The organism is Sporolituus thermophilus DSM 23256, from assembly GCF_900102435.1.
In the GTDB taxonomy this organism is placed as follows: Bacteria; Bacillota; Negativicutes; order Sporomusales; family Thermosinaceae; genus Thermosinus; species Thermosinus thermophilus.
Window position 1 is genome coordinate 1 of sequence record NZ_FNBU01000016.1, and the last position, 57,671, is coordinate 57,671.

Sequence of the window (57,671 nt, forward strand, 5' to 3'; positions counted from 1 at the left end):
GCTTTAATTGCTTTGTCCTGGGATTCGAAAGCCAGTTGGTCCTGTTCTTCCCGAGTAACACCATATTTTTCCACTACGTTTTCGGCCGTTATTCCCATATGATAGTCATTGAAAGCACACCACAAACCATCATGAATCATGGAGTCGATTAGTTTCCCATGTCCCATCCGGTAGCCCCAGCGGGACTTGTCAAGAAGATAGGGGGCGTTAGTCATGCTCTCCATGCCGCCGGCCACAACAATATCGGCATCGCCGGTCATAATCGCTTGTGCCGCTAAATTTACAGCCTTTAAACCGGAGCCACAAACTTTATTGATAGTCATAGTCGGAACTTCAACTGGTAAACCTGCCTTCAACGCCGCCTGGCGGGCGGGATTTTGCCCTAGGCCGGCCTGGAGCACGTTGCCCATTATTACTTCATCAACCGCGCTAGCTGGTACATTAGCTCGTTCAAGTGCAGCCTTGATTACAAAACTTCCCAGTTCCGGAGCTGAAAATGGAGCCAGTGTGCCATTGAAACTTCCAATCGCTGTCCTTACAGCACTAGCAATTACAACTTCCCGCATGCCAACACTCCTCTTTTTGTAATTTATTTAATTTATTTTAATTTTAGCATTTTTTACCATAAATGTTCAATCAAAACTTAAGACCCATTAACCCCGGTTTAAAAATTCGTTCATCCATCAGTTTCAGATTGGGCGAAATGATGGGCTTAAACTCCATAAGGGCCAATACTTCTTTTTCAAGGTCGATGCCCGGAGCAATTTCGGTGAGCATCATCCCTTCCGGCGTAAGCTCAAAGACCGCCCGCTCCGTAATATACATAACAGGCTGTTTAATCTTTTGGGCATAGAGACCGCTGAAGGTGATTTGCTCTACCTGGCGGAGAAACTTTTTCGCCTTGCCTTCATTCAAAATGCGAAGTTTGCCGTCTTCCACCTGTACTTTAAGGCCCCCGGCGGTAAAGGTGCCACAGAAGACGACGCGCTTGGCATTTTGCGTAATATTGATAAAGCCGCCACACCCGGCTACCCGGCCTTTGAATTTACTGACGTTAATGTTTCCCTGCTGGTCTGTCTCGGCCAGTCCCAAATAAGCAAGGTCCAAACCGCCGCCATCATAGAAGTCAAACTGATAAGGTTGATCTAGAATGGCTTCCGCGTTTATCGCCGCGCCAAAGCTCAGCCCCCCTGCCGGCACGCCGCCGACGGGACCAGCCTCGACGGTAAGCGTCATTGTATCGCCAATGCCTTCCTCATTGGCCACCATTGCTACGCCTTCCGGCACGCCAATACCCAGATTGACTTTCGCATTCGGAATAAGTTCCATGGCGGCGCGGCGGGCAATAACCTTGCGCTCATCCAGCGGCATGGGCGGAATAGCGGAAAGCGGAACGCGGATTTCCCCGGAATAAGCGGGATTGTACTGTTCGGCATATGTTTGCATATGCTGAGCAGGTTTTGGCGCGACCACAATATAGTCGACAATAATGCCCGGCACCTTAACCTGCATCGGGTGGAGACTGCCATTGGCCACAATGCGCTCGACCTGAGCGATTACAATACCGCCTGACGCTTTTGCCGCCTGAGCGATTGGCAAAATTTCCAAAGAGACCGCTTCGTGTTCGATGGTAATGTTGCCCTTTTCGTCGGCGCTAGTACCCCGGATTATGGCCACATCGACCGGGAACGGTTTATACCACAACCATTCTTCGCCACCCAGTTCGATTACCTCGACAAGATCCTCTTTGGTGATACTGTTGATCTTGCCGCCCTCAACCCGTGGATCGACAAAGGTGTTAAGGCCGACTTTGGTTATAACACCAGGCTTGCGTCCGGCAATGTTTCTGAACCAATGGGTCAGTGTCCCCTGGGGAAAGTTGTAGGCCTCAATCTTGTTCTCAACGGCCAGCTTCCCTAGTTTCGGAGCCAAATTCCAATGGCCGCCGATAACACGCTTTACCATTCCTTCGTATCCGAGATGATTAAGTCCACGGTCTTTGCCGTCGCCCTGGCCTGCGCAATAAACAAGCGTTAGGCCGCAGGGTTTGCTTTCGGCAAGAAAACGTTCTTCCATTGCGGCAGTAATCGCTTCCGGATGGCCGTTGCCCACGAACCCGCTGGTAGCGACAGTTGCACCATCCCTAATGAGCTGTGCTGCTTCCAGAGCTGAAATCACTTTGGCCATGTTCGTCACTCTCCTTCGCACAACATTTGCTAATATAAACATGCAAGTATCGTGCCAAACAATAACAAGCCCACTTATTTTCTTAAGCAGCCTGCCAGCCCGTCCGCCGCCTGTCGCACGCAGCGCTACAATCGGGTTTTCCGTGTCGCCAAATGCGCAAATGTGCACTTCCCTGTACGCAATGGTGTCTAATTATTTGTACATTGTCTAGACAGATAAACAAAAAACCTGGTCATTGTAGCCAGGCTCGGCAAAAATTAGCAGATTGCCGCCGATGAGAAGCTAAGAAAACGTAGACTTTTCATTGGAAAGAAAAGACCGTGTATAATGTTACGTCTATCCCGCTCGTTTCTAATGATATGCTGCGACCACTTTAATTCCCTCTAATTCCAGCCATCGAAAAAACAAACTCTTTTTTAAACGAACGGTAATCTGGGGATATCCTTCTTTTACCTTTACTGCTGCCGGGTAATAAACCGTAATCCCTTCGCACTCTACACTATAATAGGCAGACTGCTCAACCGGAGGGGGCCGGCCAATTTCAATACGGGGAACGTAACTTCCAGTTACGTTTTTTGTTGTGCAGGCTCACCCGCCAATGGCCGGCTCCAACTGCACCGATATAGTCACACTATCCGACCGGGCTTTAATGTATTCTGCCGCTTGTTTTTCGATTAGGAACATCTTAGAACCATCGCCTTTATGACATTCATCACGCGGTAACTAAAGCAACCCCATCTGATGGGCCTGCTGAGTCAACTGCTCCCGGAACGCAGGAGCGGCAATGGCTATAAGCGCCTGGGCCCGTGCACGTAAACTCTTCCCGCGCAAGTCAGCAATACCATACTCGGTAATAACAAAGTGAACATCATTACGGGATGTAGTAACCGCAGCCCCACAGTCGAGCTGGGCCACAATCCGGGAAACAGTTCCTTTTGCCGCTGTCGCTGGCAAAGCAATAATCGATTTGCCGTTCTTCGACCGGCTAGCGCCACGGATAAAGTCAACCTGGCCCCCGACGCCGCTGAACTGGCGCCGTCCAATCATTTCTGCGTTCACTTGGCCCATCAAATCCACCTGCAGGGCCGAGTTGATCGAAACCACATTATCATTTTGACCGATGATATAGGGGTCATTTACATAATCTACCGAATAAAGTTCGACATCAGGATTGTTATCTACAAAATCATAGAGTCTACGTGTTCCCATTAAAAAGGTGGCGATAAATTTACCGGGATGGATGGTCTTTTTCCGGTTGGTGACCACTCCCGCCTCGGCTAAAGCTACAACGCCATCGGAAAACATCTCTGAATGGATGCCAAGGTCTTTTTTGCCTTGCAAAAATAACAGAACGGCATCAGGAATAGCGCCAATTCCCATTTGCAACGTCGCGCCATCGTCAATGAGACGTGCTACGTTTTCCCCGATTGCCCGTTCCACGTCGCCAATTTGGGGCGGCCGTAGCTCGATCAGCGGTTCGTCCTTTTCTACCAAATAGTCAATTTGCTCCACATGAATTTTGGCCCCTCCCGTGCGCGGCAAGTACCGATTTACTTGAGCGATTACTAGCCGGGCGCATTCTGCCGCCGGCTGGGTATAATCGGCAGAAACGCCAAAACTGCAGTACCCATCGTCATCGGGAGGCGTGACTTGCATGAGAACGACATCTACCGGCAAGATTTTCTGCCTGAACAACCGGGGGATTTCGGAGAAGAAACAAGGAGTATAGTCCGCCCGCCCTTCCTCTACCGCTTTACGAGTCGACGCCCCAACGAACAAGGCATTATGACGAAAGCTTTTTTCCATTCCCGGTTGGGCATATTTAGCCGGTCCCATCGCCACCATGTGGACAATTTCTACATCACGCAGTTCGGGGGCCCGCGCGACTAACGCTTCAACTAACGTTGGCGGCTCACCACAAGCATGGCCGATAACCACTCTGTCCCCCGACTTTACGTTTTTCAATGCTTCTGCTGCCGAACTAAGCTTGCCTTTATAGCTGGTTCTCCAGTTGCCCAAAATAATTCCTCACCTTCGTAACAATTTCGGCACTAAGCTGATTGGCGGCTACATTTAGTCCATCTACCACATCGGCGGCAACAGTTACTGCCGGTCGCTCGCCGCTGCGGTGCTTATGCGCACAACTGGCAGTACACCCGCTTAAAAATATCACAAAATCTGCATCGAGTTTGTTAAATAATACTTGAAATCCCTGCCCGGCCAATAGCTGGCTTACTTCCTTGGCAATTTGCCCTCTGTCGATCCGCGGGTTACAACCGCCGCAAAAGAAGATGCTTACCCGTCTGTTCATATGGCTTTAGCTTACCGGCCTCCGGCGCAAGAATTTTAAGGCTTCTTGCAGCAATTCTTCACCAACTTCGTAAATGGGAATAACGCCTTGCAGGCTGGGACAAGCGTCGCGCAAGGCGGCTTCCACTACCTCTGCCAGCGTCTGCTGGGCGCCGGGGCATGTAGCACATGCCCCGGTAAGCCGTACTTTGATATACCCATCATCAGTAATTTCCTGTAAACTAATGTCGCCGCCATGACTAAGCAAACTTGGACGCACCTTTTCGTCCAGGACTTGTTGAATAATTTCCTTGTCTATTGCCATAATCCACCCTATTTGGTTGCCGCCACTTCTTTCTGGGCTGCGCAGCCGGTGGGGATGCCGGCGATGGCTTTGGCCAGCTCTTTCTTGTGTTCAAGATTGCCTTGGCGGGAAATCATGATACGCTGGGCCTGCGGCGAACCGGCGCCGTGCATTGACTCGGTTCGGTAACCAACAGCGGCGGTGCCCAAAGTAAGGTTTTCAATGAGCCGCAGGATGCGCATACGGTACTCAGTGGGCACCGAAGCTACGCCACGCAGATATTTTTCCACTACTTTGCCGATTTCGGGATGGCGCAGGTCTTGCTCCGACGGCATTGTGACCATTAAGCCGCCGGCAATGTCTTCGGCCAGGCGAGCAATCTCATAAGGAAAACGGGTGACGTTTTGTTTGCAGACGTTAGCTAGTAGCAGGTCGATCAGATAAGTACCCGACGCCGTCTTATAACCTTCGGCTGAGCAGGCAATGCCACAGGCGTAGAGCGTTTCGTTGAGGTGGATCATCTCAATAAGTTTGTCCTTAATATGGGAGGCTTTGGCTGCGCCGTTGTATTCAGCCGCCAGGGCGGCCGCGCCGATCAGCACGTCCCCGACACCGACCTTGCAGCCACCATAGCTTTGCCGGTGGTAGCCCGCAAACCGTTCTACCAGGGCGCCACTGAATTCGTACTCCCCGCACATGAAGACGTTTTCCCAGGGAATAAACACATTGTCAAAGACCATCAGAGCCTCATGACCGCCAAATTGCTTGTTGCCGACGTCGATGTCGCCACCTTCCAGTTTGCGGGTATCGCAGGACTGGCGGCCGTATATATAGAAAATACCTTCGGCATCGGCCGGCGCCGCGAAGCAGACGGCATAGTCAGCATCGTCTTTACCCATAGTCATGGTCGGCATGACCAAAATCCAGTGCGAGTTAACCGCGCCGGTCTGGTGGGCCTTGGCACCGCGGATAATTATACCATCAGGACGTTTTTCCGCGACATGGACATAGAGATCAGGATCAGCCTGCTTATGCGGCGGCAGGCCGCGGTCCCCTTTCGGGTCAGTCATAGCCCCGTCGACTGTCCAGTCTTCATCCTGCATGCGACGGAGAAACTTAAGGAAGCGTTCGTGGTATTTGGTGCCAAGTTTTTGGTCCATTTCAAAGGTCACGCTGTCAACGGCATTGATGGCATCCATCCCGACGCAACGCTGGAAGCAGGCGGCAGTCTTTTGCCCCAGCAGACGCTGCATTTTTACTTTTTTGATCAAATCGTCGGTGCTCTGGTGCAAATGGCAGAAACGGTTGATTTTTTGGCCGGTAAGATGGGACGTGGCAGTCATCAGGTCTTCATACTGCGGATCCTGGGCCAGGGCATAGGTCATCTTAACCGAGTTCATCGATGGACGGATGATGGGGTGATCTACCGGACTTTTGACCAGTTCACCCTGCAGGTAGACCTTGAGTTTGAGCTGACGCAAGCTCTCTTCGTATTGTTCAGGAGTCATGAGGGCCATAATATATACCTCCTAAAGTTAAATTTTTGTATTGTTAAGCTCAACTGAGCCTAGCAACACATGCCTTTTTACCCCTCCATACTGATGCGACTGTTGAATACCGGGTCTTTAGTTTTGTCATATGTCGCCCAATTGCGGAAAAAGTCTTTGCCGTAGATTAGTAGACAGAGGATGATACCGACGGCAAAGGCATACCCGGCGCCGCGGGAGATTAAAACTGCTCCGACGATGCCTGCTACGCCCAGGTCGTTAAAAGTTCGGGCTTTGAGAATACCGACCCGAACGGCGACATAGCCTTGGATAAGCATGGTCAGCGATAGTGCAATCGGTAAGATAGGCTTTACAAGAGTAACAATAGGCGACAAGAAGTAACCGGTGAAAGTCCCCCACCGGAAGGAAGCTACACCGCCGAAGAGACTATCCATGGCCTCCCGTCCGTGTTTATAACGCTCGCATTCTACTACCTGCATCGCCGCCCATAGCGGACCGCACATGGAAGCGTCCGGGCCAAGCATAGACATGCCGATATTCCTTAGACCACAGATAATGTTATTACGGTTGGCATCATAGTGGACGTCTTCATCGCCGTGCCGAAATTCCCGCGCTTCGTCGATAAGAGCTTCGGCCTGGATCAGCTCGCCGAACAGCACGACATAGACTGCGGCCACGAGTGGTGCCGCCTCAAGATACAGGTGGAACGGCGGAAACCCGATCCGCTCGGCAAAGGGAGTCCATTCGTGCCATAGTGTAGAAAACTGAGGGATGGTAAAGCCCCACTCAATTTTCGGCCATGGCAGTTCGCCGAGAATGGGAGCAATAATAATCGCTAAAACCAGCGAAGGCATCAGCCCTAAATCAGAGATATATTTAAGTATGACATTTTTGGTGCGCAACGTCTTAAAATGGTTCGAAAAGAGGATATAAAAAGCCAGCCCGATGGCAAAGGTAATTGTCCATGGATATAGGTCAAACCTGCCGCCCTTTTCGAAGACCAGCCGCACAGCGGCAACACCGGCACCTAGCAGGATACCGGCCTTAAGCGCGTCAGGAACCATGTCTACGAATTTTTTCGCCAGACCAGTGGCGCCGAGAAACAAAGCAAAAAGACCTAATTCAAATTCGAAGGCAATTAGCGCGTGCATCCTAGCCACGCCTTCCGGGAAAGTCTTAAGCCAAAGCAAAAGCAACGGGATGGCCGGCGTAATCCAGCCCGGCACGACGGGGTCGCCAAGGTGGGCATGCCATAAATAGAAAAAGCCGTTTAGAATAACAATGGTGATTGCCACTTCGAAAGGCATGCCGAGGTATTCCTGGAGCACCGGGATAATGCCAAGGCAGACAGCGCACATCAGCAAACCTTGGACATAGTCGGCAATCTCAAACCGATAGTGGATAAACGGAAACCGCAGATGAAAAGGGCCAAATGGGATATACGGCTGAGGCTTGCCATGCTCGCGCTTGTAAACAGGTCCTAACCAACTCAAACGTCTCATCCTTTCTTAATAATGATTAGGAGCGTTAATATCCCGAACCTAACAGAAAAAGCTACCTCCCTCCTCCAAAACTTAGTTTGGCAATATTAAACTATTTTCTCTTGCAACAAAAAACATTGCAAATATTATGCCAACTCTGTGTTGCTGGCTTGGAACGCCTATTCTTGCTTTTTCTCACCTTCATTCCGGGGTGTCCTTGTGGCAAAATTGCACAAGCAAACTGGCAAAGCACCAATTGTCGTGCATATTGCCGGGATCTGTGCAAAAATGCACCATGTGCATTTTTGCACGTCAAAAATTAATTGCACCTGCCACATTCGGCAGGTGCAACAGGGTGCTTTCTTACAATGATCATCTTTTCTTAATAAGCCCGTATTTACTGGCTTTCCGGCAGGCCGTCGTGCGGTCAATCCCCAAAACTTGGGCTACCTTGTGCCAACAGCCATATTGACGGAAAGTTTCGGCGAGTAAATATTTTTCTGTTTCGGCGACAGCGTCTTTTAGTTTTATTCCTGTTTTGGGCAAAGCAATATGGGAATTGATTTGCTGGGGCAGCATGGATGCCGCTATTTCATTACCGGGTGTCGTTACAACCAGTCGTTCAATAACATTTTCCAGCTGGCGCACGTTACCCGGCCAGGAATATTCAGTCAGTCGGTCGATGGCATCAGGCAGAATAACCTTGTTAAACCCAAATTTCTTGTTAAATTTATCGAGAAAGTGTTTTACAAGCAGCGGAATATCTTCTTTGCGCTCGCGCAGCGGCGGAATGTGAAGCGGTACCACCATCAGGCGGTAATAAAGATCTTCCCGGAATGTTCCTTCTTGAACCATACGCGCAAGGTCGCGGTTGGTAGCGGCAATAATCCTGACATTGACGCTTTTCTGCTTCACCCCGCCTACCCTGGTGACAGCTTTTTCCTGAATAACGCGGAGCAGCTTGACCTGCAGGACCGGCGGCATTTCACCAATTTCGTCCAAAAAAAGCGTCCCGCCGTCAGCCAGCTCAAATAAACCGGGCTTGCCTTCCCGCTTGGCGCCGGTAAACGCGCCGCCGTCATAACCAAACAGTTCCGATTCCAGCAATGTCTCGGGGATTGCGCCGCAGTTAATCTTTATAAACGGGCGATTATCGCCCCGGCCGTGGCGGTGAATAAGTTTAGCAAATAATTCTTTGCCTGTCCCCGATTCACCGGTTATAAGAACGGTGGAATCAACATCCGCCACCTTGGTCGCCAGTTCCACCACCGCCGCAATCGCGCGGCTGCGGAATATAATGTCAGGATCTTTGATATGAAGCGACCGTAAATGATTAAGTTCCGTCTGGTATTTTAAAGTTTCTTCCTGGGTTTTGGTCAGCTGATTCTGTAGCCGGTTAAGGTCAGTAACATCACGGACATTGGTAACCACCCGAAAAATGCCGCCATGCTCGTCAAAAACAGGATTGCCTGTAACCAGAATATGCTTGTTATTCCGTTTCACAATCTGGTCAATCGTCACCCGGGCGCGCTGCTCTAAGACAAGCAATGTTACCGACTGATCGTATAATCCTTCCTTGACCAAATCCATCATATTCCGGCCGACCACTTCGACCGCCTTGATGCCGGTAATACGCTCGTAGGCGGCGTTAAGTCTAAGGACGTTAGCCTTCCCGTCGGTAATAAAAATACCGTCGTATGATGAATTTATAATCGCCTCTAGTTCAGTTATCAGTTCTTTAACATTTGCGTATATATTTTTGTCATCGCCACAATTACCGTACGCGTTCAGAACTTTCACCGGCGCCTCCCTCCGACTTCACCCGGCACATCTTATTTTGCCACAGGTGACATTGATAATTAGTTATCCGGGTACCTGTATGAAGATCTCGATAAAAGAGTAAACAGGCCATTATTATTTTCTGAATTCTCCGACCGACCATCAATGTCCTGCCGGCCGCAAAAAATTACTAACCGCTACAATTCCTGAAATACGGAGACTTGCAGGTTGTGCCAGGCTTGTCCGCATTACCGCCGACAGGAAAAAGTAGTATAATATATTGTGCTATATAGAAAATGGCAATATAAAAAATAGCGGTGGAGGCTGCCATGCTTCAAAGCAAACGATTGCGCAGGTATTTGCTCTTTCTTGTTCTGATATTGTTCCTGGCAGTAGAGGTACCCATTATTGCCGTAGGTCAGCTCGCCAAGCCAGAGCCAGGCGATGTCATAATTGTTCTTGGCGCCAAACTCATCGGCCACGAGCCCAGCACCATGCTCCGCTTGCGCCTGGATGAGGCCGCGAAGCTCTATCAGGCCGGTTACGCTCCCTTCATTATTGTCAGCGGCGCCCAAGGCCGAGATGAAGCGGTAAGCGAAGCCACCGCCATGCATGACTATCTAATCGCTCATGGTATCCCCGCCGACCGTATTTTAGTGGAAGATAAATCTTTTAGCACCCAGCAAAACCTCGCCAATTCCCTGGCGATCATGCGCGAGCGAAATCTAAAGCGGGCGATTATCGTGTCCAATGCCTCACATATCCGCCGTGCCCTGGTCATTGCCCATAATCTGGGCATGGAAGCCAGCGGTGCGCCGGCTCCCATGGCCAACAATGCTTATCTGACGGCAAAGCAATATGTGCGGGAAGCTGCGGCGATGCTGGCATTGGTTTTTAGACAACCATAACGGAACCTTTGCCTAATAAACTTTCGATGGCTTCTATCGCCGCCCGCGACGGTTCAATCCAGAATTGTCGCTCGGTGCGAATAACCCGCCGGCTGTCTACGAGATGCAGGTAAACGGTTGTGGACCCTGGGTGTTTGCGAAATACTTCCTTTAAAAGCTCTAAAGTACGGCCTGTTTCCTGCCGCTTCAGAATCTTAATCCTCACTTCGCGCGGAGCGGTATCCAGCGCAGCGATAACCTCGGCCAGCACCTTTACGCCCTCTTCGTTATGGGCAATACGGCCAGTTACAATTACCGGCGCATCCGGGTACAATAGTTTGCCGTACTTTTCGAAAACACGCGGGAATATAACCACTTCCACCTGATTGGTGAAATCCTCCACGGTAGCGAAACACATCATCTCGCCCCCTTTGGTGGTGATGCGCTTGGCGCCGGCGATGAGACCGGCGATGCTGGCAGACTGCCCATCCGCATACCGCATAAGCTCATCGATTTTCGTATAGTTGTTTAATTGGTCGCGATATTTATCTAACGGATGACCGGTTACATAAAAACCGGTCATCTCTTTTTCCATGGCCAGCAATTGTTCCTGAGGCAACTCTTCCAGCGGCGGCGGAACAATGTCATCGGCCGAATTAACGGTTTCGTCGCTAAATAACCCCATTTGACCGGAAGCAAGGTCTCGCTGCCGACTGGCGGCTGCTTCGACGGCCTGGTCCAAAATAGCCAACAATTGGGACCGCCGCCAGCCAAGCGAGTCAAAGGCACCGCATTTTATTAGACTTTCAATGACTCGCTTGTTCACGGTCCGCATGTCCACGCGAGTACAAAAGTCAACAAGAGAAGTAAACTTGCCACCGCTGTCACGGGCGGCAATAATGTTGGCAATGGCCGCATCGCCAACGTTTTTTACGCCGGCAAGCCCGAACCGGATGGCCTGGCCATCCACGGTAAAGTTCTCCCGGCTGGCGTTAATGTCAGGCGGCAAGACAGGAATACCCAGCCGCCGGCATTCTTCAATGTATAATCCTACCTTCTCGTTGGCCCCCATGACGCTGGTCAATAGTGCGGCCATGAATTCTTGGGGGTAATGGGCTTTCAGGTATGCCGTTTGATAAGCAACCAGCGCATAAGCAGCGCTGTGCGATTTATTAAAACCGTAATCAGCAAAATGAGCCATGAGCTCAAAGATATTAGCGGCCGTAGCGCTGTCAATGCCCCGTTCGGCTGCGCCGCGCATAAAATTGTCCCGCTGCGCTTCCAGTACCTCATGCTTCTTTTTCCCCATAGCCCGACGCAAGAGGTCTGCCTGTCCAAGCGTAAAGCCGGCCATAACCGAAGCGATCTGCATAACCTGTTCCTGATAAAGGATGACGCCAAATGTTTCCTTAAGGATAGGCTCCAGCAGCGGATGAGGGTATTGAACTTCTTTTTTCCCGTGCCGGCCGGCGATAAAATCGGCCACCATGCCGCTGCCAAGCGGACCGGGACGATACAAGGCCACCAACGGAATTAAATCGTCAAACCGCTCCGGCTTTAACTCTTTTACCAGGTTGGTCATTCCGGCCGATTCCATTTGAAAGACACCAAGCGTTTCGCCATTAGCGAGAAGCTGGCAGGTTTTGGCATCATCAAGGGGAATGGCGTCAATATCCAGGCGAATGCCGCGGCTTTTCCGCACCAGTTCCAGCGTATCGCCAATGACCGTCAAAGTGCGAAGGCCTAGCAAGTCCATTTTTAAGAGGCCGATTTCCTCTACCCGGTCTTTGTCATACTGGGTTGTGACAAAACCTTCGGTGGAATTTTGCAGCGGCACGTACTGCGTGAGCTTTTCCTTGGCAATAACTAATCCGGCGGCATGCGTGGAGGCGTGGCGTGGCAGGCCTTCCACGGCCATGGCGAGATCCAGGAGCTTGCGCACTTTGTCGTCGGTCTCATAAAGTTCCCTTAGTTCAGTACTGACTTCCAACGCCCGCTGTAAGGTTGTCCCCAACTCAGTCGGTATCAATTTGGCAATACGATCCACTTCTCCGTAGGGAAGATTAAGCGCCCGCCCGACGTCGCGCACAGCAGCCCTCGCCGCCATGGTACCAAAAGTTATGATTTGGGCTACATGATCGGCGCCATAGCGTTTCGCCACATAATCAATAATCTGGCCCCGCCGCTCGTAGCAAAAATCAATATCAATGTCAGGCATCGTTACCCGTTCGGGGTTTAAAAACCGTTCAAACAGGAGTCCGTACTTTAAAGGGTCGATATTGGTTATGCCCAGCAGATAAGATACGATGCTGCCGGCCGCCGAGCCCCGCCCCGGCCCTACCGGGATATCCCGGCTGCGGGCGAAGTTGACAAAGTCCCAGACAATTAGAAAGTAGCTGGAGTAACCCATTTTTTGAATAACCGATAACTCATATTCCAGCCGCTCCGTTGCTTGTGCCACCCCTGTCGGATAGCGCTGGGGCAAACGTTCGAAACACAACTGGCGCAGATATTCGTCGGCCGTCAGGCCGGCAGGTACAGGGAACTCGGGCAAATGGAGCTTGCCAAATTCAATACCAACATGACAGCGCTCGGCAATGGCAAGCGTATTGGTAATGGCGTCAGGTCGCCAGGCAAACAGCGCGGCCATTTCGGTCGGACTTTTGAGATAGAATTCACTGTTAGGGAACCGCAACCGGCCGGAATCGTCTACTGTTTTCCCGGTCTGGATGCAGAGCAAAACGTCATGACATTCGGCATCGCCTTTATCTACATAATGGATGTCATTAGTGGCTACCAGGCCTAGCCCCAGCTTATCCGCCAAAAGTGCCAACTGGGCGTTGACCTGTTTTTGCTCTGGCAGATTATGGTCTTGAAGCTCCAGGAAAAAATTATCCGGACCAAAAATATCACGGTATTCGCGGGCCAGTGTCTCAGCCCCCTCAAGATCGCCCTTAAGAAGAAGAGCGGGTATTTCCCCGGCAATACAGCCGCTTAAACAAATCAGCCCTGTGCTGTAAGTACGCAGCAGCTCTTTGTCGACGCGGGGTTTGTAGTAAAATCCCTCGCTATTGGCCCGTGAAACCAGTTCGATTAGATTACGGTACCCCTGGTCCGTTTCTGCAAGTAGAACAAGGTGATAATAGGCTTCACCCTCTACGGCCGTTTTTTCCCAACGCGACCGGGGCGCAACGTAGACTTCACAGCCGATAATCGGCTTTATCCCTGCTGCCCGCGCTTGTTTATAAAAATCAATGACGCCGTACATATTGCCGTGATCAGTGATAGCTATCGCGGGCATGCCCAGTTCTTTGGCCCGGCGAACAAGCTGGGTAATCCGGCTGGCGCCGTCTAACAGACTATATTCCGTATGAACGTGAAGGTGAACAAAACTCATTTTTCCTACTCCCGCTATTCAAGTCTAAAAATCTTATTCGTGAAAAAAGGCGTCGAATCCTGTTGAAGAGCGGGTCGGAAGCAGGCAGTGACTCTTGGTTTTTCTATGCGCCAGTCTAAGTAGGAAGCTACTCTATTTTAACCACGCATCGCCCTGGCGAAACGTTCTTGCCGCCGCGTCCGCACATCCTTCCGGCCCGTAGCCAGGTAGGCCACGTATGGTTGCCGCTGGGGCGCGATGCGCCGGGCATGAGCGACAAAGATAATAATAGCGGTCAGCGCCCAGGCGGCGGCGAATAACCGGCCGGCTGCTGATGCCAGGAATTCAGGCAGCGCCGCCGAAAATAAAATCAGCAGAGCGGACAGGGCAATTAAACTGATTAACGAGCCGAACCTGCTGGTTTTTTCTTTAAAAACACGCATTCCGCCACACCTCGCTAAAGGAATGTTACGGCATAACACCATAGTAAATGATATTCGCTCCGGCGCTAAATATTACCAAAAAGTTGCCAGATTATGCATACGCGCCGCGTTACGCCGTTATTCATGCCCTGGGGCTTATGCACCCTCTCCTTCTCAACTTTAATATCGACGGATTTACCATGGCGTCGTAATATAGAAAAAGCATGCAAGACACCGTCCTGCATGCTTGTCTTTTACCTAAGGTCATACTTGCTATAAGCCGCTTCGTTCCTCCGCTACTGTTTTCCTTCAAAAGGCCGTTTAACATAGGTGGGAATGGTATAAGCGTATAGTTCTTTACCTACTTCGACGAAAGGCGGTACATAGAGGATTATCTCGTCTGACACCCGCTCGGCGGTGCTGCCGGTGACATAGGATACCCCGTTCAAAAAATCGGTAATACGCTGACGGATCTTGGCGTCTACCTTCTCCATATTAATAATTACGGCATAGTTGGCTTGCAAATAATCAGCATAAAACCGGATATCGTCAAACGTCTGGGGTGTAGCGGCGATAATCTTCAGGTTAGCCGGCTTATGCAGGCGCAGATGAGCCCGCCGCTCAACCGCCGAAGTCGGCTCATTCTGCGGAACTTCCTCTATCGGCATTAGAAAATTGGTCAATCTTTCGATTAATCCCTGAGCCATATTATCGCCCCCCATCATCCCTAAATTATCGCCATTTTTTGGTAAATCTTCGACACCTTTGTCATTTTTCCTGCTAATAAGCGACATTTTTTGTTTTTTTATGCAAATGGCCTCTCACTCCTGACAAAGGGGGCAATTGGCCGCAACTCCTTGCACTAGCACCTGCTGGTTACGGCTGCCATCCCGGTATACGGTGACGCCTTTGCAGCCGCTGCGGTATGCCAGGGAAAAAATGCGCGCCACATCCTGCGGTGTGACCTTATGCGGCAGGTTGACCGTTTTGGACACGGCATTATCAGTATACCGCTGGGCGGCGGCCAAATGGGCCACATGCCATACGGGACGGATTTCATGGGCGGTGGCAAGTACTTGTTTGACATGATAAGCAAGTCCGGTATTCCTTACGCTTCCCTGACGCTTGATTGCTTCTTCAACGTCTGCTGTCAATAGGCCGCGCTTATCCAGGTAGGCGAGCACGGTAGGGTTAATGCTCGCCAGCACTTGCCCGCCGAGCACATGCCGGGAAAAGGCAAGGGCAAACAAGGGCTCAATGCCGCTCGAACAGTTGGCGATAATGCTGATTGTCCCTGTCGGGGCGATAGTAGTAACAGTGGCATTGCGGACAGGCCCGATGCTGTGCTCATAAATACTGCCAGGGTAAGCGGGAAAAGGCCCTCGTTTTGCCGCCAGTCTTGCTGACTCGCGGCGGGCTTCGGCGGTAATAAAACGCATAATGTCCGCCGTCAGCAGTACCGCTTGTTTACTGCCGTAAGGAATGTCAAGCATAATGAAGAGGTCGGCCAATCCCATGATGCCCAAGCCAATTTTCCGGGTGCGCAGCGTCGCTTCCGCCACAGCCGGCAAAGGATACCAATTCCGGTCAATAACATTATCCAGAAACCGGACTGCCCGGCGAACGACCCCGCTCAAGCGGTCGTAATCAAGGCCCTGCCCATCGGCAGCCACCATTTTGGCAAGGTTAACCGACCCCAAAACACAAGACTCATAGGCCAGCAGAGGCTGCTCGGAGCAAGGGTTGGGCGCCTCAAAAATGCCTAAATGCGGTGTTGGGTTAGCCCGGTTAACGGTATCCAGGAAAAACAGGCCCGGCTCGCCATTTTCCCAGGCCATTGCCGCCATAAGATCAAATAGGCGGCGCGCCGGGACTTGACGGACGGTACGGCCGGTGCGGGGATGTACGAGCGCAAAGGAACGGTCCTGCGCTACCGCCGCCATAAATGCATCCGTAATTCCCACCGAAAGGTTAAAATTATTTAATACGGTACGGTCCCGTTTGACGGTAATGAATTCCTCAATATCAGGATGGTCGACCCGCAGCACCGCCATATTGGCCCCTCGCCGCACGGCGCCCTGCCGCACTACCTCAGTAGCGGCATCATAGACATGCAGAAATGAGACCGGACCGCTAGCCAGGCCATTTGTGCCGGAAATACGGTCGCCCTTGGGACGGATACGAGAAAACGAAAAACCGGTGCCGCCGCCGCTCTGATGGATCAATGCGGCATGCTTTAGGGTATCAAAGATGTCGCCCAGCGAATCATCCACCGGCAGGACAAAACAAGCGGCCATCTGCGCCTGCTTGCGCCCGGCGTTCATAAGCGTCGGCGAATTAGGCAAAAACTCAAGTCCTGCCATTATGTCGTAATATTCCTGGCAAGCCGCCTGTTTATCCCCGCCATGAAAGGCTTCCGCTTCGGCCACATACTCGGCCACCCGCCAAAACATTTTTTCCGGCGTTTCTCCTTCCCGCAAATAGCGGGCATTCAGAACTGTCATCGCCTCACCTGACAGCATAGCCCCCTCCTTTGTTTGGGTCATTAGGCTCCCAAACCGCTGTTTTTCCGTGCCTTTGCCCGCTCATGCCGGTCCAGAATAACTTTGCGTAAACGAATATTTTGGGGTGTAACTTCAACCAATTCGTCATCATTGATATATTCTAAGGCCTGCTCCAGGCTGAGGATCCGCGGCGGCGTCAGACGGATGGCCTCATCGGCCGAACTGGAACGCATATTGGTAACATGCTTCTTTTTACACGGGTTGACGTCCATATCCATTTCCCGCGCGTTTTCCCCCACAATCATCCCCTGGTACACGGCTTGACCGGGAACAACGAACATTACGCCGCGGTCTTGGAGACTGTATATGCCGTAGGCGGTCGTTTCCCCGTCTTCAAAGGCTACCAGTGCACCCCGTGTCCGCCCCGGTATATCGCCTTTATACGGAGCATAGCCGTGAAAAACATGGTGCATAATGCCATGGCCCTTAGTATTAGTTAAAAGTTCTGAACGAAAACCAATCAGGCCCCGGGCCGGAATGACAAATTCCATGCGGAGATAGCCGGCCAGTTCGACCATGTTGACAAGTTCCGCCCTTCTTGTACCTAGCGCTTCCATGACCGGGCCCATGTACTCCTGTGGTACGTCAATGGTTAAAAACTCCATCGGCTCACAAAGCTGTCCGTTGATGGTTTTATATATAACTTTTGGTTTGCCTACCTGAAATTCGTAGCCTTCCCGCCGCATCGTCTCAATTAAGATGGAAAGATGCAGTTCTCCCCGGCCGGCTACTTCAAAGGTATCGGGGCTGTCTGTTTCCGCTACCCGCAGACTGACATTGGTCTCGGCCTCGCGGAACAAGCGGTCCCGCAGATGGCGGGAAGTAACGAACTGGCCTTCCTTGCCGGCAAAGGGACTGGTATTGACACTGAACATCATGGCCAAGGTCGGTTCGTCAATACTGATGGAGGGCAACGCTTCCGGACATTCGGGGTCGGCGATGGTGTCGCCGATGTTCACTCCTTCCAGGCCGGTAATGGCAACTATATCTCCCAGCGCCGCCTCTTTCACCTCCAACCGCTTAAGCCCCTCATACACATATAACCGGCCAATTTTGGCTTTCTTTTCTGTATCGCCGTTAATCAGCGATACCGTTTGCCCGCTGGCAACACGTCCCCGCATAACGCGCCCGATGGCGATGCGTCCCACATAGTCATCATAATCCAGCGTTGTCACCATAATCTGCAGAGGACCGTCGATATCACCGGTAGGGGCAGGAATGGTCTTGACTAAAAGATCAAACAACGGTTCCAAATTGGCGCCTTCGTCTTCCATATTGAGCTTGGCCACACCTGCGCGGGCCGAAGCGTATACGACAGGAAAATCGAGCTGCTCGTCGTTTGCTTCCAGTTCAATAAACAGTTCCAGTACCTCGTCAAGCACATCGTCAATCCGCCGGTCAGGCCGGTCAATTTTGTTGATGACGACAATAGGTTTAAGTTGTTGCGCCAACGCTTTACGCAGTACATATTTCGTCTGGGGCATGGGGCCTTCGAAAGCATCAACCAGCAGCAGAACGCCGTCCACCATGTTAAGGACGCGCTCGACCTCTCCCCCGAAATCGGCATGACCAGGCGTATCGACAATATTAATTTTTATGCCTTTATATGTAATAGCCGTGTTTTTCGAAAGAATGGTAATACCCCGTTCCCGTTCCAGTTCATTTGAGTCGAGAACACGTTCGGCTACTTGTTCGTTTGCCCGAAAGATGCCGCTTTGTTTTAGCATGGCGTCTACCAGCGTCGTCTTACCATGGTCGACATGGGCGATGATGGCAATATTGCGTAAGTCTGTGCGCTGCATTTTAACTAGTCCTCCTCTGGGTAAAGCAAAAAGGATGCCTTGTTTCATTGCATCCTTAGTGTCAATACATATCAATATATTATGCGATAGACTGCCTGTCAATTATTAACGTTTGACCTTCTTTATAAATCACCCAGCGTTTTTTGCACAAAAGCATTGATTTTCTCCAGCCGCCGAACAATTTCCGGTAGTTTGCCGGCGTCGGCCGCCACCATCCGTTCCAAACGCAAACGATAGGCGGCATAAACGCTTTCCAGCCGGGTAAGGTAGTCGTGAAACTGTTGTAAGGCAGGGTCGATCGTAATAAGCTGCGATTTTTCCAACTGCCATTCTCGGCCGGCTATGACGGCCGCATCCCCATAACCCGGGATAGTAGCCGCAAATCCCAGTCTTTCGGCAATGAGCGTCGCAAAAGGCTCGGACGTGTCACGCTCACCGTGGACGACAAAAACCTGGGCTGGCTTGTTCTCAAAGTGGGACAACCAAGTTAATAGCTGCTCTTGGTCAGCATGGGCCGAAAAACCGTCAAGGTTATAAATTTTGGCTTTTACACTGATTTCTTCGCCGAGAATCTTTACCCGTTTGGCGCCGTCCAGCAGTCTTCGCCCCAAGCTGCCCTGGGCCTGATAGCCTACCAGTAGGACACTGGCTTCCGGCCGCCATAAATTATGTTTGAGATGGTGAAGGATGCGGCCCGCGTCCGCCATGCCGCTGGCTGAGATAATAATGGCTGGCTTCTCAAGATTATTGATCGCTTTTGATTCTTCGGCAGTCCGAGTGAAGACCAGCTGCGGCAGCCGCAGCGGATTATCGCGCTGCCGGCAGTACAGGTCATAGGCTTCATTGTCATATTCCTGCGGGTTGTGTAAAAAAATGTCAGTGGCCGAAATAGCCAGCGGACTGTCGATAAAAACCGGTACATCTGGTATCTTGCCGGCCTTTAACAGCTTATGCAGGTAATATAATATGGTCTGAGTACGCCCAACGGCAAAAGCGGGAATAACAATATTGCCGCCGCGACCGATCGTTTCGTTAACAATTTGCGCTAACGCCTCTTCCCGGTCATAGCGCTCATGCCGGCGGTTACCATAGGTTGACTCGACTATGACATAATCGGCGTCGCTGATGGTGACAGGATCCTTAAGAATTGGCTGGTCAGGCTGGCCTAGGTCGCCGGAAAAAACGAGTTTCGTCGTTTGTCCTTGCTCCGTGATCCAAATTTCAACCATCGCCGACCCTAGAATATGCCCAGCGTCACGAAACCGTACCCGCACATTGGGCGACAGGCTGATCTCCTTATCGTAGGAAACAGCGGAAAATTGTTTTAGACAGTCATAGGCATCAGGTACGGTATATAGCGGCTCTACCGGCTTGCGCCCCGCCCGCTTACCTTTGCGGTTTTCAATTTCGGCGTCAAACTCCTGGATATGAGCGCTATCAGGCAGCATAATGCCGCATAGTTCCGTCGTTACTTTAGTAGCGTAAATAGGGCCTTTAAATCCGGCTTTACATAGTTTAGGTAGCAGCCCACTATGGTCGATATGGGCATGGGTCAAGAGCACATAGTCGATTTCGGCGGGATTATAGGGAAAATCGCGGCGATTAAAAGCGCTAATGGCCTTAGATCCCTGAAACATGCCGCAATCAACGAGAAACTTTTCTTCTCCCGTCTCAATAAGGTAAGACGAGCCGGTGACCATCATGGCCGCCCCTAAAAACGTCAGGCGCACTCTCTCCACTCCTTTAATGCAATTATCATAGAATATGTCTTTTCCACGCCGCTCGCCATATTCCTCCATTAAAAAACAGATGACGGCCTTGCATTAGCAAAACCGTCATTCCTCACCGATAATCCGGACCTCTGGCTGAAGTTGGACATTAAACTTCTCGTGCACCCGCCGCTGCACTTCCCTGATAAGAGCCAGTACGTCTTGGGCCGTTGCTCCGCCGGCGTTTATGATAAAGCCGGCGTGTTTGTCGGAAACTTGGGCGCCACCGATCCGCAGGCCTTTCAATCCGGTCTGCTCAATCAACGTCCCGGCATAATAGCCTGGCGGCCGCTTAAAGGTGCTGCCGGCACTGGGCATTTCCACCGGCTGTTTGGCCTCCCGGCGGTTGGTGTATTCGTCCATTTTACGGCTGATTTCAGCGGTACTGCCTACCTTTAACGCCAGTTCAACCTCGCAAATGACGCATTTGTTTTCCTGAAACACGCTATGCCGGTAACCGAAGTCTATATCGGCGTTGGTAAACCGCTTTAAAGTGCCGTCAGGACAAACCGCGATTACAGCGCACACAACCTGTCCCATTTCCCCGTCGTAAGCACCGGCATTCATAAAGACCGCGCCGCCTACACTGCCCGGAATACCGACGGCAAATTCCATGCCGGTCAGGCCCTGACAGGCGGCGTAGCGGGACACGTCACCCAGGGAGGCGCCGGCACCGGCATAAATATGCGCCCCTGTATGGCGGATATAACCCATGTGCTCATCAAACTTGATGACTAAGCCCCGAATTCCTTTATCCAATACGAGCACATTGGACCCATTGCCTAATACGGTCACCGGCACGCCAAACTTGGCCGCAAGGGCCAGGGCTGCCGCCACCTCGCCGGTCGATGCCGGTACAAAGAAAAAGTCGGCCGGTCCGCCAATACGGAAAGTAGTGTGCTGCGTCATGGGTTCGTCTGTTCGCACCCGGTCGGCGCTGGCTATATCTTTAAGCTTGTTTAGAAATTCCTGACGCTCGTTATCGTTTAACAAAAAAATCCAGCCCTTCGGCGACTGCTTCGCCAATAATTTTATAGACATCCGCCATCATCCGCTGAAACCGAAAATATGCCTGGATAAAATCTTTGGCTTTACTGTTTAGCATCAGCAACTCGTACAGCTTTTGGAGCTGCTCGGCACGCGCCTTATCCTCGCCTTTACCGGCGAGCGCCTCATATTCCACTTCCATCTGCTTAGCCAAAAATTCCTTTACCATTTTGAGCGTCTGCTCGTCGGCAGCAATTGCTTGTTGGGCAGCAAGCAAAGCGCGATATTCGTCCGAGTGTTTAAGGGCGCGGGCGAGCTCATGGGTTTTGTCGTAAACAAGCATTGCCATCCCTCACATTTACAAATTTATATTATGCGTATCATTACCAATTATTCAAGCGATGAAAATAGAATTCCTGCATGATTTTGGCATCCCGGGCCTGTGTCCCTGCCGATTCACAGATAAGGCGCGGCGTATAGCGCCGCTCGGCAATTACCTCTAGCAGCGGTTCATAGGGCGGCCCGAAGGGGTCATCAAAGGTCCAGTGTTTTTTCTCCCCGGCCTTTGTAAACTCAATCCTGCTAAAATGGATATGCAAGTTGGCCGCCACTTCCTCCCCTAATTCAGCCGCTACTTTGTCAAACACGGCGGCAAATTCCTCACGGGTAGCATACTGTCCGCCGGTAACGGCATGCAAATGGCCAAAGTCAACCGCCGGCACCACCCATTTTGCCATACGGCATAACTCCAACACTTCGTCCAGCGTCCCAAGCTGGTTCTGTTTACCCATCGTTTCCGGCGCAAGCAACACGGAATTAAGTCCCTGCCGTTCGGCCTCGGCTAATATATCGGCGAACAGCCGCTTGACCTGTTCCATCGCTCGTCGCCGTTCCTGCCGGCCCGGCCCGCCGGGGTGGAACACCACCCGGTCGGCGCCCATCCACTGGGCCGCTTCCAGCGCTTTTAGCAGGTGCTTTTTGGTATTGGCGGCTATTTGGGCGTCCTCGGTTGCCAAGTTGATATAGTATGGCGCATGGATGCTGAGTTTAATATTATACTCCGCCGCCTGTCGGCCGATCGCCGCTGCCGTTTCCGGCCGGATGGTTACTCCCCGGCTGCACTGATATTCATAGGCGGTAAGACCAAGACCGGCCAGCCACTGCGGCATATCGACCGAAGCTTTATAACCTGCCTGGTAAAAAGCATCCGGGTTGCCAGCCGGACCAAATTGCGCGTACAACGAAATCATCCCTCACTATTTTGCGTATTTTATCAGCGCAGCCCCGGAAAACCAAGCTGACGCAGCGCCTCATAAGCAACGACGGCTACGGCGTTGGAAAGATTGAGCGATCGGGCATCCTCGAGCATGGGAATACGAATGCAATTAGGCAAGTGGGCGCGTAAAAGCTCCTCGGGAAGACCGGCCGTCTCTTTGCCGAAAACAAGCACATCACCGACGTTATAGCGGATATCGGTATAACGCTTATGGGCTTTGGTAGTATTGAAATAGAAATTGTGACCGGCATAGCGGTCGGCTACTTCCTGAAAGTTTTCGTGATAATGCACCTTCACCAGATGCCAATAGTCGAGTCCCGCCCGCTTCAAATGACGGTCATCGGTTGAAAAACCAAGCGGTTTTACTAAATGAAGTTCACAGCAAGTAGCAGCGCAGAGGCGCGCGATATTGCCCGTATTGCCGGGTATCTCCGGTTCAACCAGGACAATATGCAACATCAAATTCACCCCGCTCATTCACATGCAAATTTATGCTTTTTTCTGATGCTTTTTCCTGCACCGTCCGGCGGGAAGTTTCCCCAGAGAGCGCGTTTTCCTCTTCCGCAGGATTCAGCTGCAGCATGATAACTGCCGCCACGATCAGTACCCTACCCAGGACTTGCACCCAGCCCATTGTTTCCCCCAGGCCAAAATAAGCCACTACGGCGGCGATAACCGGCTCAAGACAGGCCGTCACGCCCACAGTGGTGGGTGGTGAAACCGCCTCTCTCTTGTGCCATACAGCCTAAGACCTTCCGGGCGCCGGCTTTTTCGTCGGCGCAACATACATCAGGACGATCATGACAACAATGGCCGCTAGAATGCCGGTAGATTGGGCGTTTAAAATCCACAGCCCCTTGCCGTGATTACCGAAGTGAAGCACTACGGTCGTTGCGACCCCGACAATGGCCGAAACAAACGCTGCCGTTGTCGTCGGCCGGGCAGAAAAGAGTCCGAATAACAGCGGCGCCGTCAACGAAGCCGCCATCAGGCTGTAAAAGATGGATAGGGCGGTTATAATGTTGGGCAATAGTAGCGCCATGCCTACGCCCAGGAGACCGGAGACCAGGCTGACAATCCGGCCGGCTTTGAGCAAACTGGCATCAGGAATATTGGGATTGATAAAAGTCTTATATAAGTCTTTGGTAAAGGAAGTGGCCAGCATATAAAGCACAGCGTCAGCGGTGCTGACTTCGGCGGCAAAAATGGCCGCCAGGGCCAAAGCCGAAACCCAGAACGGCATTAGCTCTTTCATGGCCACCGGCAGCGCAAGCTCCCGTTGCGACAAATTCGGAAAAACGGCGTAAGCGCACATGCCAAGCAGAGCCGGTAAAAAGGCGAAACCAAACTGGACAATAGCGTTCCAAGCCGTGCCGCTTTTCACGGCCTCAATGTCCTTCGCTCCGTAAACCTTGCCAATCAATCCCGGCGAAATAAAGAACGAAGGCGTAAGCATGAGAAAATAGCCGATAATTGTCGTCAGACCTATGCCATCCCACCGAAAGTACCGAGCAGCCTCGGCGCTTCCGGCGTTTTGAGCAATGAGCTTTTCCAGTCCGCTGAAACCGCCAACAAAATTCATTGCATATGGCGCGGCAATAACAAACCCGGCAAAAATCACGGCAACCTCAAGAATATTGACAATTACCGCGGAGAGGAGGCCGCCGGCGGCAAAATACAAGGTTGTAACCATCGCGCCGATGATTATTCCCATCGTCTTGCCCACGCCGGCGACTACCCCCAAAATCCAGGCGATGCCGATCAACTGACCGGCAAAAAGAGCAAGCGTTCCCACCGCCATCATTAGCGCAATAAGGCCGCGAAAATAACGTGAATAACGCATATCCAAATAGTCGCCGAGGGTATACAAGTTATATTTTTGCGCCACTTGCCAGATTTGCGGCCCGACAAAATAGGCTAAAACTAACGAGCCTACGGCCGACGTGCCGATCCACCACCAGGCCGAAAGGCCGTGTTGATAAGCAATGCCTGTTACGCCTACCGTCGAACCGGCGCCAATATTGGCGGCAATCAGTGTTGTAAACAATAGTCCCGGGCCTAATTGGCGCCCGGCCACGAAAAAGTCGGCTGCTCCTTTGACATACCGGGTAACGATAAACCCGGTCAGGATGAGTAGCACGGCATAAAAAACGATTGCCATTAAGTAATGGTTCATCCATTTCACCTCGGTCGCTAGGCGGACAGAAACCCGGTATATCTACCTTGTCCGGCCAAATGAGCTATATAGCGGCGGTCATATAAAAACCTGCCCGCAAAATGGCAGGCAGGGCATCAGCCATGGATCAGGCGCGGAATACACCGCACGCATACCCAATCGCTTTCTCCCTTGGTCTTAATCGGCAACAGCGGCCGCTCGTGCTCGGTTGTGCCGCACATATGACATTTCATTACCACATTGAATTCCGGTCGATCGGCGATTTGCCGCTTATGGGCGTGTACCGCCTCTTCGTCAAAGGGCACCGCTTCCCGTTCTTCTAAAGTAAGTGCGCCCGTAGGACAGGTGCCGATGCAAAAGCCGGCACCGTCACATAACTCCTCCCGCCGCACTTTTGCTTTGCCATTAACAATTTCGATAGCGCCTTCTACACAAGGCGCCACACACTTGCCGCAACCGGTACAAAGCTCTTCATTAATTTTTATAATTTTTCGTTTGACCGCTTTTACCATTTTAACCAGCCTTTCACTACAATTTAGTAATATTATATCCACAATTCACCAAGATTAAGGCTCACCCGCCATCTTTCCTGGTTGCCGAGCAACTGCTCCCGCCGCCAGCATTAGCGCATTAACGCCAAGGCCTGCATATAGCGGGTCAATGCCGGATGGAAAAAGGATTTTCCAAAGAAGCGCGGCGCCGGCGCCCCCCGCCATGGACCAAATGGCATAAGCCGGCCCAATGCGCCCCGGCCAGAATACGGCTGCTGTCAGTGGTAAAAAGATGCCGGCTCCGCGTAAACCCATTGATAGAAAATTCCACTCTAATACAAGTGATTTTAAGTTACCAAAGGTAAAGAGCGTAGCCAATAACGTAACCCCCAACACAGCAATGCGGTTAGCCCACAGCAGCCGCCGGTCGCCGCTAATTCCCCACACTTCGCTAAGAATGTCGCGCGACAACATGGTAGCAACGCCGAGGGCCAAACCTGCGGCTGAGCCAATCGCCGCTAAGAGCAGCGCGGCAATAGCGACCCCGCCAAGCCATGGCGGCAAGTAATAAAGAATGAATAGTGGCAGCGCGTCAATCGGGGCAATCGTGGGATGATGAACCCGCATATACATGCCTGCCATGACGGCCGGAATCCCTGCCGGCAAGGTAATAAGGGCGGCCACCACCGCCCCCCGCCTGGCCGCTTGAATATCACGGGCAGCATAAATTGCCTGAATATACGTTTGGGTAGATATGGTACCGACTAGCAATGACAGCGCGCTGCCAAGATCAGCCCATAATCCCCGGCCTACCAAATTAAGCCACGGGTCGGCAGGAAAGGCCTGCAAGAAGCCGGTCACACCGCCCATTCCTGTATAAGTCAGGGCGCCAACGGCCACTAGTGTGATATAAATTAGGACCGTCTTCAGCGTACCAATTAGTCCTGTACCCCAGACACCGCCAAAAAAGACATAGACGACGATAAGAAAAAAGACAATGCCGGCAGCATAGGCGGCGTCAATTTGAAAAATTGCGCTGATAATCGGTACCGCCGCCAGAATGCTGGAGACAATGCTGAAAAAAATGCCGATCGACGACGCCAAACTGGTAAGCGGCCCGGCCAGCGGTCCGTAACTGATAGCAAGATATTGCGGCATAGTCTGCAGATTTGACTTTCGCAGCGGCGCAGCGTAAAACAGACCCATAACGAGCAAGGCTATCCCCGTGCCAAGGGTAAACCACCACGCGGACAACCCGACGGTAAATGCAAGTTGAGCGGTACCGACGGTAGAAGCGCCGCCGATGATCGTACCGATGATTGTCCCGGCGATCATCGTCACCCCCGACTTATGCCCGCCGACGGCAAAATCAGCGGCATTTCTTACCTTACGCGCTGCATATAGTCCTGTCACCGTTACGGCAGTCAATGTTACGAGCAATCCGATCATATGTACTGGTGAAAGAAGCATACCTTTGCCCCCCGCCCGCAAGTGCAGCAAATCCGTTTCCTGCTTTCCCTGCCCCCAATATTAAGCTACGGTACAGCCGGCTAATTCTATATTGTTCTCTGTCTAGCACCAATCCCCTGCCATTACTTCCGTTTTTTTCCCCAATTTTAAGCACCTCAAAAAAAAGCCCTTCACCGGGCATCTTGGGCAAAGGTCTCTTCCCTCACTGGGCTCATGGCTCAAAGATATTAAGCAACACCAAGACGCCAAAAGCCGTAATAATGATCCCCGATACGCGGTTAATCCAATGGAGACCGCGCACATCCACCTTAGCGCGGAGAGTGCTTACCAAACTGCTTAACAGAAACCACCACAGGGTCGATCCCAAAAAAACGCCGCCTATCAACATAATCGCCGCCCAGAAACTAACGCCTGACCCTTTGATGCCGAGCGCGGCAAAAATGGCGGCAAAAGCAAGAATAGTAAGCGGATTAGTCAAGGTCAGCAAAAAAGTGGAAAAATAGGCGGCCGCCAGCCCCTTGCCCCTCACCGCCGCCGGCTGTGAAGCCGGTTTGTTAAAAAAAGTCTTAAGGCCCAACATGCATAGACACAGGCCGCCGGCAAACCGCAATAGCGCATGCTGTGTTGTGAGAAAATTAGCCACAAAGGTCAACCCAAAGCCGGCGATACACCCGTAAAGGGTATCGGCAGTAGCTGCGCCCAGCCCGGACAAAAAACCTGACGCCCGTCCCTCGGCCAGTGTGCGGCGGATGCACAGCACCCCAATCGGCCCGACGGGTGCAGCAATGGAAAAACCAATTATAACCCCTTTTATAAAGACGCCAAGATCCATCGACCTCTCTCCTTGGCACGGCAATAGTTTAGGAAATTACGACAAAAAAGCACCTATTTTTATATTTTTAGCCTTTTTTGCCTTTGCTTTATTCTATGCGTGCCGGCTTTTTTTCCCGCACCGGTCGGCACACTTGTTGGCGCCCCCCCATATCCTATATCGTAAATCAGGGGCAGTGTAAAGGCAAGGAGGAATTACCCATGTTAAAAGGCAAAATTAAGCACGTCTTCCCAGGCGGCAATACTCCCCAGGGTTTTTTTTCCTATTATGACTACATAATCCCCAGCGGCGAAGCCACTCGCATCTTTGTCATCAAGGGCGGACCCGGTGTCGGCAAATCAACATTTATGAAAAAAATAGGCGACGTTATGGCGAGCCGCGGCTATGATGTAGAATTCCACCATTGTTCCAGCGATAACAATTCCTTGGACGGGGTCGTCATCCCTGCTCTGCGAGTAGCCTTTATCGATGGTACGGCTCCCCACATCGTTGACCCGAAACATCCCGGCGGGGTCGACGAAATCCTCCATCTGGGCGATTTTTGGGATGAAGCGAAAATGGTCGCCAACAAGCAGGCTATTTTAGACTGCACCCGCGAAATCAGCACGCTGTTTCAAAGAGCCTACCGCGTCCTGCGGGCCGCCAAGTCCCTGTACGATGACTGGGAAGCAGTCAATACCGATGCCCTGGATCCCGTATTAGCCAACCAAAAAACGGCTGACCTCATCGGCGAAGTTTTCGGTGATGTTGGCGGGATTGGCGCCGGGAAAGTGCGCAAACTGTTCGCCTCAGCCATCACCCCGGAAGGTCCGGTTAACTATCTCGATTCCGTGGTAGGCACCATGGCCACCAGATATATCGTCACCGGTGAGCCCGGAACAGGCAAAGCCACACTCCTGCAGAAAGTAGTAGATACGGCGGTGGCCAAAGGGCTGGACGTAGAAGCCTATTATTGTCCGCTTGACCCGCAGAAAGTAGAGCACGTCCTGATTCCCGCATTGAACGTCGGCATTACCACCGTCTGCGGCCCCCATGCATATAAACCGTTTGACGCCCGCAAGACCATCAACATGAACGAATGCCTTAAACCTCGGCTTGTCGCCCAATGGGCGGCGGAGAAGGCATTCGCCCAAAGCGCCTACCTCGACCTCTTTGCCAAAGCGGTTACTTATATCAACCGAGCGAAAAAACTCCATGATGTACTGGAAACTTACTATGTGCCCAACATGGATTTTGCCGGTGTGCAAAAGCTGTGGGAAAAAACGCGTGACCGCGTGCTAGCCTACGCCCAAAAATAATCATTCTGACCCAGTTCCTCTTCCTGGAAAAATGATGTATAATAAAATCAGTTCTGATAAAACGTGGGTCTTACCCATGTTTTAGAGGAAACACCAAACTGTCGGAATTCTGCATGCAAGGGCAACCGCCTGCGCACAGGAAGAGCAGGGCACATGTGCAAGCTGGCCTTCTTTTGCGTGCGCAAGAGAAGGCCTTGTATTTTGCGCCGGGAGGAAACAAAGTGGCTAAACGCATCGGGGTAATCGGTATTGTCATTGATGAACCCAAAACGATCGTTGACAGAGTAAACACCATCATCAGTGACTATAGTCATATTATTATCGGCCGCATGGGCGTCCCACGGCACGAGGAAAACGTCGGCGTAATCGCCCTGATTATCGAAGGTACGACCGACGAAGTAGGCGCGTTAACCGGACGGTTAGGCAATTTACCCGGCGTTACCGTCAAATCGGCCCTTACTGCCAGAAGCACGACAGAAAAGGGGGAGAAAAAATGATTAATGAACAAGAGCGCACTTCAGACGCCTTTATTGACGACGCCCTTATCTTGTCGCTGCGGGAAGCGGCCAAAACCAAAGCCAAGGATGAAGCACTGGTACGCCGCATCATTGACAAGGCGCTGGCTTTTCGGGGGCTGACGGCGGAGGAGGTAGCCGTTCTGCTGGAAGTCGAAGACCCGAACCTGCTCCGGGAAATGTACACTGCGGCCGCTAAAGTAAAGCTGGCAATTTACGGCACCCGTATCGTCCTGTTCGCCCCGCTGTACATCTCCAGCTTCTGCATTAACAACTGCGTCTACTGCGGCTACCGCACCGGCAACCGCCAGCAGCTCCGGCGCCGGCTGACGCTCGCGGAAATCAAGGAAGAAGTCGAGATTTTGGAATCGCTCGGCCACAAGCGGCTGGCCGTGGAAGCCGGTGAAGATCCGGTCAACTGCCCCATGGATTATGTAGTAGACTGCATCAAAGCCATCTATAGCATTCGCGACGGCAACGGCAGTATTCGCCGCGTTAACGTGAACGTGGCGGCGACCACGGTCGAAGAGTATCGCAAACTAAAGAACGCAGGCATTGGCACTTATATCCTCTTTCAAGAAACCTACCACCGACCGACATATGCCGCCATGCACCCAACCGGACCGAAAAGCGATTACAACTGGCATACGACCGCCATGGACCGGGCCATGCAGGCCGGGATTGATGATGTAGGCATCGGCGTGTTGTACGGTCTGTATGATTATAAATACGAGACAATCGCCCTTTTCCTCCATGCCGAGCACTTGGAAAAAACTTTCGGGGTCGGGCCACATACCATATCGGTTCCTCGTCTCCGTCCGGCGGGCGGTATGGATCTTGCCCAATTCCCTCACCTCGTCAGCGACGAAGAGTTTAAGAAAATTGTCGCCATTATCCGCCTGGCCGTACCGTACACCGGCATAATTTTATCCACCCGCGAGCAGCCGTCTCTGCGCGATGAGCTTATTACCTATGGCGTCTCGCAAATCAGCGCCGGCTCGTGTACCGGTGTCGGCGGCTACCATCAGGTTTACCGCGAGCATGACAGCTGCGCTAACGGCATGCAGTTCGAGCCTGGCGATCACCGGTCCCCCAACGAAATAATCCGCATGCTCTGCGATAAAGGGTTTATTCCCAGCTATTGCACCGCCTGCTATCGCCAGGGACGCACCGGCGACCGGTTTATGCAGCTGGCTAAAACCGGTGAAATCCAAAACGTTTGTCTGCCGAACGCTATTTTAACCTTTAAAGAATATCTGCTGGACTATGCCGATCCCCTGACCAAGGCCAAAGGCGAACAGCTAATTCGCGCCAGTCTTGACCAAATTCCGCAAGCGGCGGTGCGGGAGGAAACAGAGCGGCGGCTCCGGCAGATTGAAGCAGGAACGCGCGACGTGTACTTCTAAGCCAGTTGGTTTTCCCAACTGGCTTTTCCTTTGTATTTTGTCGTAAAATTATTATCGAACGGTTAGTCGCCTTGCCGTTCGGGAAATTCTAATAACTGTCCGCCGAAATCAATCAACGAATAGGTGTAAGCTGATGCGTCACTGGAAAAAGTCGAAAATTATCTTAATCCTTATCCTGATGATAATTCCCTTGGCAATAGTAGCGGCAGACGGCTGGCTGCGCGGTGCACTGGCCCATTTCAAGCCTGCCCTGAACATCGCTGCCATTAGTAACGAATATGTCCTTATCTGGGACAAACTTCCTTATCCTGTTTATTATGAAGTCGAGGTGCTTAACCATCCGCCGGCCGATGACCGGCAACCCGCCGGGCCGACCGAGCGGATTGCCCGCTACCGAACTTGGGAAAACAAGTTCGTCATTGACCAAAAATTTCCCTTCCGCACCTACTGGCGGGTAACGGCCCGCAGCCTGCTCCGCCTGCCGGTAGGCCGCTATTCAGAAGCAATCAACCTGGCGGAAGTAGCCGACGTTACTGCTGTAAGCTTTCATGCGGTAAAGCCGGTCGCCACTTCCCACTATCCTCATCACGATCCGGCGCCCGCCCGCCCCTTCCTGACCTGGACAACCGTCCCTGGTGCTGTCTACTACGAAATCGAGCTGTTGAGCGCACCGCCCGAAAACCCGGGCGATATATTGCCATCCCGCCACCGGTTCTTTGCTTCGCAGGAGGTCTTTACCAACGGTTACCAAGCTGATCTCACCACTTATGGCGGCGATCACCTTTACTGGCGGGTGCGGGCCTTGGACTACAATGGTCATCCCCTGGGCGTTTTTTCCGACGCAGCGGAAATTTTCATTGACCGTTCCCTTCCCCAGTTGCTCAAACCGCTTATCAATGCCGATCTCAACCGTGACGGTATGCCGACGCCGCTTTATCCCGTCTACTCGTGGATCCCGATTTCAGGCGCCACGCATTACGAGGTGGAAGTGACCGACCAGCCCCCGGAAAACCCTAATGGCATCGCGCCTTCCCGCCACCGCATCTGGAGTAAACGGGTAGCCAGTATCGACTGTTATGATGAGGAGCCCCGCATCCGCCCGGGCACTTATTACTGGCGGGTGCGTGGGCTGGACGCTGCCGGCAACCCGGTCGGCGTATTTTCCGATGCCGCTCCGTATGTCGTAGACCTCTCCAAAGGTAATTACGCCGCCACTTTCGGTGACAGCATCACCCATGGCGGCGGCGCCATCTCCTATTCACCAGCCGATTGGGAATATAGTTTTCAGACCTACCTTAACTTTCCTGTCGTCAACCTGGGACGCAGCGGCGATACGGCGGCGACCATGGCCGCCCGGTTCGAGAGCGACGTCCTGCCCTTTCACCCCAAATACCTAATAATTCTCGGCGGAACCAACAGTCTGCGCGGTGGTACGCCGGCGTCCGAGGTAATAAAAGACTTAACGGCGATCCGTGATAAATGCGTAAAATATGGCATTCGCCCCATCTTCCTCACCCTGCCGCCCATCAATCCCGCCGCCATCGACCGCGCTTTTAAAGAAGAGACGGCGCCTAACTGGCGCCAGGAATTTGACGCTGTCAACCGCTTTATCCGCCAGCAGCGCTATTATATCGACCTTGATCCCTTTTTCTGCGATGCGGCCCGTGAACTACCCGATCATTACGCCATTGACGGCCTGCACCCCGACATTGAAGGCAAAAAATTAATGGCCCAAATTATTAATGCCAATTGGGCCAGAGTAACACGCTAACTTATAGCAGGTGAACATCGGCCGGATGAAACGCCAGCCGTACCGGCACGCCCGCTTGCAGCCGGTTCGTATCCTGCCGGCGCGGCGCCAGCAGGGTAAATACAATGCCTTCCGCCTGCACCATTATCCGTTCGGCGCCGATGCCAGGGACGACTTGGCGAACAATGCCGTCCACCACCACCCAGGGCGGCCGCGCAAACGACAAGCGTTCGTCCCAGAGATAGATGGCGTCTGCCGGCAAGCAGCACCGGACCGCCTCGTGCCGGCCGGGCAGCGTAAACCAGATGGACTCGGTCAGCCGCACTACCGTTTGCTCGCTCCCGGGTTCAACGGTGCAGGCAAAAATATTATCCATCCCTACCAATCTGGCTACTATTTCGTTGGCCGGATGTCTGAGCAGCGCTTCCGGATAGTCGTCCTGAATAATGCGGCCATGGGCCATGGCTACGGCCCGGTCAGCAAAGTACAGGACGTCGGCAAAATTATGGCTTACCAAGAGTACCGTCATGGACCGTGCTTGGGCAAGCTGCCGCAGTTCGGTAAGGAGAGCGGTCCTGGTGGATGGATCGAGGGCCGCAAACGGTTCATCGAGCAGGAGTAATTCCGGGTCGGTGACAAGAGCCCGCGCCAAACAGACCCGCTGCGCTTCACCTCCCGAGAGACGTGCAGCCTGTCGGTCGGCCAAGTGACGGCAGTGAAAAACATCGAGGGCCGCGGCAACCTTGTCGTTGACGACCTCTCTGGGCAGGCGGCGGAATTTTAGACCGAGCGCGACATTCTCAAATACCGTTCCGTCCAGCAGCAGCGTCTCCTGAAAAACCATGGCGCAGCGCCGCCGCACCGTAAGGGGCTGCGCCGTGGCCGCATTTTGGCCAAAAAGTTCCAACTTGCCGCAATACGGCAAAAGCAGATTGAGTACCTGCAGCAAACTGCTCTTACCGGCGCCGTTGGGGCCGATAATGGCTACTAATTCGCCCGGCGCTACGGCGAAATGGTCAATATCCAGCACTGTCCGTCCCTGGCGCCTGACCTTCACCCCTGTCATCCGCAGAACAGGCTGCATTACCATGCCTTCCTTCCTTTTTGCTGCAAAATAGTCAGCAGAATAATGACGGCATAGGCAAGCATCAGCAAGATAAAGCTAAACGCCAAGGCTATATCGTAATTCCCTTTGCTGACCTCCATCACCGTTGCCGTTGTAAGCACCCTGGTCTGGCCTTTAATATTGCCGCCGACCATCATAGACGCCCCTACCTCGGAAACAACGCCGCCGAAACCGGCCATTACGGCGGCCAGCAGTCCCAGCCGCGCTTCGCGGATAAGCAGCCAGTTGGCTTGCCAGGACGTCGCCCCCAGCGATAATAATTGCCAGCGCAGTTTGGGGTTCAAGCCTGCAATGGCGGCAAAACTCAGTCCGGCGACAATCGGACTGGCAATTAGCGCCTGGGCGATAATCATTGCCCAGGGCGTGTACATCAGACCAAACATGCCCAAAGGCCCATAGCGCCAGAACAGCAGGCTGACAACAAGGCCAACCACTACCGGCGGCAGACCCATGCCAAAATTGATAATGCTCAAGCAAATATTTTTGCCGGGAAAGTCGCGGAAGGCCAGCCACAGTCCGACTGGCAGCCCTATTGCCACACTGATGAGTGTTGCCGTTCCGGAAACAAACAGTGTGAGCAGCGTTACCTGGTATACTTCGGCGTCGCCGCTAACCAGCAGGGCAATTGCCTGTATCAAGCCATCCCAGAAATTTTTCATATCATACCTTCAATCATCTATTATACAGCCTGTTTACCGGTCTATTGGGCCGGGACGCTGCCACATTCACCGGCTTCGCCTTTCATAATGGCCAGCCCATGTTCCAGAGCCGGCAGTACAACTTCAAGGCATTCCCGCACGCCCTTAGGGCTGCCGGGCAGGTTGATAATCAGGGTGCGGCCGCGTATGCCCGCAACCGCGCGGGACAGCATCGCCCGCGAAGTTTTTTCCAGCGATTTGGCCCGCATCGCTTCGGCGATGCCGGGTACTTGCCGGTCAATCACGGCCAGGGTGGCTTCTGGCGTAACATCGCGCGGCCCAAGTCCCGTGCCGCCGGTGGTGAGAATCAGATCGATCTTGAGTTCATCGGCCATGTAGATAATCTCCCGGCTAATGACCGCCTGCTCATCGGGAACAACTACATAATGCTTAACCGTTCCCAGACCGGCCAGCATCTCGGCAATAGTTTTGCCGCTCATGTCCGCCCGCTCGCCCCGCGAACCTTTGTCACTGGCCGTGATAATTCCGATGCTAAACATTGTTAACCACCTCAATGGTATCGCCGACCGAGACTACGCCAGGTTGTACAACGATCGCGAAAATTCCCTCTTTCGGCATGACGCAGTCGCCGGCTTGGTAATAAATGCTGCAGCGAGTATGGCATTCTTTGCCGATTTGGCTGACTTCCAGCAGGGCATCACCGATCTTCAGCCTGGTGCCTACCGGCAGGGTCGTGAGTTCAATCCCCGCGGTGGTTAGGTTTTCGGCAAAATCGCCCGGCTTAACGTCCAGCCCTTTTTGCCGCATCTTTTCGATGCTCTCAAGCGCCAACAAACTAACCTGGCGATGCTGAAAGCCGGCATGGGCATCCCCCTCCAGGCCAAGGCCGGTCAACAATCGACCTGTCCCGATATTTGTCTTGCGCTCACCTTTGTTTTTACTTATGCAAACGGCTACAATTTTCCCGCGCACTCATACCGACTCCTCTCGCTGATAATTGCCGCTCTTGCCTCCCGATTTGGCTGTCAGGCGGATATATTCCACCGTCATATCCTTATCTACGGCCTTACACATGTCGTAAATAGTAAGAGCGGCTACGGATACGGCGGTAAGAGCTTCCATCTCGACCCCTGTTTTGCCGGTCGTCTTGACCGTGGCGCGAATATCGATGGCGCTAATTTCTTCCCGCAGGGTAAATTCAATATTGACACCGGTAAGCAGCAGCGGATGGCACATGGGGATAAGTTCCCAGGTGCGTTTGGCGCCCATAATGCCTCCCACCTGGGCTACGGCGAGAACATCGCCCTTGCCCATCGCCCCTTTTTTAATCAGTTCCAATGTCTGGGGCCGCATTGTTACCCTGCCCTCGGCAACAGCTTCCCGCACCGTATCGTCTTTGGCGGTAACGTCTACCATTCGGGCTTTGCCGGCTTCATTAAAATGGGATAGTTCCACTTCAGCCACCTCTATGTGAAATGAAAAAATTCAAAGATATTTTGCTCGGTATCGAAGTAAAGCAGTTTATTCCTGATGGGCTGGCCAAGGCCGGTCAGGATTTTTATGACTTCCTGCGTCTGCAGAGCCGCCGCCAGCGCCGGCGTCGGCGCGGGATTGCCAAGCAGCGCCTCTACGCCGCGCTCCGCCCCGGTCATTCCCCGATAGACATGCGCCAGCCCGGGGTCGCCGGGAAAAACGGTCATGACTTGGCCGGTACAGCCGGCAATGGCGCCATGGACCAATGGCACGCCCAGCCTGGCCGCTGCCGCCGCTAACACCAGCCGGGTCTTGATATTGTCCAGGGCATCGACGACCACCTGCACACCGGCGAGGAAACTTTGCGCATTCTTTTCGTCCAACATACAAGGCACGGCGATCGCTTCAACATCCGGGTTAATGGCTGCTACCCGTGCGGCGGCAACCACCGCCTTATTTTGACCAATATTAGCCATCGTTGCGAGAATTTGCCGGTTAAGGTTATGGAGGGCAAAATTGTCGCCATCGATAATTTTCAGCCGCCCAACTCCGGCCCGGGCCAGCAGTTCGATCACCAGTCCGCCCAGACCACCGGCGCCGACAATGGCCACGGTGCTTGCCAGCAGCCGGGCCTGGCCAGCAACGCCGATGGTTCCGATATTGCGCTGGTAACGCTCAGGCACCGCACCATCTTTCAGCTTAACCACCCCCGACCGGCGGAAAAAGACCGACCCGATCGCCGTCGGCCAACATCCGATTGCCATCGGAATGTATGCCGTTAACCATAATCATTTTTACTTCATTCCGGTCAATCTCCATTTCCGCTAACAGTTCATCGACGGTAATGCCATCGGGAACATCGACCATAACAATGCCGGTAGCGCTGGCAGGGCTATACCGGCGCAGCGTGGCATATAACCTTACTTCGATAACCATCAGTTAAACACCCTCTCAAACTTAATCAACCCATAAAACCGTCCCGGCGCGGGAAGCATCATAACCGCCCAACGCCTCCACTTCCCGCCGGTAACCGTCCGAGCGCAGCACGGCAATTATTTTTTCCCGCCGCTCGTCATCGTCCGCGAAATTTAATATTAAGTCATATTGTTCACTGGCAATCGGAATAAAATCCAGCCCTAACGCCTGCGCCGCCGCCCTGATCCCTAATCCGGCATCGGCGGCACCGCCGGCGATACTGGCAGCTACGGCCATGTGCGTAGCTACTTCTTTTTCATAGCCTTGAATTTGTCCGGCGTCAATCCCCAGGCGGCGCAGTTCATAGTCAAGCAGCATCCGCGTCCCTGAACCGCGCTGCCGGTTAATATACATAATCCCGGGGTTCATTAAATCGGCCAGCGAACGAATTCCCTTCGGATTGCCAGGGGCGACGAGCAGGCCCTGCTCGCGCCTGGCGAGATGAACGACCATACACTTGCGCCCCGCCAGTAACCGCCGTACAAAGGGCAAGTTGTATTCGCCTGTTTCTTCATCCAATAAATGAATACCGGCCAAATGGGCTTCGTTGTTGCGGATGGCCATGATGCCGCCCATACTGCCCACATTGGCGCAAGAAAGAACGTGTCCGCCATGGCGGCGCAGGTGCATCCCAAGTAAATCAAGGGCTAAGTCATGACTGCCCACGGCCAAAACCTGCCGTTCCAGTTCTGACTTCGGACTGCACAAGTTAACGGTAACGGCAGTACCGGCAGCCAGACCGTCGCTTTCGGCCGGGATGGCCATTAACCCGCGCGCCCTGGTCAGCGAGGAAATAAGTCCCGCCCCGCGGGCCAGCGGCGCGGCTACGATCCGACCCTGGACATTGCCCAACGAAAGACGGACATATTCCTCTACCCCGATGGTCGAGAAAAGCTGGCGTGCTAGTTTAGCTTCCACCTGCTTAGGCTGCGTCATCGGCAGGCCTTGGCGGGCCAGTAAAACGGGGCGGACGAATAATTCGGCCGTCAGCATTGCCGAAACAGGGTAGCCGGGTAAGCCAACAACCGGTTTACCTCGGCACACCGCCAATACGACCGGTTTGCCGGGCTTAATGGCTACGCCGTGAACCAGCACCTGTCCTAACTCGGACATCACGGAGAAAGTGTAATCTTCCGTGCCAGCCGAGGTACCGGCGATCGTAATCACCATGTCGCAGTCATCGAGGCTGGTGGAAACGGCCTGAGCCAGCGCCGCGCGGTCGTCATTTACGATTTTGCGCCGCACGGGCTGAGCGCCCCATACTTGTACCGCCGCCGCCAACATCGGCGAATTAATGTCCAAAATCCGCCCCGGCGCCAGCTCCTGCCGGCTGGCCACAATTTCGGTGCCGGTAGGAATAATGGCCACCCGCGGCTTGGCCGTAACTTTGATTCGTTCCAGTCCGGCTGCCAGTAACGCGGCAATATCGGCTGGCCCGATTACATGCCGCTCCGGTACAATCATTTCGCCCTGGACAATGTCTTCGCCGATAATCCGAACGTGCTGCCATGGCGCGGCAGCAGCGGCAATTTCCGCATAACCTTCCGCAAAGTGGACATCCTCGACCATTATGACGGCATTGGCCCCCGGTGGCAAGACATCACCCGTATCCACGACGCAGCAAGTCCCGGGGAGAATAGGGCCGCCGGCCGGCAGCACGCGCAGTTTTTTCGGCTGCCGCTCGGTTGCCCCAAACGTATCTTCGGCCCGGACCGCAATGCCGTCCATCGCCGCCCCATTGTAATGCGGGACCGACTGCACCGCATAAACGGCGCAGTCCGTCACCCGCCCCAGCGCTTGTTCTACGGCGATTTCTTCCGCCGGCAGCCTGGCGAAGTAGCCCGCGGACGACAAGGCTTTTCGCCATAGCGCCTCGGCCTCCTGGCGCGGCATACAGTCCAGATATACTTTCCCGTTATGCATGGCATGTCTCCTTCTCAGCATCGTAGCATTTCCACTTCCACTTGTTCACCGGCATAAAGGCCGCTCTTTTCCGGGGCGATAACGACGAGTCCGTCCGCTTCCGTCATAGTGCAAATAAGCCCTGATTTCCCGAAGACCGGCTCGGCCCAATACTCGCCGTCTTTGGGCAATAGCCGCACCCGGATGATTTCGTCCCGCCCCGGCGCGGACGCAACGTTGCGGCTTATCTTGGCCGGCACTCTAAACACTCTCTGCACCTTTTCCCCCGCCATGACGGCAAGCGCCGGCCGAACCAATTGGTGATAGATAATCAACGCCGAAACGGGGTGTCCTGGGAGCCCAAAAACAGGTACGGCGCCGACCATGCCGAATATCGTAGGCTTACCGGGTTTAACGGCAATCCCGTGGAGCAAAACCCCCGGACCGCCTAACGCTTCGATCGCTTTGACCGTATAATCCCGCGCTCCGACCGAGCTGCCGCCGGAAACCATAACGGCGTCGCATGCGGCTGCCGCCTCAGCCAACTTCTGCCGCAAACTTGCGTAGTTGTCGCCGATTATGCCGTAGCGTATAGCGGTATAACCGGAGGCCTCCAGCAAGGCCGCTAGCGTGTACGAGTTAATATCCCGCACCTGACCCGGCTGGGGTAGAGCAGACACATCGACAATTTCATCGCCGGTGGATAAGACCCCAACTTTGAGCCGTCGGTAAACGCTCACTTCGGCAAAACCGCAGGCCGCCAACACGCCAATATCCAGGGGAGCTATTTTCTGTCCCTGCCGCACCAACACGGTACCGGTCGTGGCATCCTCGCCGCGGGCAATGCTATTGTCACCGGGCGCAACGGGTTTTGTTACCAGCAAGGTTCGATCATCCACCCGTTCCGTATGCTCCAGCATGACGACAGCGTCGGCATTGCTGGGCAGCATGCCCCCGGTTGGAACGGCTGCCGCCTGGCCCGGACCCAGGACTAAGGCAGTGGTCTGTCCCATGGCAACTTCGCCGATGACGGTTAGCAGCGCCGGTATTCCTTCCCCGGCGGCAAAGGTGTCGGCACTGCGCACGGCATAGCCGTCTACCGTAGACCGGGGAAAAGACGGCAGCTCTTCGCGGCAAAGGCAATCAGCCGCAGCAATGCGCCCTGCCGCGGCGGCCAGTCCCACAGTCTCGCTGCCGATGTCGGCGCTAGCGGCATGGGCCAAAACAAGCCGGCGTGCCTCAGCCAGCGTCTGACAGTTGAAAAAATCCACGGCATTCACTCCTTGCGGGCGCCAAAGCACCCTAATTGGCAGTCGCGAATTTTAATTCCCAAAACGTCGGCCGCCCTGCCTATAACGAGCGGCGGTACGCCTTCGCTTTGCGCCAATTCCTGCGCGGCGGCACAGGACAGCTTCCCGTCCGGCGCCGCTGCCCGTACTTTGTTGAGCAGTTCTTCCCGCAATTCTTGCACTGGCCCGGCCTCCTGTATACGAAATAAGATACTATAGATATTAATTCACCAAATTCCATTTTATTCCTCCAGCAAGCAAAATAAAAACCGGATCCCGCGCCAACGGCGGGTCCGGTTTTAGGTTAAGAAATTAGAAGTTAAAGAGCGATTTGAGCTCCTCTTTCGGCACATCGAAAACGGTATTGTGCGGTGGCAGTGGTTCGCTACGGAAGAAGTCGGGCAGGTCGTCGGCATCGTCGTTGAAGCCTGCCGCTTTATTGAACCCACGCTCATCGCGCAAGACTTGCTTGCCCAGTTCCAGATAATCATCAAGCGACTTGTTCCAGCCATAGCGGGCGTTGCACATTTCCACGATACCGTCAAGCCCTTCGGGAATATCGAGAATGGCAAAGGCCACAAACAAGCAGAGGCCGGTGCTATCCAGGAAAGAAGTAGCGATTTGCAGGTTCCGCGAAAGTTCGACCTGGCCGGCCGGACTAAGCGGGTCCACTTTGCCGCCCACCCCGAGAATATTGGCGGCAACGGCATAACCGGCAGTATGGTCGGCGCCCATGGTAGTAGTAGCGTAAGTTACGCCGATGCCTTTGACGGCCCGCGGGTCATAAGCCGGAATGGCCTGGCTCTTCACAACCGGCACGCGCCGGACGCCGAAGGCCTTGCCGGTAACGGCGGCGCCGGCGCCGAGAATACGGCCAAGCGGGCTGGCTTTGCCTACTTCCTTAAGCAGTTCTATAGCCGCTTTGCCATCGCCAAATTGGGCCAGGCCGGCTTCCATGGCCACGCCCAACGTGACACCCATCTCGATGGTATCAACGCCATAATCGTCGCACATACGGTTAAGAACGGCGATGTCGTCCAGATTATCAATGCCGCAATCGGCGCCCAACGACCAGCAGCTCTCATATTCGAGACCGCCGGTTACCACATTTCCGGCCGCGTCTTTATAAATATTCGAGCAGCGGATGATGCACCCGGGCGAACAAGCGTGACCGGTTTTGCCACCCCGTTCCTTGCAAACGGCATGCAGTGTTTCGCCACCGATATTGTTGGCTCCCTCAAAGCGGCCAACGCTAAAGTTGCGGGTTGGCAAGCCGCCGGCTTCACTCAGGGTGTTGACTAAAACGTCAGTGCCATAGGTCGGCAACCCCTGCGAAGTAACCGGATGTTTCAGCAGGGCATTGGCCAGTTTTTTCGCTCCGGCCCGGAAGGCGGCTTCATCGGCAAAAGAAACGTTGTTTGCACCCGTGTCATCGACGACAATCGCCTTAAGCCCTTTGCTGGCCATGACCGCGCCAAGACCGCCGCGGCCCGCCTGCCGGGTGGGCGCTCCTTCCATGTCGGTAAAACCAACACAGGCCGAAGCCATCTTATTTTCACCGGCCGTGCCGATTACGCCGATCGCTACTTTTTCCCCAAACTTTGCTTGCAATTTGGCAACGGTATCATAGATGTTTAGCCCTTTTAGCTCAGGCATTTCGATAAGGGCTAATCCGTCTTTGTCAACCTTGAGCACGTAAGTTTTATCATCTTGGGGCAGGTCTTCCACGATAATGGCTTCAACTCCCAGCCGCCCTAGTTTGTGGCCCATGGCGCCGCCGACATTGCTCTCCTTGATGGTGCCTGTCAGCGGACTCTTGGCCCCGAGCGACATGCGGCCGGCATTTGGAGCACCCGTGCCGGAAAGCAGTCCGGTAGCAAATACCAGTTTGTTCAGTTTGCCCAGCGGATGAGCGTTAGGGTCCACCTCGGCGCTAACAATGCGTGAAGTTAGCGCCCGGCCGCCAAGCCCCTTATACGCCGCCCCGTCTTCCGGCGTAATGGTCAAAGTAGCCATGTTTACACGGTAAAACATCAAACCCCTCCCTGTAAATTATTAATTAATTAAAAAATAAAAAGAAGCCCGTTACGGACTTCCTTTGCGCACTGGCAGGCATGGGGATTTCTCCCCATACCCTTACGTTTACCACGCCTGGACGGCAATGGTAACTCGGAACTCACTCTCACCTTATATTACTATGCGTTTGTTATTTTCTAAAGTACGGCAATTTTTTGTAAATTCCTGCTATCTTTTCCCAATCAGGGCCTTTTTTATCCGCCAATTTGCGACATTTTTCGCTGAAAACTAGGTTGCCCGGCCGCTAAATTATGCCCGGCCGGCTTTTCCGACAGCGCCTGGCGAAAAACTTCGCCGACCTGTTGTTCACTTGCTCCGGCCCTAAGTAGCGTTTTGAGATCCAGTTCCCGGTTGGCTAAAAGGCAAGGCCGCAGCTTGCCGTCGGCCGTCAGCCGCATGCGGTTGCAAGCCCTGCAGAAATGTTCCGTAAGCGGAGTAATGAAACCAAAGAGACCCTTGGCTCCCGGCAAGCGGAAATATTTGGCCGGACCGTTGCCAATACTGCCCGCCGCCGGCTCCAGCATCCCCAGACCGGCGCCATTCAGCCGGTTTTTAACCTCTGCCGGCGTCATTCCCGGCCCGGTTCCGTTGTAGCCGATCGGCATATATTCGATAAACCGGACAGCGATCGGGTAGCGGTAAACCATCTCGACAAAATAGCTCAGGTCGCTGTCCATAAAGGCACTGGTTAATACGACGTTAATCTTAACGGGATGCAGGCCGACGGCGATAGCTTTTTCAATCCCGGCCAACGTGCGCTCCAGACTGGCGCTCCCGGTGATGCGCCGAAACCGCTCAGGATCGACCGTGTCCAGGCTGACGTTGACCCGGTGAAGCCCAGCGGCTTTAAGGTCTTCAGCCATATCCGCAAGCAGGCTGCCATTGGTTGTCAGTGACAGGTCATCAATAATGCCAAGCGAGCTAATGGCGCGAATAAAATCGACAATCCCCTTGCGTACCAGCGGCTCGCCGCCCGTTAGGCGAATTTTGTTCACCCCGTATTTGTTAAAGACTCTGATCAGATACAGTATTTCCTCGTAAGCCAGAATATCGGCGTGATCCAGCAGCTTCACGCCGTCAGGGGGCATGCAATAGGCGCAGCGGAAATTACAGCGGTCGGTAACGGAGATGCGGAGATAGTCGATACAGCGGTTATAACCGTCGCGCATTACCTCACCTCCCGTTGGTAGAATTCGATCCATTCTAGGCCTTTGTCAGAACGTGAGCGACCAAAAAGTCGGCCAGCGGCGCCGCGTCATCAAGGCCGAAGTGGGGCACATCGTTATAGAGGACGGTATCGGATACGACGGCGAGCAGCTCTTCCTTGCCGCATAAGGGCCGGTCGCAGACGGCCTGGCGGAAGACTTCAATTTTACGTTTTCCCTCCCGTTTATAACCTTCGGTAAAGATAATATCTACGCCGTCTACGAACGACACAACTTCGTCAAGCGTCAACTCCTGCTCAACTTTTTTAATCATGGCCATCTTAGCGGGCGACGAAATGCAGACCACGTCAGCGCCGGCCTGGGCGTGCCGCCAGGTGTCCTTGCCCGGTCTGTCCATATCAAAGCCATGGACGTCGTGTTTGATCGTGCCAACTTTATAGCCGCGCCGCTTCATTTCCCGAATCAGCTTTTCAAGGTAGGTGGTTTTGCCGCAATTAGACCTGCCTACGATGGAAATCACCGGAACCATAAATCTCCTCCAATTTTTTGCAAGTTGTATATTTAGTTCTCCGTTTCCTGCTGCTGCCCTGCCATGGAGCGGATAAAAATTCGCTGCTGCCAGGTATAATAATAGCTGATGCCTGGCAAAAGGATTCGGCTGGAAAAAAGCGAATATCTTATTTAGAAAATTTTGGGACGAGGTGATTGCATGACGACCTTACGCTTTTTGGGCCATGCTTGTTTCGAACTGAGTGACGGCCAAACAACGATTCTGTTCGACCCTTATCTGGCAGATAATCCCTTTAAAATTGCCGGTCCGGACGAAGTAAACTGCCAGTATATTCTCGTTTCCCACGGCCACTTTGATCATCTTGGCGACGCGGTGCGCATTGCCAAGCGTACCGGCGCTACCGTCATTTCCACGGCTGAAGTGGCCCGTCTCTGCGGTGAACAGGGTGTTAACAGCCATGCCATGCACATCGGCGGCAAGCACTCTTTTGACTTCGGCTATGTCCGCATAACCCTCGCCTTTCATGGCGCCGGCGTTCCTGGGGGTCACGCCTGCGGTTTTATAGTCAATTTCCACGGCACGACGGTCTACTTTGCCGGTGATACCGGCCTGTTCGCCGACATGGAACTGTTGGGCCGTCTGGAAAAAATCGACTATGCCCTGCTGCCCATCGGCGACAACTTTACCATGGGGCCGCAAGATGCCGTGGAAGCAGTAGGATTGTTAAAACCGAAAAATGTCATTCCCATGCACTATAATACCTGGCCGCTCATCGCCCAGTCGCCTGAAGATTTCAAGCGCCAGGTGGAAACACGTTATGGGACGCCGGTACATATTATGCAGCCCGGCCAAGTTTTAACCTTAAAATAATTCGCCATTTTCCCACATACTAAACAAACGAAAAAAGGTGATAAACTTGAGCGCTATCGCACGCATCGCAACAGTAGGCAGCAGTCAACTGGTGGCCGACGAGCTGCTGGAAGCGGCGCGCCATTTTATCCCTGGTCTGGAAGGCCGCGCTTATGCCATAAAGGCTTTAACGGACCATCAGGTTGCCGACCTTTTTATTTGCCTGCCCACCCGGGTGGACGAAGCGGCCCAGAAAATTCCCCGCGACAAAATTGTGGCCCTCGAGCTGGTGCCCGACGCGGCGTTTTTCGTCCAGGTGGCCCAAATTCCGCATGGCGAGACAGTAACGGTGTTCAATAACAATACCGCCCAGGCGGCCAAAATCGCTAAATACTGCCAGGATATAGGCATTAATCAGGTAACGTTTCAATACGCGCCCTACGACGAATTGTCTGAGTCCGAACTTGCGATGCTGCTGCAGGACGCTCGCTACATCATCGGGGCGGAAAAAATCGTCGGCACCGGGTCGGTCCTGCTCAGCCGGTACCGCCACTATCTGCCCCCCGACGTCAAAATCATCGGCGCCCGGCGGGTGGCTACCGCCGACTCCGTATGCGCCGTCATTCGGTGGCTGACCCTTTTTGCCCACCGCCAACTGGCGACAGAAGTGGCCGCCATATCCAATCAGCTAAATTACCAACTCCAGGAAATCACGGCAATTACCGCAGAAGTTTCCCGGTCGATTGACACAACAGCGGCAACCATCCAAAATATCGATAACCATATTGGCCGGCAGATGGCCAGAATCCGGCAAACAGTAGACATTTCCCAGACCTTGGCGGCGGCAACCCATAACATCGGCGGCATCGCCGACACCATCAAGCATATCTCCGGCCAGACCAACTTATTAGCCCTGAACGCCGCCATCGAAGCGGCGCGGGTCGGCGAATACGGGCGCGGCTTTGCCGTTGTCGCGCAGGAAGTGCGCAAACTGGCGGAAGAAAGCCGTAAATCTACTGATACCATTCGTCACTCTGTCGGCGAAATTCAGGGAGTAGTAGCCAATATCGTCCCCGCCCTGACGGCGCTGTCCGACGATATGACGACTACCCAGCGACATATTGCCGGCATTGTCCAGGCATCCCGACAAGAAAACAATTCACTCATGAAAATAGCGAAATCCCTGGAAAGTATCAGTGGTATCAGTGATAAACTGCTCGGCTCTGTTGAAAAGCTGCTACACGTCTAAGTCAAGCGCAGAGCCACTGTAAAAGCTCTTAAACAAAAGGCAGTCAACCATGGTCGGTTGATTGCCTTTTATTTTTTACCTATTATTTAGTTGCATCTTCCCGGCTCGGGCAGAGACCGTTCAGCGGACAGACGTCGCAGGCCGGCTGGCGGGCCTTGCAAACTTTGCGGCCATGCCAGATAAGCCAATGATGGGCGTCCGCCCAGTCCTGCCTGGGTATGACCCGCATCAGCCCTTCTTCTACCTCACGGGGCGTTTTGCCTTTGGCCAGCCCCGTCCGGTTGGCTACCCGAAACACATGGGTGTCGACCGCAATGGCCGGTGTACCAAATAATTGGCTTACAATTACATTAGCAGTTTTGCGGCCTACTCCCGGTAATTTTATTAAATCTTCAAAACGGGTGGGAACTTCCCCGCCATAAGCACGGCAAAGTATCTCACAGGTGGCAATGATGTTGCGGGCCTTACTGCGGAACAGGCCGCAGTCCCGGATATATTCCTCCAGTTTATCCTGCCCCAGCGCGAGGATTTTGGCTGGCGTATTGTACTGCGGGAAAAGGCGGGCCGTAATGATGTTGACCCGCTCGTCGGTGCACTGAGCGGATAAAATCACGGCGATCAAGAGTTCAAAAGGCGTTGAATAGTTAAGCGCCGTCGTCGCGCCCCGGTAATGTTCCGCTAATATCGCCAGCATTTGCTGCTTTACCACTTTGGTCACACGCATACCCGTACCTCTCCAGTTGACCGAATAATATCATATTACTACAAATTTAGTATGAGCGAAATAGTCGCATATAGAAAAAAAGACCTGGCTGCACCAAGTCTAAGATAGCGTTTTTACCCTACATAAAAAGCTGCTGCTGGTCGGCCGGTATTTCCGGCAGGCGCTCAACGGGCCGCTTACAAAACCGGGTGAGAAAAATCCCGATCTCGTAGAGGGCCAGCAGCGGAAGCGCAAGCAGAATTTGCGACAGGACATCCGGCGACGGCGTAATGATCCCCGCGATGATAAAAACGCCCAAAATCGCATGGCGTCGCTTGGCCCGCAGTTTTTCCGCCGTCAATATCCCCACGGAGGTCAACAGCATGATGACCAGGGGCAGTTCAAACATTATCCCGAAAACCAACAGACACATAAGCACAAACGAAATAAAACGCCCGGCCGAGAGCAGCGGCTGCATCTCCAAGGTGGCAAAGTCCAGTAAAAACTGAATACCGACCGGCAATACGGCATAATAGCAGAAGGCCGCACCGCCGGTAAACAGCCCAAAGCTGACAACGGTGAGTAAAACATGGGTAGTAGGCGTCAGCCCCTTCACCCTGGCGCGCACCGTGCCAATCAGCAGATAAAGTAGTAGCGGCAGGGCAAGGACCAGGCCGATTGTCAATGCCACCTTGATTTTAGTGACAAAAGCTTCGGCCGGGCTAACAAAAATCACCTGTCTGACCATCCTGAACATGTATTTCATGGCGCCGTCGGCCCACCAATAGCCAAGGGCGCTGGTACCGGCCAACAGCATGATCAACCATAACAGACGGCGGCGGGCCCGCGCAATGATGTGGCTCAGCAGGCTGTAAAATTCCTGGCTTTCCATCTTAGCCTGCTCCTTTTAGGCGCTTAGGCCGCTGCGCTGAACCGCGACGCTTGGAGCTGCCTCCCGGGTCGTGACCGGACAGACGGCCAGGCAGGAATAGCAGCGCGAACACTCGCTATGGTCCACTGCCAGGCTTCTCATTTTTTGCTTGAGCAGGTCCTTTATGCTTTGCGGGTAGTCCTCATACCGCCCGGGGCGGTCAAGCAAATCAGGTACGCCCAGCTCAATAAGGGCTGTCAGCACCGCCGGGTCGGTTTTAAGCCGGTCATGCCCGCCATGATGCGGCCGGTTATCCATGGCACAGGCCTGTTCACAACGGCTGCAGCCGGTACAGCGGTCCCAGGGCAAGCGGATTTTAAGCAGGCTGAAGCGGGAAAAGAGGCCTAAGAGGGCCCCAATCGGGCAAAGCACTTTGCACCAAAAACGCTTGCGCACCGTATCCAAACCGGCGGCCAACGGCAGCACGGCCGTCTCCAGCCCTATATTTAACCCCTGCAGACCGACACTGCGGCAAGTCGTGCCTATCGGGCAAAGAGCACAAAACGCGGGATAGCGCAGCATGCCGGCGGCGAGCAGCGCCCCGCCCAGCACGCCATACTTAATGTGACGGTTATCGGGACTTAGGAGCGCCGGTGGTACCTTGTTACGGGCCAGCCGCAGCCGGGACAGCGGTTTACCCAGCCAATCGAGGACGGCGCCGAAGGGACACACCCAACCGCAGAAAACCCGGCCCAAAAGCACGGTGACAATCAGAAGCAAACTGCCCGAAATAACCGTCCCCCACAGTATCTCTCTTGCCCCCAGCGTCAACTGCAGCATGCCTAACGAGCAAGTGAAATTAGCGCTGCCGCCCAGGCGCACCGCGCAAAAAGCACCGGTCAAAACCACAACAAGCAAAAGAAAAAAGACAACTTGACTGACAGTACGCGCCAATTTCAGCTGTTTGGGCGTCATGTTTTTATCCCCCTTATTGCACACCGCCTTTGGCGGCACAGATGCAGCGCAACATTTCATACCTGGCCTGTTCATCACTCAGTCCCAATTCGACGAGGTCAAAATTCCCCGTCCGGCTTGCCGCGTCTTGTTCCGGCATTTGTACCCGGCTCGCCGGCAGGCAGGTATAATCGCCGGTATAGCAGCCCAGTTGCCCGCGCAGCGGCGATGTCAGCCGGTCGGTACGGCCGGTGAGATGGTTATGGATGGCGTAGGCTACCTCCTTGCCCGAACCGACGGCTTTTACCACCGTGTTGACCGGGCCGCCGCAGTCGCCGGCGACGAAGATGGCGGACAAGCCGATTGCTTGACCGCCGGTATGGGCGATAAACGGCCCGTTCCGCGTTATGCCGGCGTCAGCCAGACAGGCCAGATCAGGGGCCTGGCCTATGGCCACGATAACCGTATCATATTCCGCTTCCCGGCATTGGTCAGTCAATACCTTAGGCGGCCAGCGCCGACCTTTGGCATCGTAGGGACCGGGCACGACCGGCGCGTAGCGCACCGCCGCCACCCGACCGTCACCGCTGAATTCGACCGGTACGGCCAGCTCCTTAATGCGCACCCCTTCCGCTTCGGCGCCCGCGATTTCGTGCACGGTAGCCGGCATTTCGAACCGGTCTTCAACACACATCATATCCACCTGCTCAGCCCCTAACCGGCGGGCCGTCCGGGCCGCATCGACCGCCACGTTGCCGCCGCCTACGACAAGAACGCGACGGCCAACCTCCACTGCTCCACCAGTTGCTGCCTGGTGGAGAAACGCCAGCGCCGGCATCACGCCCGGCAAGTCCTCGCCCGGGATGCCCAGGCGACGGCTGGCGCCGGCGCCAATTGCCAACAACACCGCGTCATACTGCTCTTTTAGACCGGCAAGAGTAATCTCCCGCCCCAGTGCCTGGCCGGTTTTAAGCTCCACGCCCAGGGCGATGATGGCCGCGACTTCCGCCGCCAATACCGTCCGGGGCAAACGGTAGGCCGGTATGCCATAAGCTGCCATCCCACCGGCGGCGTCATTTTTTTCATAGACCGTCACTTTATGGCCTAAGCGGGCCAGAAAATAGGCCGCCGCCAGACCAGCCGGCCCGGCGCCGACAACCGCCACTTTTTTACCGGTTGCTGGTCCCGGCTTGAGGGTAGGATGGGTCAATGCCTTGACTAACGAACCAGTCCGCCTGACTGCCTCGTCGCCGGCATAGCGGTGCAAACTTTGCGAATAGACCGCCTCGTCAAAATTAAACCGTTTGCAGTTTTTTTGACAGGGCGGCTCTTCACAGACATAGCCGCATGTTAAAAAGAGAGGATTATCATGCCGGCCCAAGGCTATGGCATCGCCGAATTTCCCCATTTGCATAAGGGCAATTGTCCCCGGCAAATCCACGTTGGCCGGACAAGAATTGACGCAGGGACTTAGCATAAGCTCGCTGCAGATGCTGGCCGGACACCGTCCGGTGCCATGGGCGGCAAACTCGTCCGGCCATAAGGCCATTGCCGTTTTAAGCGGCCGGAGAGCGGCGCAGCGGCTGGGACAATCCGGGTTTTGGCTGCCGGCGATCCGGGCCAGTTCGGCCACATCCCGCGCGGTTCCTACCGAAGTGGTGAGGCGTTCCAGCAGTTTGACCGCTTCGGCCGTGGCGGCGGTACATACCTGGCAGCCGGCCTCTTTAGAATTGAGCAGCGTAACGTGGTTGTAAACCAGCAGCAGACGGACGACATTGACTAGGCAGCTACCTTCGTCAAAGACCATAATTTCCTGCGACTGGCTGACCGGCTGCTGCAGCTCCGCCTCACCAGCAAAATGGCCAGCTGCCCCGCCGACTAGTATGGCTTTTAACAAAAACCGGTTTGTCGCCATTCCCCCGGCATAACCAAAGATAATATCAAGCAGATTATGGCCGGGTTGGACGGAGTAGGCGCCGGGCCGCCGTACCTGGCCCTTGACCGTAACTTCAAGCAGGACTTTCTGGTCCACGGCTGATCACCTCCATAACTGAATACTGTACTTTTTGACAAGTCTGGCCGTATACAGCGCAACTTCAAATAAGAGATAAAGGGGCAGCGCGAGCAATAGCTGCGCAGCAAGGTCTCCTCCTGGCGCAAGCAACAACGTGAGGCCGGTCAATAACCCGAAACAAGCCTTGCGCTGGCCGGCCACAAAGGCCGGCGATACAAGGTTGTACCGTAGCAGGACAAAGAATAAGAGGGGCAGATTAAAGGCAAGGCCGGTATAAACGAGAAAAGAAACAATAAAGTTCAGATACTCTTCCCCGGCAATTAACGGCATCATGCCGGCAGGGGCGAAGGCAAGCAAAAAGTCCATGACCCGTGGCAGCAGCACAAACAGGGAGTAAACCGCCCCCAGGCCAAAGAGCGCCACGGCCACTGTCCCGCCAGACAGAAGCACCGCCTTTTCCTGCCGGTATAAGCCGGGAGCCACAAACCAGACCAGGCTTGCGGCAATGGCCGGGAACGCCAACACTAATCCTAAAAGTATCGCCAGGCGGATATGAAGGTACAAGCCGTCGATGGGCCCGAAATAAACAATATTGGCGACAGGCAGCACTTTCTTCAGAGTTATAAACAGGGACGGCGCCAGGCAGTAGCCGATCGCGGTGGCAATGAGCAACGAAAGCAGGGCAACAATGATCGCCTTGCGCAGATCTGTTAAATGTTCGACCAGGCTTAGCCGTGTTTGGTCCACCGCCGTCACCGCCCTAGCAGTTTGTCAAGCAGCGACTTTTGCTGCTGGAGACAATATTCATGACAGGCTTCAAACATTACCTGATGCCGGCGCAGCGTTTCACCGACCGCCAGCAGGCGGTCGCGGTCGCATTTTAGCGCCACGCCGCAGTTAGGGCTGATGTCTTTCGGCCCCGGTATCAGTTCGACCGTGAATCCCTCCCGGGCCAACACTTTCTCGGCCTGAACGGCATGTTGGGAGGAATAAAAGGTTATAATTCCGCAAAGCAAACTCATAGACCGCACCGTACCTTTTCCGCGATTTGGCTTAAGGCGTTAAGCGTCTGGTCGATCTCCGCCGCAGTCGTAAATGGGCCGACGCTGAGCCTGACGGTCCCTTGGGGAAAAGTCCCCAGCGTTTTATGGGCCGCCGGCGCGCAATGCAAACCCGTTCTGGTCATAATGCCGAACACGCGGTCCAGCACCAGACCGACTTCAGAACAGACCATGCCGGCCATATTTATGGAGATAACCCCGGCATTATGCGCCGGCGTTCGGGCGCCATATATGGTTATACCCCGGATATCCTGCAGCCCGGCTATAAGTTTCGCCATCAGTTCCCGCTTATGCCATCTGATGCCGTCCAGGTCACCCGCGTTCAGCTTCGCCACGGCGGCGCCGAGACCGGCGATTCCGACGGCATTGAGCGTACCGCTTTCCAGCTTATCGGGAAGAAAATCGGGCTGGTATTCCGACTCGGACAAACTGCCGGTGCCGCCATAAATTAGCGGCGGCAGCTCAACCCCTTCCCCGATAACCAATCCCCCCGTCCCCTGCGGCCCACCAAGGCCCTTATGACCGGTAAAGGCCAGAAAATCTATATTGTCGTCAGCAACGTTAATCTCTTCGCTGCCCGCCGTTTGCGCGGCATCGACGGCAAAAAGCACGCCTGCTTCCCGGGTAATGCGGCCCACCTCGGCAATCGGCATGATCGTACCGGCCACATTGGACGCATGGGTCATGACCACCAGCCGCGTGCGAGGGGTTATAGCCCGCCGCACCGCCTGCGGTTCAAGCTGGCCGGTACTGTCACAAGGGACAACGGTCAGATGAACGCCGTCCTTTTCCAACCGGCGCAACGGCCGCATAACGGCATTATGCTCCATACTGGTTGTTATTACATGGTCGCCTGGTTTCAGACAGCCAAATAATACCATGTTTAGCGCTTCAGTGGCATTTTTGGTAAAAATCACCCGCTCGGGCGCGGCACAGAAAAATAGGCGGGCGATATTCTCCCGGGCATCAAAAACGATCCGGGCAGCGGCGGCCGACATGGTGTGGCCCGAGCGGCCGGGATTGCCACCGGCTGCGGCCAGATACTCAGCCATCGCCGCCAGCACGGCCGGGTCCTTCGGCCATGACGTTGCGGCATTATCAAGATAGATTGGCATGGCGCACCTCGCTCACCCCTTGGCAGCGCTGAAAGGCAGACGCTTGGCCCCTGCTGCCGTTACTTTGATGGCTACCGGTGTTACCGGACAGGCTTTTACACAGTTCATACAGCCGGTGCATTTCGCCGGGTCGACCTGCACCAGCCGTTTGCCCGGCACTTTACTGATGGCCCCGGTTGGACACGGTTTAATGCACTTGTCACAGCCAACACATTCTTTTTCTAAAATCACCGCCGTGCCCATTTTCGCTGCTTGCGGCGCTATGGGCGTGAGCGCCCCGCTGGGACAGACCTGGGTGCATTTCATGCACAGCGTGCAGCCCGAGGCCAGCACCGGTGTGGCGGCGTTGCTCCAGCCATCACCTAAGTGAGCCGAAGCCAGCGCTTTTTCCGGACATGTGTCGATACACTGGTGGCAACGCAGGCACAAATACCGAAAGTCCGCTTCCGCCACCGCGCCCGGCGGCCTTACCAGCTCGGCATTGACTGGCAACGCGCCGGTGGCGCCGAAGGCAGCCGCTGTGACAATTGCTGTCCCTGATATTTTTAAAAAGGTACGCCGTGTGACTTGCAAAAAAGTCACCTCCTTGCTAGGGAAGCAGTTTGCTGACAAAGGGGTACAGCCAGTATGTGTAAACTACCGCGCCGGCATAAAAACCACAAAGGTAGACGCGGGCGCTTTTATTGCCCGACGCCGCCATAACGTGCTGCCGCAGGGGACAGCCATTGACAACCGTCGAAAGATAGCCAATCCCCAGGCCCCCGGCGATCGCCGTCACGGCGGCGTAAGTTAGAATCATGCCACCCGGCAGCCGGATACCTTTCACGGTGTTGTCCAGAGCAGCCTGCACAACAAGCAGCAGCTCGTCCGGAATCATGCAAGCAGCAAAGGCATAGTAGTCACGGGCCAGTTCGATCGCCGTTTTGGCTTTTTCCCGGTTATACCAGGGATAACCGGGAGTATCGCCGCCCAAGGCATTTACCAGGGGAAATAAAATGGCCGCCGTAAGGACAAAACTAAATAATCCCTTTAGCAGTTCAGTGTCGCGGACCAAAACATAATCACGCAAGCCGCCGATAAAACACATCCGCGACCGTTGGGCCATATAGCCAATAATAAAACCGAAAAGCAGAGAAATAAACGGCGTCAACATCGTTTTGCCCTCCAGCGCATGACCAGCGTAGCCGCCGCCGTGCCCAGGAAGACGGCGGCGGCGCCGGCGGCGCCAATAAAATCGCCGTAGGCGGCCCGGAGTAGCAGCCTAGCTGGACAAGCCATGATTACGAGCCCCAAAATCATTATTGCCATGCCGCAGAAAAAGGCGGTTACCGGCGGTTCAATCCATTGGGTCCTGTATTCGTCATGGGACCGGGCTGCATACCAGGCGCCCAGCACAATACCAACTACTGTTAACAAAGGCCATGTTTGCGATGCGGCAGCGACGATCATTTCCCCGCCGGTAAGTTTGGCGGCAAACCAAATAATCAGGTCCCGGCCATGGCAGACCACGCACAGCCCGTAGGCCGGCGGCGGCTGCATTGCCAGAAACGCTTGGGCGCTCACCGCCAGCGCCGCCGCCGTCGCCCCCATTACCACCGGCGTTATTCGACGCATTGCGACCCCTCCTCATAAGACGGGTATGCCAGTTGGCGCTACTGGCCAACTGGCATGTCTTTGTACTTATTTTAAACCCTGTACGACCGGCACGAGGTCTTCCAGGCCCAGTTCTTTCAACTTGGCCTCACCGGGCAGGCTGGTTTTGACATCCCACCCGCGCTTGGTGTAATACTCGTCGAGAATTTTCTCCTGCGTTTCCGGTGGCAGAATCGCCCCTTTCTTCGGACCTACCGTGAAAGCTTCGGTAGTGAACCGTTTGGGCACATAGTCGTCGGCGCGGCGGAAACCTTCCCGGACGTTGAATACCTTTTCCAGATTCCAAATGCGTTCGGCCACCTTGAAAAACCCGGTGTCATCCAATTTCCAGCCGGTGATAACATTGAGGGCTTTCTGGTATAGAGCAGTGCCGATTCCATAGTAGGGGAACCGGCAAATTACCAGTGTATCGCACATGGTGCGGCGATGCTGTTCTTCCACCGTCGGCCCGACCTGGTGGCAAGCGCCGCGGTTGGAGGTGCCGTACACGATTGCAAAGCCATGGTTGGCGGGAATGTTCCAGGCCGCCAGCTCCTGGCCCTTAATCTGAATGGCATACTTTTCGGCGTCTTGGCCGAATTTAGCGGCCGCTTTTTTAACCCCCTCGGCCAGGATGTCGCCGACGCCTTCCCGCTTGGCGATTTTCTGCTGGATTGCCAACATGGCCTCAATATTACCCCATTTCATATCAATGCCGTCCAAATCGGCCCGGGTTACAATTCCCTTTTCGTAAAGCTCCATCAAAAAGCCAAGAATATTGCCGGTAGTGATGCTGTCTAAACCGAGGTCATCGGCCAATTCAATCGATTTCATCATGCCGCCAAGGTCGGTTACCAGGCAGTTTGAGCCATGCATCGTGCCCGTTTCATATTCCGGCCCCTCGGCAATGGTGCCCTTGTACGGCCCACTGGTTACCTGGCCGATTTTCATGCAACGCAAAGGACATTGGTAACAGGAGCGGTGCTTAACCCAAAACTCTTTTTCCGAGATGGGAGCGCCGATTTTATCGACTTGTTCATAAGTACCTTCCCGAAAATTGCGGGTAACGTGCGTACCCGCCTGGCTGGAGGCAATCAGCATGGATGCGGTGCCCCAGCGGCGCCATTGGTCATAGGCATTCCAGCTCTCCAGAGCGGCAAACATTTCCTTGCGCAGCTTGATCATGCCTTCCGGATCGGCAACCGGAACAACATTGGTACCACGGACGGCAATGGCTTTGAGTTTCTTCGACCCCATGACGCAGCCCACGCCGGAACGGCCGGCGGCCCGGGATGACTCACTGATAATGGCCGCAAACTTAACCAGGTTTTCGCCGGCAGGACCGATGTAGATGGTACGGAATTGCGGCCCTAGTTCTTTTTGCAGCAGCAAATCGGTTTGGTTGGTGCTCTTACCCCACAGATGAGCCGCATCTTTAATGTCCACTTTGGCATCGTCGATAACAATATAAACAGGTTTATCACTTTTACCGATGATGATGATGCCGTCATAACCGGCGAATTTCAGTTCCGGCGCAAACTGCCCGCCCATACACGACCAGGCTACCGTGGAGGCATGAGGATACGGCGAAGACAGCGGTGAAGTGTTGGCCGATTTGGTGCAGACGGTGATACGGGATGGCCCGGGAATAGCCGTCCCGGTCAGCGGCCCTGTCCAGAACATCAGTGGGTTTTCCGGACTGAGCGGGTCGAGCCCCGGCGACTTAATACGGTCCCAGAGATACTTTGCGCCCATGCCGCGGCCGCCGACGAATTTTTCCGCCAGCTTCATGTCTGTATCAATCGTAGTTATTTTTTTACTGGTTAAATCAATTTCTAAAATCTTTCCCATATATCCGTTCGGCATTATGATCTCCCCCCCTTAGGCTTTATAAAGGTTTTTGCCTACGGCGCGGGCGATGTCGGCCGGCTTGGCAGCAAAGTACTTGCCGTCCTGATAGACCGGCACAATGGACAGCGCGCCTTCCCGGCAGGACTTCACGCAGGTCGGATCACCGCCGCACAGATCGCAAATACCGACAACTACTTTTTCGTCTTTGCTTTTACGGATGACGCCGACCCGGTCTTTAGCGCAGGGCTCGATACAGGCCCAGCAGGCGATGCATTTCTTTTCGTCCAGGATGACGGCGCCGGTCGTCTTATCCTTGGATAAAGCCCCTACTTTTTCCGGACAGGCTTTGATACAGGGCGCATCGCCGCACTTGGCGCATAGTGAGGGCACGTCAACCGGCGGGTTGAAATAATAGACCTTGATGCGGCTGCGGCTCAAATCAGGTGTTTTGTAGTGAAAGAGCGCACACTCCGCTTCACAGATGCGGCAGCCGGTGCATTTGGCATAGTTTACGGCAATATAGCTGGGGACCTTGATTTTTTTCTCGCCCGTTTGCCTGCTACTATCCGGTTTGGCCGGCGTCGAGCTTCCGCCGCCCTTGGTGGCAACGCCGGTAATTACCGAACCGACCGCTGCCCCGGTTACGGCGCCGATAACAAATTCCCGGCGGGTAAAGAACATGTACTTGCTATCCTGTTCATTTTGGCCTTCAGGCTTTTTTTCGTTTTCACTCATACCAGCATACTCCCTCCCCTATCTTTCTCGCCCTTCGGGACTTTTTTAACCCGCTTTTTCAGCTCTTGATTGATGCACATCCTGTTCTTCCGGCTCTTGAGTACTTTTGCGAAATTCGCGAATGGTTTTGCCAAGAGCCGAACCCATTTCCGGTAATTTCGACGGTCCAAAAACAACGAGGGCAATAATGAGAATTAAGATGAGTTCCGGCATACCGAGGCCAAACACCAAAACACCCCCCAATAAAGGAAAAATACTACTGTATTAGACGCCTAGCGGTCGGAAGGCTGTAGTTTTTACAGCAAATAAATTTGTACTATCATATATTCATAAAATTTGGAAATAATACCAAAAAAAATATATAAAAATATAAAAAGAAGCCGCTTTGGCTTCTCTAAAACATTTATCCAGTTATATTTCTACTTTTTATGCAGCAAATAATCAAAGGCTACCAGGGCCGCCTTAGCGCCGTCGCCGGCGGCAATGACAATTTGTTTATCCGGCCCGTTGGTAACATCGCCGGCGGCAAACAGGCCGGGCACGCCGGTACGGGTGCGACAGTCGGTCACGACCTCGTTAAACTCGTTAAATTCCAAGCCAGGCACTTTCATGGCAAATTCCGTATTGGGTATCAATCCGACTTCGACAAAAACACCGTCAACGCTAAGTTCAATATTCTCTTTCGTATCCATTTTTTCAATGACAAACTTTTCGACCATTTGGCTGCCATCAATATTCTTGGCAATATAACCCTGCAACTCTTCGACGTTGGCCGCCACTTTCATTTTGTCGACAACAATGGGATCGGCGTTATAAGGCCCCCACGAAACAAGATATACTTTGGCAGCGACGGTACTAAGTTCGATTGCCGCCTGCAACGCCGAATTACCG

Annotated in this window: 56 protein-coding genes, 1 pseudogene and 1 riboswitch (1 of these 58 running past the window's edge); of the genes and pseudogenes, 7 read left to right on the plus strand and 50 right to left on the minus strand. The window is 53.8% G+C overall.

Annotation, left to right across the window (positions count from 1 at the left end):
- The 8 genes from BLQ99_RS09925 to BLQ99_RS09960 form a co-directional block, all read right to left on the minus strand.
- Positions 1-566 (minus strand): thiolase family protein (locus BLQ99_RS09925; RefSeq protein WP_281240885.1); only part of this gene is annotated, 566 nt, incomplete at its 3' end.
- A gap of 70 nt (positions 567-636) precedes the next feature.
- A complete protein-coding gene (locus BLQ99_RS09930) occupies positions 637-2,187 on the minus strand; it encodes an acyl CoA:acetate/3-ketoacid CoA transferase (protein WP_093690550.1) in 1,551 nt (516 codons plus the stop codon).
- A 723-nt stretch (positions 2,188-2,910) separates the two neighbouring features.
- Positions 2,911-4,206 carry an acetyl-CoA hydrolase/transferase family protein gene (locus BLQ99_RS09935; protein WP_093690552.1) on the minus strand — a complete coding sequence of 432 codons (1,296 nt, stop codon included), beginning with the start codon at positions 4,204-4,206 and terminating at the stop codon, positions 2,911-2,913.
- Positions 4,181-4,498, minus strand: a complete 318-nt coding sequence (locus BLQ99_RS09940; protein ID WP_093690554.1) for a hypothetical protein — start codon at positions 4,496-4,498, stop codon at positions 4,181-4,183. The genes BLQ99_RS09935 and BLQ99_RS09940 overlap by 26 nt, the downstream gene beginning before the upstream one ends.
- 6 nt (positions 4,499-4,504) lie before the next feature.
- Positions 4,505-4,801 carry a NifU family protein gene (locus BLQ99_RS09945; RefSeq protein WP_093690556.1) on the minus strand — a complete coding sequence of 99 codons (297 nt, stop codon included), beginning with the start codon at positions 4,799-4,801 and terminating at the stop codon, positions 4,505-4,507.
- An 8-nt stretch (positions 4,802-4,809) separates the two neighbouring features.
- Positions 4,810-6,297, minus strand: a complete 1,488-nt coding sequence (locus BLQ99_RS09950; RefSeq protein WP_093690558.1) for a 4-hydroxyphenylacetate 3-hydroxylase family protein — start codon at positions 6,295-6,297, stop codon at positions 4,810-4,812.
- A gap of 68 nt (positions 6,298-6,365) precedes the next feature.
- Positions 6,366-7,781 (minus strand): hypothetical protein, encoded by a 1,416-nt coding sequence (locus BLQ99_RS09955; RefSeq protein ID WP_093690560.1) that lies wholly within the window; start codon positions 7,779-7,781, stop codon positions 6,366-6,368.
- 360 nt (positions 7,782-8,141) lie between these two features.
- Positions 8,142-9,569, minus strand: coding sequence for a sigma-54 interaction domain-containing protein (locus BLQ99_RS09960; protein ID WP_093690562.1), 1,428 nt, complete (start codon positions 9,567-9,569; stop codon positions 8,142-8,144).
- Positions 9,570-9,877: 308 nt separating this feature from the next.
- Here BLQ99_RS09960 and BLQ99_RS09965 point away from each other — a divergent pair, with 308 nt between their 5' ends.
- On the plus strand, positions 9,878-10,456 hold the full coding sequence (locus BLQ99_RS09965; protein ID WP_093690564.1) for a YdcF family protein: 579 nt from the start codon (positions 9,878-9,880) through the stop codon (positions 10,454-10,456).
- Here BLQ99_RS09965 and BLQ99_RS09970 read toward each other — a convergent pair.
- The 15 genes and pseudogenes from BLQ99_RS09970 to BLQ99_RS10040 form a co-directional block, all read right to left on the minus strand.
- Positions 10,443-13,832 carry a DNA polymerase III subunit alpha gene (locus tag BLQ99_RS09970; RefSeq protein WP_093690566.1) on the minus strand — a complete coding sequence of 1,130 codons (3,390 nt, stop codon included), beginning with the start codon at positions 13,830-13,832 and terminating at the stop codon, positions 10,443-10,445. The genes BLQ99_RS09965 and BLQ99_RS09970 overlap by 14 nt on opposite strands.
- A gap of 137 nt (positions 13,833-13,969) precedes the next feature.
- Positions 13,970-14,254 carry a hypothetical protein gene (locus tag BLQ99_RS09975; RefSeq protein ID WP_093690568.1) on the minus strand — a complete coding sequence of 95 codons (285 nt, stop codon included), beginning with the start codon at positions 14,252-14,254 and terminating at the stop codon, positions 13,970-13,972.
- 275 nt (positions 14,255-14,529) lie between these two features.
- Positions 14,530-14,940 carry a cell division protein SepF gene (sepF, locus tag BLQ99_RS09980; RefSeq protein ID WP_171904650.1) on the minus strand — a complete coding sequence of 137 codons (411 nt, stop codon included), beginning with the start codon at positions 14,938-14,940 and terminating at the stop codon, positions 14,530-14,532.
- Between the two features lie 114 nt (positions 14,941-15,054).
- Positions 15,055-16,755: an adenosylcobalamin-dependent ribonucleoside-diphosphate reductase gene (locus tag BLQ99_RS09985; RefSeq protein WP_093690572.1), complete on the minus strand. Its 1,701-nt coding sequence runs from the start codon at positions 16,753-16,755 to the stop codon at positions 15,055-15,057.
- Positions 16,756-16,778: 23 nt separating this feature from the next.
- Positions 16,779-18,599, minus strand: coding sequence for a translational GTPase TypA (gene typA, locus BLQ99_RS09990; RefSeq protein WP_093690574.1), 1,821 nt, complete (start codon positions 18,597-18,599; stop codon positions 16,779-16,781).
- Between the two features lie 122 nt (positions 18,600-18,721).
- Positions 18,722-20,329: an MBL fold metallo-hydrolase RNA specificity domain-containing protein gene (locus BLQ99_RS09995; protein WP_093690576.1), complete on the minus strand. Its 1,608-nt coding sequence runs from the start codon at positions 20,327-20,329 to the stop codon at positions 18,722-18,724.
- A gap of 105 nt (positions 20,330-20,434) precedes the next feature.
- A complete protein-coding gene (gene murB, locus BLQ99_RS10000; protein WP_093690578.1) occupies positions 20,435-21,361 on the minus strand; it encodes a UDP-N-acetylmuramate dehydrogenase in 927 nt (308 codons plus the stop codon).
- Entirely contained in the window at positions 21,348-21,698 is a 351-nt protein-coding gene (locus BLQ99_RS10005) for a YlbF/YmcA family competence regulator (RefSeq protein WP_093690580.1), read from the minus strand. Before BLQ99_RS10005 ends, murB begins: the two co-directional genes overlap by 14 nt.
- Positions 21,699-21,738: 40 nt before the next feature.
- On the minus strand, positions 21,739-22,596 hold the full coding sequence (locus BLQ99_RS10010) for a TIM barrel protein (RefSeq protein WP_093690582.1): 858 nt from the start codon (positions 22,594-22,596) through the stop codon (positions 21,739-21,741).
- 32 nt (positions 22,597-22,628) lie between these two features.
- Positions 22,629-23,087: a tRNA (uridine(34)/cytosine(34)/5-carboxymethylaminomethyluridine(34)-2'-O)-methyltransferase TrmL gene (gene trmL / locus BLQ99_RS10015; protein ID WP_093690667.1), complete on the minus strand. Its 459-nt coding sequence runs from the start codon at positions 23,085-23,087 to the stop codon at positions 22,629-22,631.
- Positions 23,068-23,337 (minus strand): annotated as a pseudogene (locus BLQ99_RS10020) (hypothetical protein); the annotation flags it as partial. The pseudogene BLQ99_RS10020 and the gene trmL, both read right to left, overlap by 20 nt.
- Before the next feature lie 39 nt (positions 23,338-23,376).
- Positions 23,377-24,807 (minus strand): sodium:solute symporter family protein, encoded by a 1,431-nt coding sequence (locus tag BLQ99_RS10025; RefSeq protein ID WP_093690586.1) that lies wholly within the window; start codon positions 24,805-24,807, stop codon positions 23,377-23,379.
- 116 nt (positions 24,808-24,923) lie between these two features.
- Entirely contained in the window at positions 24,924-25,319 is a 396-nt protein-coding gene (locus BLQ99_RS10030) for an ATP-binding protein (RefSeq protein WP_093690588.1), read from the minus strand.
- A 54-nt stretch (positions 25,320-25,373) separates the two neighbouring features.
- Positions 25,374-26,768 carry a sodium:solute symporter family protein gene (locus BLQ99_RS10035; protein WP_093690590.1) on the minus strand — a complete coding sequence of 465 codons (1,395 nt, stop codon included), beginning with the start codon at positions 26,766-26,768 and terminating at the stop codon, positions 25,374-25,376.
- Between the two features lie 211 nt (positions 26,769-26,979).
- Complete coding sequence (locus BLQ99_RS10040; protein ID WP_093690592.1) at positions 26,980-27,600, minus strand: LysE family translocator; 621 nt, start codon at positions 27,598-27,600, stop codon at positions 26,980-26,982.
- A gap of 200 nt (positions 27,601-27,800) precedes the next feature.
- On the opposite strand from BLQ99_RS10040, the gene BLQ99_RS10045 reads away from it, so the two are divergent.
- The 4 genes from BLQ99_RS10045 (at position 27,801) to BLQ99_RS10060 (ending at position 32,590) form a co-directional block, all read left to right on the plus strand.
- On the plus strand, positions 27,801-28,898 hold the full coding sequence (locus BLQ99_RS10045; protein ID WP_093690594.1) for a PRK06851 family protein: 1,098 nt from the start codon (positions 27,801-27,803) through the stop codon (positions 28,896-28,898).
- A 221-nt stretch (positions 28,899-29,119) separates the two neighbouring features.
- Positions 29,120-29,395, plus strand: coding sequence for a TM1266 family iron-only hydrogenase system putative regulator (locus BLQ99_RS10050; protein ID WP_093690669.1), 276 nt, complete (start codon positions 29,120-29,122; stop codon positions 29,393-29,395).
- Positions 29,392-30,819 carry a [FeFe] hydrogenase H-cluster radical SAM maturase HydG gene (hydG, locus tag BLQ99_RS10055; RefSeq protein WP_093690596.1) on the plus strand — a complete coding sequence of 476 codons (1,428 nt, stop codon included), beginning with the start codon at positions 29,392-29,394 and terminating at the stop codon, positions 30,817-30,819. Before BLQ99_RS10050 ends, hydG begins: the two co-directional genes overlap by 4 nt.
- Before the next feature lie 133 nt (positions 30,820-30,952).
- The gene (locus BLQ99_RS10060; protein WP_093690598.1) at positions 30,953-32,590 is read left to right on the plus strand and encodes an SGNH/GDSL hydrolase family protein; all 1,638 of its coding nucleotides are present in this window, start codon (positions 30,953-30,955) and stop codon (positions 32,588-32,590) included.
- A 1-nt stretch (position 32,591) separates the two neighbouring features.
- Here the strand turns inward: BLQ99_RS10060 and BLQ99_RS10065 are convergent, their stop codons facing one another.
- The 13 genes from BLQ99_RS10065 to mobB all read right to left on the minus strand — a co-directional run bounded on the left by BLQ99_RS10065 (position 32,592) and on the right by mobB (position 43,764).
- A complete protein-coding gene (locus tag BLQ99_RS10065) occupies positions 32,592-33,653 on the minus strand; it encodes an ABC transporter ATP-binding protein (RefSeq protein WP_171904651.1) in 1,062 nt (353 codons plus the stop codon).
- The gene (locus tag BLQ99_RS10070) at positions 33,653-34,354 is read right to left on the minus strand and encodes an ABC transporter permease (RefSeq protein WP_093690602.1); all 702 of its coding nucleotides are present in this window, start codon (positions 34,352-34,354) and stop codon (positions 33,653-33,655) included. The genes BLQ99_RS10065 and BLQ99_RS10070 overlap by 1 nt, the downstream gene beginning before the upstream one ends.
- A 41-nt stretch (positions 34,355-34,395) precedes the next feature.
- A complete protein-coding gene (locus BLQ99_RS10075; protein WP_093690604.1) occupies positions 34,396-34,893 on the minus strand; it encodes a MogA/MoaB family molybdenum cofactor biosynthesis protein in 498 nt (165 codons plus the stop codon).
- Positions 34,886-35,326 carry an MOSC domain-containing protein gene (locus tag BLQ99_RS10080; protein ID WP_093690606.1) on the minus strand — a complete coding sequence of 147 codons (441 nt, stop codon included), beginning with the start codon at positions 35,324-35,326 and terminating at the stop codon, positions 34,886-34,888. The genes BLQ99_RS10075 and BLQ99_RS10080 overlap by 8 nt, the downstream gene beginning before the upstream one ends.
- Positions 35,327-35,809 (minus strand): cyclic pyranopterin monophosphate synthase MoaC, encoded by a 483-nt coding sequence (gene moaC / locus BLQ99_RS10085; RefSeq protein WP_093690608.1) that lies wholly within the window; start codon positions 35,807-35,809, stop codon positions 35,327-35,329.
- Positions 35,810-35,820: 11 nt separating this feature from the next.
- The gene (locus BLQ99_RS10090; RefSeq protein WP_093690610.1) at positions 35,821-36,591 is read right to left on the minus strand and encodes a HesA/MoeB/ThiF family protein; all 771 of its coding nucleotides are present in this window, start codon (positions 36,589-36,591) and stop codon (positions 35,821-35,823) included.
- Positions 36,527-36,763, minus strand: coding sequence for a MoaD/ThiS family protein (locus BLQ99_RS10095; RefSeq protein ID WP_093690612.1), 237 nt, complete (start codon positions 36,761-36,763; stop codon positions 36,527-36,529). Before BLQ99_RS10095 ends, BLQ99_RS10090 begins: the two co-directional genes overlap by 65 nt.
- Before the next feature lie 21 nt (positions 36,764-36,784).
- Positions 36,785-38,725 carry a molybdopterin biosynthesis protein gene (locus tag BLQ99_RS10100; protein ID WP_093690614.1) on the minus strand — a complete coding sequence of 647 codons (1,941 nt, stop codon included), beginning with the start codon at positions 38,723-38,725 and terminating at the stop codon, positions 36,785-36,787.
- A gap of 14 nt (positions 38,726-38,739) precedes the next feature.
- The gene (locus tag BLQ99_RS10105) at positions 38,740-39,975 is read right to left on the minus strand and encodes a molybdopterin molybdotransferase MoeA (RefSeq protein ID WP_093690616.1); all 1,236 of its coding nucleotides are present in this window, start codon (positions 39,973-39,975) and stop codon (positions 38,740-38,742) included.
- Between the two features lie 5 nt (positions 39,976-39,980).
- Entirely contained in the window at positions 39,981-40,175 is a 195-nt protein-coding gene (locus BLQ99_RS10110) for a hypothetical protein (protein WP_093690618.1), read from the minus strand.
- 130 nt (positions 40,176-40,305) lie between these two features.
- Positions 40,306-42,027: an aldehyde ferredoxin oxidoreductase family protein gene (locus BLQ99_RS10115; protein ID WP_093690620.1), complete on the minus strand. Its 1,722-nt coding sequence runs from the start codon at positions 42,025-42,027 to the stop codon at positions 40,306-40,308.
- Between the two features lie 43 nt (positions 42,028-42,070).
- Positions 42,071-42,180, minus strand: a riboswitch (molybdenum cofactor riboswitch).
- 83 nt (positions 42,181-42,263) lie between these two features.
- Positions 42,264-43,238: a GTP 3',8-cyclase MoaA gene (gene moaA / locus BLQ99_RS10120; protein WP_093690622.1), complete on the minus strand. Its 975-nt coding sequence runs from the start codon at positions 43,236-43,238 to the stop codon at positions 42,264-42,266.
- 34 nt (positions 43,239-43,272) lie between these two features.
- Positions 43,273-43,764, minus strand: a complete 492-nt coding sequence (gene mobB, locus BLQ99_RS10125; protein WP_093690624.1) for a molybdopterin-guanine dinucleotide biosynthesis protein B — start codon at positions 43,762-43,764, stop codon at positions 43,273-43,275.
- A 180-nt stretch (positions 43,765-43,944) separates the two neighbouring features.
- On the opposite strand from mobB, the gene BLQ99_RS10130 reads away from it, so the two are divergent.
- Both BLQ99_RS10130 and BLQ99_RS15305 read left to right on the plus strand, forming a co-directional pair.
- On the plus strand, positions 43,945-44,616 hold the full coding sequence (locus BLQ99_RS10130) for a metal-dependent hydrolase (protein ID WP_093690626.1): 672 nt from the start codon (positions 43,945-43,947) through the stop codon (positions 44,614-44,616).
- Positions 44,617-44,662: 46 nt separating this feature from the next.
- On the plus strand, positions 44,663-45,844 hold the full coding sequence (locus BLQ99_RS15305; RefSeq protein WP_281240887.1) for a methyl-accepting chemotaxis protein: 1,182 nt from the start codon (positions 44,663-44,665) through the stop codon (positions 45,842-45,844).
- 82 nt (positions 45,845-45,926) lie between these two features.
- Here the strand turns inward: BLQ99_RS15305 and nth are convergent, their stop codons facing one another.
- The 14 genes from nth to BLQ99_RS10205 all read right to left on the minus strand — a co-directional run.
- Positions 45,927-46,568 carry an endonuclease III gene (gene nth, locus BLQ99_RS10140; RefSeq protein WP_093690628.1) on the minus strand — a complete coding sequence of 214 codons (642 nt, stop codon included), beginning with the start codon at positions 46,566-46,568 and terminating at the stop codon, positions 45,927-45,929.
- A 118-nt stretch (positions 46,569-46,686) separates the two neighbouring features.
- Entirely contained in the window at positions 46,687-47,439 is a 753-nt protein-coding gene (gene tatC, locus BLQ99_RS10145; protein WP_093690630.1) for a twin-arginine translocase subunit TatC, read from the minus strand.
- 15 nt (positions 47,440-47,454) lie between these two features.
- Positions 47,455-48,393: a 4Fe-4S binding protein gene (locus BLQ99_RS10150; RefSeq protein ID WP_171904652.1), complete on the minus strand. Its 939-nt coding sequence runs from the start codon at positions 48,391-48,393 to the stop codon at positions 47,455-47,457.
- Between the two features lie 13 nt (positions 48,394-48,406).
- Positions 48,407-50,404 (minus strand): FAD-dependent oxidoreductase, encoded by a 1,998-nt coding sequence (locus BLQ99_RS10155; RefSeq protein ID WP_093690634.1) that lies wholly within the window; start codon positions 50,402-50,404, stop codon positions 48,407-48,409.
- 6 nt (positions 50,405-50,410) lie between these two features.
- Positions 50,411-51,133, minus strand: coding sequence for a twin-arginine translocase subunit TatC (gene tatC, locus BLQ99_RS10160; RefSeq protein WP_171904653.1), 723 nt, complete (start codon positions 51,131-51,133; stop codon positions 50,411-50,413).
- A gap of 5 nt (positions 51,134-51,138) precedes the next feature.
- On the minus strand, positions 51,139-51,408 hold the full coding sequence (locus BLQ99_RS10165; RefSeq protein ID WP_093690638.1) for a putative Se/S carrier protein: 270 nt from the start codon (positions 51,406-51,408) through the stop codon (positions 51,139-51,141).
- Positions 51,405-52,562, minus strand: coding sequence for an aminotransferase class V-fold PLP-dependent enzyme (locus BLQ99_RS10170; RefSeq protein WP_093690640.1), 1,158 nt, complete (start codon positions 52,560-52,562; stop codon positions 51,405-51,407). Before BLQ99_RS10170 ends, BLQ99_RS10165 begins: the two co-directional genes overlap by 4 nt.
- 12 nt (positions 52,563-52,574) lie before the next feature.
- Positions 52,575-53,135, minus strand: coding sequence for a 4Fe-4S dicluster domain-containing protein (locus BLQ99_RS10175; RefSeq protein WP_093690642.1), 561 nt, complete (start codon positions 53,133-53,135; stop codon positions 52,575-52,577).
- A gap of 16 nt (positions 53,136-53,151) precedes the next feature.
- Positions 53,152-53,715, minus strand: coding sequence for a hypothetical protein (locus BLQ99_RS10180; RefSeq protein ID WP_093690644.1), 564 nt, complete (start codon positions 53,713-53,715; stop codon positions 53,152-53,154).
- The gene (locus tag BLQ99_RS10185; RefSeq protein WP_093690646.1) at positions 53,709-54,176 is read right to left on the minus strand and encodes a hypothetical protein; all 468 of its coding nucleotides are present in this window, start codon (positions 54,174-54,176) and stop codon (positions 53,709-53,711) included. Before BLQ99_RS10185 ends, BLQ99_RS10180 begins: the two co-directional genes overlap by 7 nt.
- 66 nt (positions 54,177-54,242) lie before the next feature.
- Entirely contained in the window at positions 54,243-56,060 is a 1,818-nt protein-coding gene (locus tag BLQ99_RS10190; RefSeq protein WP_093690648.1) for an aldehyde ferredoxin oxidoreductase family protein, read from the minus strand.
- A 15-nt stretch (positions 56,061-56,075) separates the two neighbouring features.
- Complete coding sequence (locus BLQ99_RS10195; protein ID WP_093690650.1) at positions 56,076-56,780, minus strand: 4Fe-4S dicluster domain-containing protein; 705 nt, start codon at positions 56,778-56,780, stop codon at positions 56,076-56,078.
- A gap of 45 nt (positions 56,781-56,825) precedes the next feature.
- Positions 56,826-57,008 (minus strand): twin-arginine translocase TatA/TatE family subunit, encoded by a 183-nt coding sequence (locus BLQ99_RS10200; protein ID WP_093690651.1) that lies wholly within the window; start codon positions 57,006-57,008, stop codon positions 56,826-56,828.
- A 191-nt stretch (positions 57,009-57,199) separates the two neighbouring features.
- A protein-coding gene (locus BLQ99_RS10205) for an NAD(P)/FAD-dependent oxidoreductase (protein WP_093690653.1) crosses the window boundary here: on the minus strand, positions 57,200-57,671 show its 3' portion. The gene runs 443 nt beyond the window's last position; the window shows 472 of its 915 coding nt (coding positions 444-915); its start codon lies off the right edge, out of view; the stop codon is at positions 57,200-57,202.

Coding starts and splice junctions, on each gene's coding strand:
- BLQ99_RS09930 (WP_093690550.1), bottom strand. CDS start 2,187: ATGGCCAAAGTGATTTCAGCTCTGGAAGCAGCACAGCTCATTAGGGAT.
- BLQ99_RS09940 (WP_093690554.1), bottom strand. CDS start 4,498: ATGAACAGACGGGTAAGCATCTTCTTTTGCGGCGGTTGTAACCCGCGG.
- BLQ99_RS09945 (WP_093690556.1), bottom strand. CDS start 4,801: ATGGCAATAGACAAGGAAATTATTCAACAAGTCCTGGACGAAAAGGTG.
- BLQ99_RS09950 (WP_093690558.1), bottom strand. CDS start 6,297: ATGGCCCTCATGACTCCTGAACAATACGAAGAGAGCTTGCGTCAGCTC.
- BLQ99_RS09965 (WP_093690564.1), top strand. CDS start 9,878: ATGCTTCAAAGCAAACGATTGCGCAGGTATTTGCTCTTTCTTGTTCTG.
- BLQ99_RS09970 (WP_093690566.1), bottom strand. CDS start 13,832: ATGAGTTTTGTTCACCTTCACGTTCATACGGAATATAGTCTGTTAGAC.
- BLQ99_RS09975 (WP_093690568.1), bottom strand. CDS start 14,254: ATGCGTGTTTTTAAAGAAAAAACCAGCAGGTTCGGCTCGTTAATCAGT.
- sepF (WP_171904650.1), bottom strand. CDS start 14,940: ATGGCTCAGGGATTAATCGAAAGATTGACCAATTTTCTAATGCCGATA.
- BLQ99_RS09985 (WP_093690572.1), bottom strand. CDS start 16,755: ATGCTGTCAGGTGAGGCGATGACAGTTCTGAATGCCCGCTATTTGCGG.
- typA (WP_093690574.1), bottom strand. CDS start 18,599: ATGCAGCGCACAGACTTACGCAATATTGCCATCATCGCCCATGTCGAC.
- BLQ99_RS10005 (WP_093690580.1), bottom strand. CDS start 21,698: ATGCTTGTTTACGACAAAACCCATGAGCTCGCCCGCGCCCTTAAACAC.
- BLQ99_RS10025 (WP_093690586.1), bottom strand. CDS start 24,807: ATGAACCATTACTTAATGGCAATCGTTTTTTATGCCGTGCTACTCATC.
- BLQ99_RS10030 (WP_093690588.1), bottom strand. CDS start 25,319: ATGGTAAAAGCGGTCAAACGAAAAATTATAAAAATTAATGAAGAGCTT.
- BLQ99_RS10035 (WP_093690590.1), bottom strand. CDS start 26,768: ATGCTTCTTTCACCAGTACATATGATCGGATTGCTCGTAACATTGACT.
- BLQ99_RS10040 (WP_093690592.1), bottom strand. CDS start 27,600: ATGGATCTTGGCGTCTTTATAAAAGGGGTTATAATTGGTTTTTCCATT.
- BLQ99_RS10045 (WP_093690594.1), top strand. CDS start 27,801: ATGTTAAAAGGCAAAATTAAGCACGTCTTCCCAGGCGGCAATACTCCC.
- hydG (WP_093690596.1), top strand. CDS start 29,392: ATGATTAATGAACAAGAGCGCACTTCAGACGCCTTTATTGACGACGCC.
- BLQ99_RS10060 (WP_093690598.1), top strand. CDS start 30,953: ATGCGTCACTGGAAAAAGTCGAAAATTATCTTAATCCTTATCCTGATG.
- BLQ99_RS10065 (WP_171904651.1), bottom strand. CDS start 33,653: ATGCAGCCTGTTCTGCGGATGACAGGGGTGAAGGTCAGGCGCCAGGGA.
- BLQ99_RS10070 (WP_093690602.1), bottom strand. CDS start 34,354: ATGAAAAATTTCTGGGATGGCTTGATACAGGCAATTGCCCTGCTGGTT.
- BLQ99_RS10075 (WP_093690604.1), bottom strand. CDS start 34,893: ATGTTTAGCATCGGAATTATCACGGCCAGTGACAAAGGTTCGCGGGGC.
- BLQ99_RS10090 (WP_093690610.1), bottom strand. CDS start 36,591: ATGGCAATCGGATGTTGGCCGACGGCGATCGGGTCGGTCTTTTTCCGC.
- BLQ99_RS10095 (WP_093690612.1), bottom strand. CDS start 36,763: ATGGTTATCGAAGTAAGGTTATATGCCACGCTGCGCCGGTATAGCCCT.
- BLQ99_RS10100 (WP_093690614.1), bottom strand. CDS start 38,725: ATGCATAACGGGAAAGTATATCTGGACTGTATGCCGCGCCAGGAGGCC.
- BLQ99_RS10115 (WP_093690620.1), bottom strand. CDS start 42,027: ATGTTTTACCGTGTAAACATGGCTACTTTGACCATTACGCCGGAAGAC.
- moaA (WP_093690622.1), bottom strand. CDS start 43,238: ATGCGCGACGGTTATAACCGCTGTATCGACTATCTCCGCATCTCCGTT.
- mobB (WP_093690624.1), bottom strand. CDS start 43,764: ATGGTTCCGGTGATTTCCATCGTAGGCAGGTCTAATTGCGGCAAAACC.
- BLQ99_RS10130 (WP_093690626.1), top strand. CDS start 43,945: ATGACGACCTTACGCTTTTTGGGCCATGCTTGTTTCGAACTGAGTGAC.
- nth (WP_093690628.1), bottom strand. CDS start 46,568: ATGCGTGTGACCAAAGTGGTAAAGCAGCAAATGCTGGCGATATTAGCG.
- tatC (WP_093690630.1), bottom strand. CDS start 47,439: ATGGAAAGCCAGGAATTTTACAGCCTGCTGAGCCACATCATTGCGCGG.
- BLQ99_RS10150 (WP_171904652.1), bottom strand. CDS start 48,393: ATGACGCCCAAACAGCTGAAATTGGCGCGTACTGTCAGTCAAGTTGTC.
- BLQ99_RS10165 (WP_093690638.1), bottom strand. CDS start 51,408: ATGAGTTTGCTTTGCGGAATTATAACCTTTTATTCCTCCCAACATGCC.
- BLQ99_RS10170 (WP_093690640.1), bottom strand. CDS start 52,562: ATGCCAATCTATCTTGATAATGCCGCAACGTCATGGCCGAAGGACCCG.
- BLQ99_RS10180 (WP_093690644.1), bottom strand. CDS start 53,715: ATGTTGACGCCGTTTATTTCTCTGCTTTTCGGTTTTATTATTGGCTAT.
- BLQ99_RS10185 (WP_093690646.1), bottom strand. CDS start 54,176: ATGCGTCGAATAACGCCGGTGGTAATGGGGGCGACGGCGGCGGCGCTG.
- BLQ99_RS10190 (WP_093690648.1), bottom strand. CDS start 56,060: ATGCCGAACGGATATATGGGAAAGATTTTAGAAATTGATTTAACCAGT.
- BLQ99_RS10195 (WP_093690650.1), bottom strand. CDS start 56,780: ATGAGTGAAAACGAAAAAAAGCCTGAAGGCCAAAATGAACAGGATAGC.